Source organism: Micromonospora sp. CPCC 205739 (assembly GCF_036906795.1).
Taxonomy (GTDB): domain Bacteria; phylum Actinomycetota; class Actinomycetes; order Mycobacteriales; family Micromonosporaceae; genus Micromonospora.
The window spans coordinates 57,672-115,342 of sequence record NZ_JBAKHS010000017.1 but is presented as its reverse complement, the minus strand read 5'-3'; the positions used below and the strand labels follow the sequence as shown (position 1 = coordinate 115,342).

The following is a 57,671-nucleotide window of genomic DNA, read 5'->3' as shown; positions in this document are numbered from 1 at the left end:
GAGTTCTCGTTGTGCAGGAAGATCTCCTCGTCCGGGGGGTAGTCGGTCGAGGTGTAGACCCGGCCTTTGATGGCGTGCCGGGGTGAGGACCGTTCGGTGTAGGTCAGCGGCTCGCCGGAGAACTCGCGCACCACCCGGTCGAAGCCGTCCACCCCACCGACGTCGAAGCCGCGGAACAGCAGCCCGCCGTGTGCGGCGAGGGCGGCGCGCAGCTCCGCCCGCCGCCGGTCGATCAGCTCGGTCAGTGGTGTGCCGTCGGTTTCGACGACCACCGGCAGCGTGGCGATCGTGTCGCTCATTGCTCTGTCACTCCTGTTTCTCGACGCTCAGTCGCGGGGCAGCCGCGGGATGGCGGGAATGGCGGCCGGGGCGGGCTCGTCGGCGGGCGCGGCGGTGGCGCGCAGCTCCTCGATCCGGGCGGCCAGTCCGGCGACGGTGGGGGTCTCGAAGAGGCTGCGCATCGGCAGCCGCACCCCCGTCGCCTTGCGCATCGCGGCGATGAGCTGCACCGCGACCAGGGAGTTGCCGCCGAGGGCGAAGAAGTCGTCGTCCACGCCGACCTCGGCCACCCCCAGCCCGTCCCGCCACACCTGGGCGATGGTGGTCTCCAGCTCGGTACGCGGTGCGCCGGAGCCGCCGCCGGTGCCGGCCGGGGCGGTGACGGCCGCGTCGTCTCCGGTCTCCAGGCTCCCGGTGGTGACCCGGGAGGCGCGGCGGCGGATGTCCTCGACGCTCCGGGTGGCGATCACCACCTGGGCGCCGAGCCCGGCGGTGAGGCTGCGGCGGAACGCCTCGGCCCCGTCGACCGGCCGGATGTCCTCGGTCGGCACGCCCGGCTCGGGGTCGGTCGCCTCGGCCGGGGTGCCCGCCGTGGCCAGCCCACCGGTCACCGCGCCCTGGTCGACCCGGCGCAGCACGAAGTCGGTGATCGCGACGATCTCCCGGCCGTCGGCGTCCACCAGGGACAGGTCCGCGGCCACCACCTCGTCGGTGGCGCTGACCCGGTGCCGCAGGTGGCTGTGGAACTGCGCCGGCAGCGCGCCGCGCACCACGATCCGCCCGTACGACAGCGGCAGGTAGGTGCCGCTGCCCTGGCCCCGGCCGAACGCGGTGGCCACGTCGAGCAGCGCCGGGTGCAGCCCCCAGGAGGGCAGGTCACCGACCGCCTCGGCGGGCGCGGTGATCCGGGCCAGCTCCTCCCCCTCGCCCAGGTGGTGCTCGGCCAGCGCGGCCCAGCGCGGCCCGAAACTGAGCATGCTGGTGCGCCCCCGGCCGAACGAGGCGTCGTCGTCCACCCGCCGGCCGGCCACCGCCGGCACCCGCGCCGGCGGGGCCGGCTCGTCGGTCCAGCCGGCCGCGCCGCGGACGTGGGTGCGCAGCCGGCCGGCGGCGAGGCTGCACACCGCGAAGTCCACGCCGTCCTCGGCCGGGGTCAGCTCGACCCGGTACTGCGCGACCGTGCCGTCCGGCACCGAGAACGGCTCCAGGAAGACCACGTCGCGCAGCTCCACCGCCGGGTCCCCGGCCGGGGCGGGCAGCGCGGCGGCCACCGCCGCCCGGACCGACTCCAGGTGGGCGGTGCCGGGCACCACCGGCACGCCGCCGATGCGGTGCTCGTCGAGCAGCCAGTGGGTGGCGGCCGAGACCAGGCCGTGCAGCACGACGCCGTCCGGGCCGGTCACCTTCGTGGTGAGCACCGGGTGCGGCACCGCAGCGGTGACGGTGTCCCGGCCGGCGGCCCGGAAGCCGGCCGGCGCGTCCGTCTCCACCGCCATGCCCACCTCGGCCCAGCCGCCCCAGTTCTGCGACACCACCGGCGCCCGGAAGCCCCCGCCGGAGCGGGCGTACGCGTCCAGGAAGCTGTTCGCGGCGCAGTAGTCGACCTGGCCGAATCCGCCGATCACCGCGGTGATCGAGGAGCAGAGCACCACGATGTCCAGCGGCAGGTCGCCGAAGACCTCGGCGAGGGCGAGGGTGCCGGCGAGCTTCGGCGCGAGCACCCGCTCCGCCTCGGCCCGCTCCTTGACCTCCGCCATGCCGCCGCCGGGCAGCCCGGCGGCGTGCACGATGCCGTCGATCCCGCCGAACTGCGCCTCGGCGGCGGCGCGGACCCGGCGCAGGTCGGCCGGGTCGGTGACGTCGGCGGCGAGCACCAGCACCGACGCGCCGGCGGCCTCCATCCGGCGGATCGCCGCGATGGCCCGGCCCGCCCGGTCCGCGCCGCCGTGCACGGCCAGGTGCTCGTCCCACCGCTCGCGCGGCGGCAGACCCGAACGGGCCAGCAGCACCAGCTTCGCCCGGGCCCGCCGGGCGAAGTCCTCGGCCAGGGTGACGCCGATGCCGCCCAGGCCGCCGGTGATCACGTACCGGCCGCCCTCGCGCAACGCGCCCGGCTCGCCCTCGGCGTCGACGGTGACCTGCTCGTAGCCGGTCACCCAGCGGCGCGGGCCGCGCAGCGCCAGCTCGGCGCGCTCCGGGTCGACCGGCCGGCGCAGCTCGGCGACGAGCGCGGCCACGTCGGACGAGGCCGGGTCGGCGTCGACCAGCCGGACGGTCAGCCCGGGCAGCTCGGCCGGGAGCACCCGGGCCAGCCCGGCGAGGGTGGCGTGCTCGGGGCGGACCAGGTCGCCGCCGGTCACATCCCCGATGCCGGTGGTGACCAGGTCGAGGGTCAGGGTGCGCTCGTCGCCGGTCAGCCCGGCCCCGGCGAGCGCCTGCACCAGGTGCAGCGAGCTGAAGAAGCCCCGGTCCTGGGCGGCCCAGGCCGCGGCGACGTCGGTGCCGGCCGGGTCGCCGTCGAGGGCGAAGGCGTGCACCAGCCGCTGCGGCAGGTCGGCGGCGAGCGCCGCCACCAGGGCGTCGTGGTCCTCGCGGGCGCCGGGGCGCAGCCGGTACCCGCCGTCGACGGCCGCGAAGCGCTCCCCGGTGCGTACCACGATCGGCGTGGCGCCGGCGGCCCGCAGCGCGGCGACCAGCGCGTCGCCGCGCGGGCCGTCGGCCAGGACCAGGCAGCGGCCCAGCGGTGCGGTGCGCGGCTCGGCGGCGGCCTGCCGCCACACCGGCACGGCGAACCACTCCGGCAGCGGACGCGGACCGCGCTCCACCGGCGCGGGGGCCTGGTCCACCGGGTCCGGGTCCACCCAGTAGCGGCGGCGCTCGAACGGGTAGGTGGGCAGCGGCACCCGCCGGGCGGCCGGATCGGCGTCGAGCCGCACGCCGACGCCGGCGCACCAGAGCGCGCCGGCGCTGGTCAGCAGGGTGGCCAGGTCACCGGTGCGCTCGCCCGGGCCGGGCAGGCTACCCAGCGGGGTCAGCGCCCGCTGGGCCGGGGCGGCCTTGGCGACCTGCATCCGGGCCAGGTTGGCCAGCTGCCGACCCGGGCCGCACTCCAGCAGCGCCCAGGTGCCCTCGGCGAGCAGGGTGGCCACACAGTCGCCGAAGCGCACCGGCCGGCGCAGGTGCGCGGCCCAGTACGCCGGGTCGGTGGCCTGCTCGGCGGTGATCCAGGTGCCGGTGACGTTGGACAGGAACGGGATCGCCGGCGGGCGCAGCGGCACGGTCGCCATCAGCGCGGTGAACTCGGCCAGGATCGGTTCCATCATCGGCGAGTGGAAGGCGTGCGAGGTGCGCAGCGCCTTGCTCTTGCCCTTGATCGTCTCAGCGAACGCGGCGATCGCGGCGCTCTCGCCGGCCACCACGCAGGTGCCCGGGCCGTTGACGGTGGCGATGGACAGCCCCTCGGGGAGGCGCTGCGCGACCACCGACTCGTCCAGCGCCACGGCGAGCATCGCGCCCGACGGCAGGGACTGCATCAGCCGCCCCCGCGCGGCGACCACCCGCAGCGCGTCGGGCAGGCTCAGCACCCCGGCGACGGTGGCGGCGACGTACTCGCCGATCGAATGGCCGATCATCGCGGCGGGCTGCACCCCGGCCCGCCGCCAGAGGGTGGCGAGGGCGTACTCGACGACGAAGAGGGCCGGTTGGGTGTAGCGGGTCTCGGTGAGCTTCTCCCCCGCCTCCGGGTCGCGGCCGAGGATCAGGTCGCGGACGTCCAGCCCCAGCTCGGGGCGGAGCAGCTCGGCGCACTCGTCCACGGCGGCGGCGAAGGCCGGCTCCTCGGCGTAGAGCTGCGCGCCCATCCCGGCGTACTGGGAGCCCTGGCCGGAGAAGAGGAAGCAGACGGTCGGGGCTGGACCGTCGGTCAGACCGCGATGTCCGCGGCGCGGATCACGGAGGGCAGCCGCCGCAGAGGGCAGGTCAGTGGCGACGACCGCGCGCCGGTGCGGGTACTCCTGGCGGCCCACACGCAGGGTGTGCGCCACGTCGGCGAGCAGCTGCGGCCCGCCGTCGGTGGCGCCCTCCAGGTGCTCGGCCAGGCGGAGCACCGCGGCGTCCAGGGCGGTGGCGGTCCTCGCCGACACGTGCAGCAGCTGCGCCGGGCGGACCGTCCGGTCGGCCCGGTACGCCGCCGGCGCCTCCTGAAGCACCACGTGGGCGTTGGTGCCGCCGATGCCGAAGGAGCTGACCCCGGCCCGGCGCGGCCCGCCCTCGCTGTCCCACTTGGTCAGCGTGTTCGCCACGTAGAACGGCGTGTCGGCGAAGTCGATCGCCGGGTTCGGGGTCTCGAAGTTGATGGTCGGCGGGATCAGGCCGTGCTCCATCGCGAGCACCGTCTTGATCACGCTGACGATGCCGGAGGGCTGGCTGAGGTGGCCGATGTTGGACTTCACCGAGCCGATGCCGCACCAGCCCCGGTCGTCGGTGTCCCTGGTGTAGACCGCCGAGAGGGCGGCCACCTCGAGCGGGTCGCCCATGGCGGTGCCGGTGCCGTGCGCCTCGACGTAGCTGATGCTGCGCGGGTCTATCCCGGCCATCCCGACGGCCTGGGCGATGGCCTCCATCTGCCCGTCGATGCTGGGCGCGGTGAAGCCGACCTTGCCCGCGCCGTCGTTGTTGACGGCGTTGCCCAGCACCACCGCCCGAATCGCGTCGCCGTCGGCGATCGCGTCGGAGAGACGCTTGAGCAGGGTGACGCCGACGCCGCTGCCCCAGACCGTGCCGTTGGCGGCGGCGTCGAACGGCCGGCACCGCCCGTCGGGCGAGGTGAAGCCGTCCATGCCGAGGTAGCCGACGTGCGGCAGCTCGACGTTGACCCCGCCGGCGAGCGCCATGTCGCACTCCCCGTTGCGCAGCGCCTCGCAGGCCAGGTGGAACGCGACCAGCGAGGTGGAGCAGGCGGTGTGCACGGTAAGGCTCGGCCCGCGCAGGTCCAGCCGGTACGACACGTTGGTGGCCACGTAGTTCGGCGAGTTGCCGGTGGCGCGGGAGACCGTGCCGTGCGGGCTGCCGCCGACGCGCTTGTTGCGCAGCACGTACCGGTGCAGGTAGGTGTTGCCGCCGGTGCCGGCGTACACGCCGACCGCGCCGTCGTAACGGGCCGGGTCGTAGCCGGCGTCCTGCAACGCCGTGTAGCAGCTCTCCAGGAACAGCCGGTGCTGCGGGTCGGTGATCTCCGCCTCCCGGGCGGTCATCCCGAACAGCTCGGCGTCGAACTCGTCGTACCCGTCGACCAGCGGCGCGCGGGCCACCCACCCCGGGTCGTCGACCTCCTCCACTCCTGCGCCCCGGGCGAGCTGCTCCTCGCGGGTCAGCTCGGTGACGGACTCGACGCCGTCGACCAGGTTGCGCCAGAACTGCCGGACGTCGGCGGCGCCGGGCAGCCGCGCGGCGAGCCCGACGATCGCGATCGGCTCGATGCCGTCGTCGGCGGGAAGGTCGGGTGCCATCGGCTTGTCCATCTGCGTGTCCTTCATTGCGCGGTGCCGCCGGGGCGGCGGGGTGGGTTGCGGCGGGTGCGGCCGCGGCGGGCGGCGGCCCGCAGCGCGGCGCGGGCGAGTTCCGGCCGGTCGGCGGCGCCGTCGAGGCTGGCGGCGAGCGCCCGGACGGTGGGGTGGCGGAACAGGTCGAGCATGGTGATCGAGCGGCCGGTGGCGGCGGTGAGCCGGGCGTGCACCGCGGCCAGGGCGAGCGAGTGGCCGCCGATGTCGAAGAAGTTGTCGGCGACGCCCACCCGGTCGGTCTCCAGCACCTCCCGCCAGATGCCGGCGACCAGCTCCTCGGTGTCGGTGAGCCCGTCCGGCCCGGCCGGGAGCGGGGCGGTGCGGGGCGGCTCGGCGGCCGCCACGGTCATCGCGCCGAGCTGCGGCGTCCGTACGGTGGGCCGCGGCAGCGCGGCGGCGACGGCGTCCGCCGGCGCGTCCGGGTCGGCGGCGAGCGCGCCGACCAGCTCGGCCAGGTCGGCCAGGAGCGCGTCGATCCGGTCGGCGTCGAACAGGTCCGGGTTGTGGACCACCTCGACGCCGATGCGGCCGTCCCGTTCGACCACGTAGACGGTGATGTCGAAGGGCGAGCCGGGCTTGGGCACCGGGACCGGCACGCCGGTCAGCCCGGTCAGCGCCAGCCGGGGCGGGGCGAAGTTGAGCACGTTGAACAGCACCTGCACCAGCGGCGCGCGGGAGGTGTCCCGGCCGACGCCGAGGGCCTCCACGATGCGTTCCAGCGGCGCGCCCGGGTGGGCGGTGACCTCGTACAGCTCGGCGGCGCACCGGTCGACCAGTTCGGCGAAGCCGGCCCCGCCGGTGCGCAGCCGCACCGGCACGGTGTCGATGAAGAAGCCCACCACGTCGTCGAAGGCGGCCAGCCGGCGGTCGGCGACGATCGCCCCGACCACGTGGTCGTCCCCGCCGGTGAGCCGGCGCAGCAGCTCGCCGAAGCCGGCGAGCAGCACCGTGGCGACCGTGGTGCCGCGCCGGGCGGCCAGGTCGCGCACCGCCCGGTCGGCGGCCGCGGAGAGGGTGACCACGGCCTCGGCGCCGGCGTAGGTCTGCACCGCCGGGCGGGGCCGGTCGCGGGGCAGCTCCAGCACGGTGGGCACGCCGCGCAGGTGCCCGGCCCACCAGGTGAGGTCCGCCGCGCCCCGGCGGCGGTCCCGCTCGGCCCGCCACACCGCGTAGTCGGCGTACGTGGCGGCCGGTGGCGGCAACGTCGGGGGCGCCCCGGTGACCGCCCGGGCGTACGCGGCGGCGAGGTCGTCGTAGAGGACCGCCTCGGACCAGCCGTCGAAGACCGCGTGGTGCATGGTCATCGCCAGCACGTGCTCGTCGACGCCCAGCCGGTAGACGGTTACCTGCCAGGGCGGCCCGGTGGCCAGGTCGAAGGCGTGCGCGGCGCCGGCGGCGAGCATCCCGGCCAGCTCCGCCTCGGCGTCGGCGCTGCCGGTCAGGTCGACCACCGGCACGGCCACGTCGGTGGGTTCCTCGCAGACCGCGTACGGCACCCCGGCGGTCTGCGGGATGCGCCAGCGCAGCACGTCGTGCCGCTCGGCGACGGCCCGCAGCGCCACGCCGAGCGCGCCGGTGTCCAGCGGGCCGCGCAGCCGGTGCGCGACGGCGATGTTGTACGGGGCGCTGGAGGGGGCGAGCTGGTCGACGAACCAGAGCCGGCGCTGCGGCGGAGAGAGGGTGGGCGGGTTGCCGGTGGTCAGTTCCTCGGCGTCGGCCGGGGCGGCGGCGCGCAGCCGGGCGACCAGGCCGCCCAGGGTGCGCCCGGCGAGCACGTCCCGGGTGTCGACGTGCCGGCCCAGCTCGGCGCGGAGCGCGGCGACCAGGCGCATCGCGGCGATGGAGTTGCCGCCGGCGGCGAGGAAGTCGGTGTCCGGGCCGGGGGTCGCGCCGAGCAGCCGGGTCCAGATCCGGGTGACCGTCCGCGTCACCGGGTCGGCCGGGCCGGCCGGCTCGTCGGCGGTGGGGCCGGTGCTCAGCGCGGCCAGGGCCAGGGCGCGCAGCGCCGGCCGGTCCAGCTTGCCGGTGACCGGGCTGACCGGCAGGTCGTCGCGGCGCAGCAGCCGGGCCGGCAGCATCGCCGCGGTCAGCCGCGCGCGGGCGTACGCCCGGATCGTCTCGTCGTCCGGCGCACCGGCCGGGGTGAGGACCGCGACCAGCTCGGTGCCGGCCGGCCCGGGCACCGCCTCGACGGCCACCCGGTCGACGCCGGGGGCGCCGGCCAGCACGGCCTCGACCTCGCCCAGCTCGATGCGCTGGCCCCGGATCTTCACCTGCCGGTCGGCGCGGCCGAGGTAGACGATCCGCCCGTCGGCCGCCTGGCGGACCAGGTCGCCGGTGCGGTACAGCCGCTCGCCGGGCAGGCCGGAGAAGGGGTCGGGGACGAACCGCTCGGCGGTCAGGCCGGGCCGGTCGAGGTAGCCGTCGGCCAGGCCGGGGCCGCCGATCAGCAGCTCGCCGGTCTCCCCCGGCGGCACCGCCCGCAGCCCGGCGTCGACGACGTAGGCCCGGTGGTTGGGCAGCGGCAGGCCGATCGGCGCCGGATCGCTCTCGGCGCCGGTCAGCTCGCCGGTGACCGCCAGCACGGTGGTCTCGGTCGGGCCGTAGCCGTTGAGGAAGCGCCGCCCCGGCGCCCAGCGGGCGGCCAGCTCGGCGGGGACCGCCTCGCCGCCGCAGAACACCGTACGCCAGCCCGGCACGTCCGCCGGGTCCAGCATGGACAGCACGATCGGGGTGATGAAACCCCAGTTCACCTCGTGCGCGACGATGAACCGGGCGAGCCGGACCGGGTCGGCCCGGTCCTCGGCGCCGAGCAGCTGCACCGCCCCGCCGAGCAGCAGCGGCAGGAAGATGTCCATGATGGATACGTCGAAGCCGAGCGAGGCGATGCCGAGGCTGCGCACCCCGGCGTCGGCGCCGCTGACCGCCGCGCAGCCGGTGACGAACTCGACCACGTTGCGGTGGGAGGTCAGCACTCCCTTGGGCCGGCCGGTGGAGCCGGAGGTGAACAGCACGTACGCCGGGTCACCGGGCCGGGCCGGGCAGGGCGCCAGCGGGGCCGGACCGTCGGCCTGCACCACCTCGACGCCCGGCAGGTCGGTCAGCTCGGCCGCCGCGTCGCCGACCAGCAGCGACACCCGGGCGTCGGAGAGGATCTCGCGCAGCCGCTCGCGGGGGCCGTCGGGTTCCAGCGGCACGTAGCAGCCGCCCGCGAGGAGCACCCCGAGGACGTCGACGACCAGCCGGGGCCGGCGTCGGCCGCAGACCCCGACCCGGCTGTGCCGGCCGACGCCCCGGGCCCGCAGCGCGGCGGCCACCCCGGCCGCCCGGCCGACCAGCTCCCGGTAGGTGAGCCGGTCGTCCCACTGGCGGACGGCCACCGCGTCCGGGCAGCGCGCGGCCCGGGCGGCGATCAGGTCGGCCAGCGTCCCGTCCGGCCAGGGCAGCTGCGGCCCGGCGACGGCGCTGATGGAAAGGATGTCGGTCACCCGTGCTCTCCCCGGTAGGTCGCGGAATCGGTGATCTGCAGGCGCAGCTCGCTGACGTGTCCGCGCCCGGCGGCGTCGGGCACCCAGGCCTGCGCCGGCATGGGCAGCAGCTCGGTGACCACCACCGCCACGTCGGGGCCGGTCTTCGCGGCGGCGTCGACCATGGCGCACAGCGACTGGGCGTACAGCGGGCCGGTGAGGTCGACGTAGCAGGGCTTGACCTCGGTGCCGACCTTGACGAAGACCCGCTCGGGCAGGTCGAGCGCCGCCCGGAAGCGGCGTGCGGCGAGGTAGCGGGCGGTCTCGTCGCCGTGCCCGGCCAGCCCGCTGCCGGCCACCGTGGTGCGCCAGGTACGCCGGGCCACCACCAGCCGGTCGATGGTGATCCGAGGCGTGTGGGGGGCCGGGTCGAGCAGCTTGAAGGTGTCCACCAGCAGCGAGCCGAGCAGGTGGGCGAAGATCTCCATCAGCGGCCAGCGGGACCCGTCGGGGAAGACCGCGCTCAGCCCGGCGTCGTCGCGGACCACGGTGACGGCGGTGGCCGGGACCAGCCGGTCGACGTCGCCGCCGCGGGCGGTGTCGATGCCGAGCTGGCGGTCCGCCGGGCCGGTGAGCGCGTACGTGGTGCGGGTGGTCAGCCGGGGCCAGCTCTCCGGGTAGAGCACCCGGATCCGGGCCGGTCCCAGGTCGGCGTCGAGCGCGGCCCGCAGCGCAGCCGGGTCGGGGTGGAACGGGGTGAGCACCCCGCTGTCGTAGGCGATGGTGGCCGGGTGCAGCTCGCCGAGGACGAGCAGGAACTCGCCCCGGTCGATCGCCTCGGCGGAGGCCGCGCTGATCTGGAGGTCGGGGTTGTGGATCCGCGCGGACGGCCAGCCGGGCCGCTCGGCGGCGAAGAGCGTGCGGACCGGGCCGGCCAGGTCCTCGGCGCGCAACCGCAGCTCGACGGCGCCGGCCGGCAGGTGCCGCAGCCCGAACAGCTCGGCCCACCGGTCGGTGAAGCCCACCCCGGCGCGGGCGACCGGGCCGTCCGGGGCGATCAGGATCCCCTGGGCCAACGACCAGATGTCGGCCAGCCGCACCGGACCCTCGGCGGCCAGCTCGTCGTGCAGGTCGGCGAGGACCTCGGCGCAGCCCGCGCCGATCTCGGCGGTGAGCCAGCGGGCCGCCTGGAGCACCACCGCGAGCGGGGCGGCCAGCGCGTCCAGCACGTTGGCGCCGACGGTGACGTCGAGGTCGCGGGCGGTCTCCTCGTAGCAGACGGTCCGGCCGGCGTACATCTGCCCGCTCTGCCGGGTGGCGGGGCGGCCGGTGACCGCGGTGAACTCGGTGTTGAGCGCGGCCAGCGCGGCGCCGAGCCGGTCCGGGTCGCCGGCGGCGGCCGCGACCGCGTCCCGGGCGGCCCGGAGCCGGTCGAAGTCCGCGGCCACCGCGGCGCGCACCGCCTCCTCGCCGATCGCGGTGATCCGCTCGCCCAGCACCCGTTCGGCGTCCGGGCTGTTCGGCAGGTTGGCGTCCCAGGTCAGCTGGCCCCGCTCGACGAACCGGTCCAGCAGCAGGAAGACGTCGTCGACGGAGCGGACGACGCCCTCCGCACACGCCCGCTCGGCCAGCTCACCGGCGGCGGTATGCCCGTCGCAGGACGCCAGCAACCAGGCCTCCACCGCCGACAGCGTGATCGGCGGGTGCAGCGGCCAGCGCAGCTGCCGCCCTTCCACCGTCAGGTGTGGTTGCAGCGCGGGGGCCCACCAGCGGCGTACCGCCGGGTCGTCGGCGAGCCGGTCGGCGTAGGCGATCAGGGCCCAGGCCTCGAACCCGACGTGCCGGCGGGTGACCAGGCCGGGGCCGGGAGCCAACCGGGTACGCGGGTCGTCCGGGTCGAAGGTGCCCCAGCAGACCGGGCCGAAGAAGCCGATCGTCTCGGCCTTGCCGCAGTAGCGCTGCCAGTAGCGCAGCAGGCTCAGCTCCCGCTTGCGCCGGCGCACGTTGCGCACCGTCGGGTCGGTGCGCAGCAGCCCGTCCAGCGCGATCAGCATGTCCGGGTTCTGCCAGGTGACCGCCTCGCGCAGCAGCGGGTCGGCGGCCAGTTCCCCGACCACGGCGGAGGAGCCGGCGAACGCCTCGGCCAGCGCCTTGTCAACGACCTCCGGGGTGCCCTCCCCGGCGAGCAACGCGTCGGCGGCGGCCGCCGCGTCCGGGGCGGCGAAGCGGCCCAGGCCGTCGGCGGGGAAACCGGCGCTGCGCAGGACGACGTCCCGCCACACCGACCAGCCGGTGTCGCCCAGCGGCAGCAGGTGACTCATCGAAGGTCCTCGCTCTCGGGGGCGTCCACGATCTGCAGCCGCAGCTCGCTGAAGCAGCCGCGGCCGGTGCCGTCCGGCACCCACGCCTGGTCGGGGGTGGGCAGCATCTCGCTGACCAGCAGGGAAACCTCGTCGCCACCGTCGGTGCGGGCGGCCCGGACCATGGCGCAGAACATGGTCACGAAGGCGGGGCTGCTCAGGTCGACGAAGCAGGGCTTGATCTCGGTCCCGAGCTTGACGTAGACCTGCTCCGGCAGGCCCAGCCGCCGTCGCCAGGCCCGTGCCGCGAGGTAGCGGTCGCGCTCCCCGGTCACCTCGGCGAGCCCGCTCTCCCCGACCGTGGTGCGCCAGGTCTGCCGGGCCACCACCAGGTTGTCCAGGGTGATCCGGGGTGTGTACGGCGCGGCGGCGACCAGTTTGAAGCCGTCGACGGCATGCGCGCTGAGCAGCTCGGCGAAGACCTCGGTGAGCGGCCACCGCTGGCCGTCGCGGGCGGTGGCGACCAGCCGGCCGTTCTCGTCGGTCACCGTGAGGTCCACCGTGGGCAGCACCCGGGCCGGGTCCGCGCCCGGGGCCGGCTGGAACGCCAGGTGCCGGTCGGTCGGACCGGTCAGCGCCTCGGCGGTACGGCTGGTCCGCCGGGGCCAGTCGCTGGGAAAGAGCAGCCGGATCCGCCGCTCGCCCAGGTCCTCGGTGAGCGCCGCGCGCAGCCGCTCCACGTCCGGGTGCGAGGGGGTGAACACCGCGCAGTCGAACGACGACCAGGCCGCGTGCAGCTCGCCGAGGACGACGGTGAACTCGCCCCGGCGCAGCGCGTCGGCGTCGGCGGCGCAGATCTGCAGGTCGGGGCTGTGCACCATGCCGTTGGACCAGGACGGCCGCGCCCTGGGGAAGACCTCGTCGATTCGGCCGGCGAGGTCGGCGACCCGCAGCCGGACCTCGGTGGTGCCGGCGGGCAGTGTGTCCAGGGCGAACAGCCCGGCCCAGCGCGCCGCGAACTCGGCGGCCACGGCGTCGACCGGGCGCTCGCCCCCGCCCCAGAACAGGCCCTGGACCAGGAACCAGAGGTCGGACAGGGCGACCGGGGAGTCCCCCGCCTCGGCGCGCAGCTCCTCGTAGAGCCCCCGGAACACCGCCCCGTACGCCTCGGCCAGGGCGTTGACCATCCAGCGGGCGGCGCGCAGCAGCACGTCGAGCGGGGCGGCGAGGTCGGCCAGCAGTGGCGCGCCGAAGACGACGTCGAGGTCGCGGCTGGTGTCCTCGTAGCAGATGGTCCGCCCGGCGTACATCTGGCCCTCCCGGCGCCGGGACGCGGCCCCGGTCAGCGCGGTGAAGGTGGCGTCGAGGTCGTCGAGCGCGACCCGGAGCCGGTCCGGGTCGCCGGCCGCGCCGGCGACCTCGTCGCGGGCCGCGCGCAGCCGGTCCCAGCCGGCCCGCGCGGTGGCCCGGGCCGGCTCGTCGCCGATTCCGTCGATGCGGGCGGTGAGCACCTGTTCGGCGTCCGGGCTGACCGGCAGGGCGGCGTCCCAGGTGATCAGCTCCCGGGCCACCAGCCGGTCCAGCAGGGCGTAGCCGTCCTCCGGTCGGCGCAGCCCGAGCGCCGGATCGGTCACCAGGTGGCACGCCGGCCGGCGGCCGTCGACGGCGGCGAGTACCGCCGCCTCCACCGGGGACAGCGGCACCGGCGGCCGGCCGGGGCGCAGCACGCTGCGCCCGCGCACGCTCAGGTGCGGGCAGAGCATCGGCGGCCACCAGCGGCGCACCGCCAGGTCCGCGCCGATCCGGTCGGCGTACGCGGACAGCGCCCAGGACTCGAACCAGACCCAGCGGCGGCGGGTCAGCCCGGGCCCCTGGCTGATCCGGGCGACCTCCGGCTGCTCCGGGTCGATCGTGACCCAGCAGCTCGGCCCGAAGAACCCGACCGTCTCGTTCTTGCCCGCGTACCGCTGCCAGTACTTGAGCAGGGCCCGCTCGCGGTCGCGACGACGCACGTTGCGGGCCGCGTCGCCGCCGCCGCGGGCCAGACCGTCCAGGGCGAAGAGCGCGCCCCGGTTCTGCCAGGTGACCGCCTCGCGCAGCAGCGGCCGGCCGGCCAGCTCGCTGATCCGGTGCGCCGACGCCCGGACGGCCTCGTCGAACTCCTTGTCGAACCGGTCGGCGCCGGCCCCGGTGGCCAGCAGCTCGTCGGCGGCCGCGGCGGCGTGCGGCGAGGCGAAAAGGGTCAGCCCGTCGGCCGGGAAGCCGGTGGTACGCAGCACGGCGTCCCGCCACACCGACCAGCCGGTGTCCCCCAGCGGCACCCGGTGCGCGGGGGACGCGCCGGCCGAGCCGCCCGGGTCGGACGCGACCGCGTCGGACCCGGCGCCGCCCGTGCCGGCATCGGCAGAGGCAGCGGACGCGGCGGTGGCAACGGACGCGGCGGCGCCCGCGCGGGAGCCGACGGCGTCCGCCAGGTCGGCGCGCACGACGGCGAGCAGCTCGGGCAGCCGGTCGGCGAGGAAGAAGTGCCCGCCGTCGATCTCGTGCAGGGTGAACCCGGCGGCGGTGTGCGCGGACCATGCGGCGCTCTGCTCCCGGCTCACCGCCCGGTCGTGCCGGCCGCTGAACGCGACGACCGGCACCGGCAGCGGCTCGCCGGGGACGTACCGGTAGCTGTCCACCCGGCCGAAGTCGGCGCGCAGCAGCGGCAGCAGCAGCTGCACCAGCTCGGGGTGCGCCAGCAGCTCGGCGGGGAGACCGCCGCCCGCGCCGAGGCGGCGCAGCAGTTCGTCGTCGTCCACCCGGGACAGCCCGTCGAAGAGGCTGGGAGCGTCGACGTGCGGTGGCCGCGCGCCGCCGACGTAGAGCCGCAGCGGCAGCGGGCGGCCGGCGCGGCGCAGCTCGCGGACCACCTCGAAGCCGATCCGGCCGCCCATCGAGTGGCCGTAGATCGCGTACGGGCGGTCGGCGCGTCCGGCGATGGCGTCGGCGACCTCACCGACGGTGAACCGGGGGTCCTCGCTGATCCGGTTCTCCCGGCCGGGCAGCTGCACGGCCAGCACCTCGACGTCCGGGCCGATCCCCTCCTGCCAGCGCCGGAACGCGCTCGCGCCGGCCCCGGCATAGGGCAGGCAGAACAGTTGCACCGGCGCCTGGGGTCGGCTTCCGGACGAGACGAACCAGTTCACCGCGTGCCTTTCTCAACAGGGTCGATCCAGTACCGCCGGCGCTGGAACGGGTAGCCGGGCAGGCCGGTGCGGCGAACGCCCTCGCCGGGGTGCAGTGCGGCCGGGTCGACGTCGCGGCCGGCGACCCAGTCGGCGGCGAGGTTCCGCAGCCGACCGGCCGGGCCGGCGATCCGGGTGTCGGCGTCGCGCAGCTCGTCCAGCGCGGCGATCGCGCCGGCCAGGTCGGTGGCGACCACCGCCGCCCGGCAGTCGAAGGCCCGCCGGCCCAGCGCCAGGGTGGCGGCCACCTCGGGCAACGCCGGGGCCACCCCGGCCAGGTGGGTCCGCAGCCGGGCCAGCGCCGCGCGCAACGCCTCCGGGGTACGCGCCGAGACCGGCAGCAGGTACGCCCGGCCCTGCGGCAGCTCGACCGGCTCGACCGGTGGCGGCTGCTCGACCACCACGTGGGCGTTGGTGCCGCCGAGGCCGAACGAGCTGACCCCGGCGACCCGGCGCGGACCCGGCGGCCAGTCGCGCGCCTTGGTCGGCACGTAGAACGGGCCGCCGGCCAGGTCGATCTCCGGGTGCGGCCGGGTGAAGTGCAGGTTCGGCGGGATCACCCCGTGCTGCACGGCGAGCACCGTCTTGATCAGCCCGGCCACGCCCGCCCCGGCGTCCAGGTGGCCGATGTTGGTCTTGACCGAGCCGAGCGCGCAGGACTCGGCGGGCGCGGCCCCGCCGTACACCTCGTGCAGCGCGGCCACCTCGATGGCGTCGCCGAGCGGCGTACCGCTGCCGTGGGCCTCGATGAACCGGACCTCGCCGGGGGCCACCTCCGCGGCGGCGAGGGCGTTCGCGACGGCGGCGGCCTGCCCGGCGGGGCCGGGCACGGCGAAGCCGGCCCGGTCGGGCCCGTCGTTGGTGACCGCCCAGCCGGGCAGCACGGCGTAGATCCGGTCGCCGTCGGCCTGGGCGTCGGCGAGGCGGCGCAGCGCGACCACCCCGACGCCGGAGCCGAAGCCGGCCCCGTCGGCGGCCTCGTCGAAGGCCCGGCAGCGGCCGTCCGGCGAGGCCAGCCCGCCGGGGGTGTGCCGGTAGCGCGGCCAGGTGACGTTGACCCCGCCGGCGAGGGCGAGGTCGCACTGGTAGTCGGCGAGGCTCTGCGCGGCGAGGCAGACCGCGACCAGCGAGCTGGAGCAGGCGCTCTGCACCGCGACCGCGGGCCCGGTCAGCCCCAGCCGGTACGCGACCTGCCCGGGCAGGTGGTCGGTGAACTGCCGGCCGATCAGCCGGGCCTCCCAGTCGTCCGGGTCCACGTCGCCCACCACGGCCGGGTTGTCCAGCAAGTGGAACAGGAAGTACCGGTTGGCCGAGGTGGCCGAGTAGACCCCGACCAGCCCGGGAAAGCGGGTCGGGTCGTGCCCGGCGTCCTCCAGCGCCTCCCACGCGGTCTCCAGGAAGAGCCGGTGCTGCGGGTCGGTGCGGGCGGCCTCCTGCTCGCCCATGGCGAAGAACTCGGCGTCGAAGTCGGCGACGCCGTCGAGCCGGCCGGCGGCCCGGACGTGCCGGGGGTCGGCGCGCAGGCCGGGCCCGATGCCCAGCTCGGCCAGCTCGGCGTCGCTGTGGTCGTGGATCGAGTCGACCCCGGCGCAGAGGTTCCACCAGAAGGTGGCCAGGTCCGGCGCGCCGGGGAACCGCCCGGCCAGCCCGACGACCGCGATCTCGTCGCCGCTGTACTCGCGGGCGGCGAGGGTCGGCGCGGCCGGGGCGGGCAGGGTCGGCGCGGGGGCCGGTGCGCCCGGCCGGTCGTCGATGGCCGTAGCGTCGAGCAGCCGGGCCTGCGCCGCGACCGTGGGGTGAGCGAAGAGCCGCACCATCGGCAGCGCCACCCCGAACCGCTCGGCGAGGCGCTGCTGCACCTGGCCGAGCAGCAGGGACTGGCCGCCGGCGTCGAAGAAGTTCTCCTGCCGGCCGACCGCGGCGCGGCCGAGCACCGCGCACCAGATGTCGTGCACCGCCCGCTCGGTCTCGGTGCTCGGGCCCTGCCCGGCCGGCACGTTCCGCGGCGGTTCGGGCAGCGTCCGCTCGTCGATCTTGCCCGTGACGGTGAGCGGGAACGCATCGAGCACGACCACCGCGCGGGGCAGGGCGTACTCGGGCAGCCGCCGGGCGAGGGCGGCGCGCAGGGCCGCCCGGTCGAGGGGCCCGCCGGCGGGCGTCGCGTACGCCAGCAGCTCGCCGTCGCGGGCGATGGCCCGGACGGCGGCGACGCCGGGCTGGGCGGCGAGGACCGCCTCGATCTCGGTCAGCTCCACCCGGAACCCGCGCACCTTGACCTGCCGGTCGAGCCGGCCCAGGCAGACCAGCTCGCCGCCCGGCAGCCGCGCGCCGAGGTCCCCGGTGCGGTACGTCCGGGTGATGCCGTCGTCGTCGAACGCGAACCGGTCGCTGTCCTGGCCGAGGTAGCCGGGGGCGAGGTGCCGGCTGCGCACCACGATCTCCCCGGTCCCCCCGTCCAGGGACAGCGCGTACCCGGGCAGCGGGGTGCCGATCGGCAGCGGCCCGGTGGCGCTCGGGTCGGCGTCGGTGAACGGCAGCGCGTACCGGGCGGCGAAGGTCATCTCGGTGGCGCCGTAACCGTTGACCAGCACGCAGCCCGGGGCGAACCGGTCCCGACCGCGCGCCGCGTCGACGCCGGTGGCCTGCTCGCCGCCGAGCAGCACCACCCGCACCGAGTCGAGCCGGCGCGCGCCGAGGGTGTCGAGCAGGAACCGGTAGACCGTCGGGGTCGAGTGGTAAACGGTCACCCGGTGCCGGAGCAACTGCTCGGCGGCGTGGGCCAGCCCGTGCCGGCGCAGGTCCACCGGGACGACGGCGGCGCCGGTGAGCAGGGCCGGGTAGAGGTCCGGGATGGCGGCGTCGAAGCTGAACGAGGCGAGCAGGCTGAGCCGGTCGTCCGGGCCGAGAGCCAGGGCGCGGATCTGGTTGTCCACGACGTGCGCCAGGTTGCGGTGGGTCTGCGCGACCGCCTTCGGCGTGCCGGTGGAGCCGGAGGTGAACAGCACGTACGCCGGGGCGTCCGGGTCGACGGGTGTGGGGCGCAGCGGGGCGGGCGGCACCCGGTCCAGGACGATCACGGCGGTGCCGGGCCGGTCGGCGCAGAGCCGTTCGGCCAGTTCCCGGTGCGCGGCGGCGCAGGCGACGGCGCGCACGTCGGCGGCGGCGAGCATGTGCCGCAGCCGCGCGACGGGGAACCCTGGGTCCAACGGCACGTACGCGCAGCCCGCGGCGAGGGCGCCGAGGACGGCGGCGATGGTGGGCGTGCCGTGCCCGGTGAGCAGGGCGACCCGGTCGCCGGCCCGCAGGCCCGCGGCGGCGAGCGCGGCGGCGTGGCCACCGGCGCTGCCGGCCAGTGCGGCGTAGTCGACCTCGTGGGTCTCGTCCAGGATCGCCGGCCGGTCGGGATGGGCGGCCGCGGCGTCCACGAAACGCTGGATGATCATCGGTTGCGCCATCTCAGGGTGTCGGCTCGACTCCACTGTGGACAGGCGCGTAGGCATCGACGATTGTGACCATGATCCCCCCCAGGACTTCACGATGGAGCCAGGATAGGCCTCGATGCCCGCTGGAAAAGTCCATCGATGGGAGTCGGCCCGAAGGGTCCACGACGCCTCGGAGATCGGCCGTCGAAAATCGGCCGATCATCCCCCTAGCGCGGAGAGGAGTTTCAGCCTAAGGGGGCAACAGCGAGTAATTTTCCGGCGAAAGGGGTCGCAAGCCGGGGATCTTCCGCCCCGGCGGCTCCCTTAACGGCAGCTCAGACGGGGTGCGCAGTGGCGGCGACGTCACTCATCGTACGGGTGCGGTGGCGAGGTATCGACACCCCTGGTGAAACTTTTCGGCAGCTGCGCCACCAGATCCTGGAACTCCCCGACGGTGACCGCCTCGCGCAGGGTGGCGAACACCGCCCGCACGCCGACCTGGGCGGTTGCCGGCTCGACACCGGCCCGGTCCGCCACCCGACGCAGGAACTCGATCGGCCCGAAGGTCTCCGCCGCGCCCGGTGTGGTGTCCGGCGGCGGCTCGGCCAGGTATTCGCTGAGGTCGTCCGGTAGCTGGGCGGTCAGGTCTTCGACCTCGCCGGCCTGGACCCGCTCGGCCACCGTCACCAGCACGGCCCGGGCGATCGCGGCGGCGCGCTCCGGCGGCAACTCCGCCCGCCGCGCGACCGCGTCGACGAAGAGGGGAAAACGCACCCGGTCCTCCTCACGCTCCGCCGATCCGTCGGATTCCCGATCCTGGTCGGCGGAGGGCCGCCGGTCAGGAATCCGACCCTCGGCGTCCGGCCGGTCCCGGTCGGGAATCCGACCGCGGTTACCCGCCCCGGCAGGGCGCAAACGGCCACCTGATCCGATGGGTTCCGGCCGGGCCGGTCGCCGCGGGATCCGCGCGATGCGCCACACCGGTGCGTAGCGGTCTGCCGGGCGCGGTGCGGCCCTCCCTCACCGGTCAGCGGTCGAACCGGTCAGGCTCGCTCACCCCAGCAGGGCCCGTCGGCGCAGGTCGTCGAAGATGATCTGGTCGACCGGGGAGACCCGGTCCCGGTCGGCGTACCCGAGCCAGGCCACCTCCTCGATCTCGTGGTCCGGCCGGGGCTCGCCGTGGTACTCGGCGGTGTAGCAGGTCATCCGCACCAGCGTGCCCGCCGGGTGGCCGTGCGCCCGGGCGGTGAACGTGCCGACGTGCACAGCCGTCTCCGGGTCGATCACCACGCCCAGTTCCTCGGCGATCTCGCGGGTGAGCGTCTCCCGGTCGGTCTCGCCGGGCTCACGCTTGCCGCCGGGCAGGTACCAGACGTCCCTGCCCCGGGAGCGGGTGCTGAGGATCCGGCCGTCCTCGATCCGGATCCAGGCGATCTTGTCGATGGGGTCCACGGGCGGTCCTCCAGTGCGGGCGGGCACCCACTGTAGACGGGCGCGGACCACCGCGCACACCTCACGCCCGAGCAGGTCGAGTCGGTGATGCTCACCCCTCGGCGAGGACGTCGAGCAGCAGCGAGGCGGTCCAGCTGAACGCCGCCGAGCCGAGCCCCGCCGCGGTGTCCGGGTGGAAGTACTCGTGGCAGCCGCCGGTGGCGACCATCTCCAGCATCGACTCGCGCAGGCCGGCGGCCAGGTCCGGCCGGTGGTGCGCGCGCAACCCGCGCCAGAGCAGCCAGTTGGTGTTCATCCAGCTCGGGCCGCGCCAGTAGCGCAGCGGCTCGAAGTCCGGCGCACCCCGGTCGTGGGTGGGCAGCGGGCGCGGCATGTGCCGGGCCAGGCCGAACCGCGCCGAGCACGCCTCGGCCAGCACCGCCCCCACCTGGCGCGCCGGCAGGTCGGGCAGGATCAACGGCATCAGCCCGAGCACCGTACGGGCCGGGACCAGCCGGTCGGTGCGCAGGTCGCGCGGGTGGAAGGTGCCGGTGACCGGGTCGTAGAGCCGCCGGACGAGGGCCTCGGTGATCGCCGTCGCGCGGTCGCGGTGCGGGCCGGGATCGGCGCCCACCACGGCGGCGATGCCGGCCAGGGCGTGCTCCGCCGCGCCCAGCGCCGCGTTGAACAGCGGGCACTCGACCAGGAAGGGATGCCATCCGGCCAGCGCGTGGTCGCTGTAGCGGCGCGCGCGGTAGGAGGCGACGATCGCGACGTAGCGCGCGTAGTCCAGGTTCGTGGGGCGGTGCGCCGCGTCGGCGTGCGCGGTGTCGTGCCGGCGGTACGCCCGCATGACGGCGGCGTCGGCGGGCACCGCGGCCATCGGCGCGTCCCAGGCCGGGCTGTTGTCCAGGCCGGACTCCCACGGGTGCACGATGGCGGCGAGCCCAGCCCCGCCGACGTCGCGGCGGCCGGTGAGGTAGCGCTGCTGGGCGACCAGCCTCGGGTAGAGCCAGCGCAGCGTCTGCGTCGACGCCTCGGAGGGGGCGCGGCGGTGCACCAGCCAGGCCGCCTGGGCGTGCACCGGCGGCTGGACGATGCCCGAGGTGGCGGCGGCCGGGGCGCCGTCGGCGGCGGCGGAGCCCCAGAACTCCGGCCCGGGGAAGTACGACCCGACCCGCAGGGCGGGGTTGAAGACGATGTGCGGCACCCGCCCGTCGGCCCACTGCGCGCCGAAGAGGGTGCGCAGTTCCCGCCACGCCCGGTCCGGGCGGACGTGGGCCAGCCCGACGGCGATGAACGCCGAGTCCCAGCTCCACTGGTGGGGGTAGAGGGTGCGCGAGGGCACCGTGTGGTCGTGCTCCCAGTTCGCGTCGAGGGTGGTGATCGCCAACCGCCGCAGGTCGGCGAGGAGCGCGCCGGGCGCCGGTCGGGCCGCCGCGCCGGCCTGCGGGGCGGGGCGGCCGTCGGGGTGGTCGGTGGGGGGCGCGCCGAGGCCGGACGGGCCGCTGGCGCCGGCGCTCATGCCGCCGCCTGCCGGGGCTGGGCGTGCCGCAGCACGGTCGCCGCCTGTTGCAGCGCCCGGACCGGGTCGCCGCGCAGCCGGCACTCCAGCGCCAGCCAGCCGGGGTAGCCGATCTCCCGCAGGGTGCCCAGCAGCGCCGGCCAGTCCAGGTGCCCGGTGCCGGGCTGGAACCGGTTGGAGTCGCTGACCTGCACGTGCCCCAGGTACGGCGCGGCAGCGCGCAGGGCGGCGTGCACGTCGTCCTCCTCGATGTTCATGTGGAAGGTGTCGGCGACCACCCGCACCGAGGGCAGACCCACGGCGGCGCAGAGCGTGACCGCCTCGTCGAGCCGGTTGACCATGTGGTCCTCGTACCGGTTGAGGGGTTCGAGGAAGAGGGTGACGCCTTCGGTGCGGGCGTGCTCGCCGAGGTGACCCAGGGCGTCGAGGAGCACCTGCCGGTCGCCGCCGGGCGAGCGGGGCGGTTCGAACGGCGGCAGCCGGCGGGAGAACATCCCCCAGGCGGCGGGGGTCATCGCGCCGACGCCGCCGAGTTCGGCGATCACGGTGAGCTGGGAGCGCAGGTTGGCCACCGCGTCGCGGGAGCGCGCCGGGTCGAAGTCGCCGATGAAGTGGTCCATCTCCACGCAGACGGTGGGCATGACCACCCCCTCGGCGCGGGCCCGGCGCAGTTCGGGCAGCCGGCGGGCGAGGGCGAGGTCGCCCTGGCCGCGCAGCTCGATGCCCTGGTAGCCGAGGGCGGTGGCGAGGGCGAACTTCTGGGACAGGTTGGTGCCCGGGAGCAGTTGCTCCTGGCAGGCGAGCGGGATGGTCATCTAGAACCTCAGCACGACTTGTAGGACGTCATCGGCACCGCGGTCGAGCAACGCGAGCGCGTCGGCCACCGCGCGGGCGTCCACGACGTGGCTCACCAGCGGCAGCGGGTCGACGCTGCCCTCGGCCACCAGGTCCATGAAGGTGTGGGCGATGCGGTCACCGGACCATCGGCCGGCCAGGCCGGGCGCCGGGGCGGGCCCGGAGACCTGGGCCGCCACCAGCTGGATCCGGTTGTGGTGGAACTCCTCGCCGAGGCCGAGCCCGTCGGCCTGGCCCTGGTAGAAGCCGGCGGCCACGACGCGGCCGGCGTGGGTGGTGGCGCGGATCGCCTCGTGCAGCGCCGGGTACGCCCCGGACAGCTCCAGGCAGACGTCCGCGCCCCGGCCGCCGGTGGCCTCGTGCAGCACGGCGGCGGCGGAGTCGACGCCGGCGTCGACCGTACGGCGGGCACCGAGGCGGGCGGCGCGTTCCAGCCGGGCCGGCACCCGGTCGACGGCGACCACCCGGGCGCCGGAGAGGCTGGCCAGCCGGGTGGCGAGCAACCCGATCACGCCCTGCCCGAAGATCCCGACCCAGTCGCCCAGGTGCAGGTCCGCGGCGAGTACGGCGGTCAACGCGATGGCGCCGGGGCGGGCGAAGACGGCGGCGAGCGGGTCGAGCCCGGGGGCGAGCGGGTTGACCGCGCCGGCCGGCAGGACGGCCTCGGCCCGGTGCCCCCAGATCCCCCAGACGAGCTGGCCCGGATGCCGGTCGACGACGTCTCCGGCGACCTCGACGATCTCGCCGACCTCCTCGTAGCCGAACCCGACCAGCGGGTACGGCACCGGGGTCTGGCGGGGGACGAACATCCGGCTGACGTCGTCCCAGTCCTTGCTGAGCCGGGGGTTGCTGCCCCGGAACAGGGTGAGCTCGGTGCCGGCGGAGATGCCGGAGTAGCAGGTGCGGACCCGGACCTGGCCCGGGCCGAGCGGATCGGTGGGGCAGGGCTCGAGGCTCACGCGCCGCGGCCCGGCCAGCGAGACAACCCAGTTGCCCATGGCGCCACTCCCGGGACGTACCGGGCTCAATCTTAACAAAAAATCGCTATATGTCTTGTTATTGATCAATCGAAGGCGTTGAATCCCTTGTGTACCCTTCGAGAGGAGTGCCACCGATGCCATCACCCTCGATGCGGATGCTCGCGTCCACCCTGATCATGGCAGTTGCCGGGGTCGGACTGCTGGCCTGCGGAGACGACGAATCGAAGAGTGACAACTCACAGATAACGGTGTGGAGCCTGGAGGACGTGGCCGACCGGGTCACCGCCACCCGCGCGATCATCGCCGACTACACCGCGAAGACCGGCGTGAAGGTCAACCTCGTCACCGTCAACGAGGACCAGTTCCCCTCCCTCATCGCCTCCAGCGCCGCCGCCGGCGAGCTGCCCGACGTGGTCGGGTCCGTCTCGCTCGCCGGCATCCGGACCCTCGCCGGCAACGAACTGCTGCACCCCGACGCCAACAAGGAGATCGTCGACAAGCTGGGGCGGGACACCTTCTCGCCACGGGCCCTGGAACTGACTTCCGACGACGGGAAGCAGCTCTCGGTACCCAGCGACGGCTGGGGGCAGCTGCTGGTCTACCGCAAGGACCTCTTCGACGCCGCCGGCCTGCCCGCCCCCGACACGTACGAGAAGATCACCGCCGCAGCGGCGAAGCTGAACACCGGCGGGGTCGCCGGCATCACGGCGGCCACCGCCCCGGGCGACGTCTTCACCCAGCAGACCTTCGAGCACCTCGCGCTAGCCAACAACTGCCAGCTCACCGACGACTCCGGGGCGGTCAAGCTGGACTCCCCCGAATGCGTCGAGGCGTTCCGCTTCTACGGCGACCTGATGCGCAACCACTCCGTCAAGGGCGCGCAGGACGTGGACACCACCCGGGCCACCTACTTCGCCGGCAAGGCCGCCATGCTGATCTGGTCGCCGTTCATCCTCGACGAGCTGGCCGGGCTGCGCAACGACGCCAAGCCGACCTGTCCCCAGTGCGCGAAGGATCCGACCTGGCTGGCGAAGAACAGCGGCTTCGTCACCGCCATCAAGGGCCCGAACGGCGCGGAGCCGGCCCAGTACGGCGAGATCAGCTCCTGGGCGGTGCTGGACGGCGCCGCCGCCGACCCGGCGAAGTCCTTCGTGGAGTACCTGCTCTCCGACGGCTACCCGCGCTGGTTCGGCATGTCCCCCGAGGGGCGCTTCCCGGTCCGAAAGGGCACCGCCGACGACAAGGAGAAGTTCCTCACCGCCTGGAACACCAGCCAGGCCGGGGTGGACGCGAAGAAGCCGCTGTCCGAGGTGTACGGCGACGAGGTACTGACCGGCCTGCGCCGCAGCCCGGACACCTTCCAGCGCTGGGGCCTGACCCAGGGCCAGGGCAAGCTGGTTGGCGCGATCCTGGGCGAACTGCCCGTACCCAAGGCCCTCGCGGACGTCGTCGGCGGCAAGAGCGACGCCGCCGCGGCCGCCGCCCGGGCGAAGAAGGACGTGGAGGCGATCAAGGCGGGCGTCAATTGACCTCGGCCCCGCCGGAGACCGGCCGCTCCCCCGCCCGGGAGCGGCCCGGTCCCGGCCGCCGACGCCCGCTGACCCTGCGGCGCCGGGAATCCCGGGAGGGGCTCGCGCTGGTCGCCCCCACCCTGCTCGTGGTGATCGCGGTGATCGGCATCCCGATCGTCTGGACGGTGCTGCTGGCCTTCCAGCGGGTCCGCCTCGCCACCCTGCGCAAGACCGGGCTGTTCGGCGAGTTCACCCTCGACAACGTCGACCGGGTGCTGCGCACCCCGGGCTTCGTCGACACGCTCTGGACCACCGTGCTCTACAGCCTCGGCGGCACCGCCGGGTCGATCGCGCTCGGCCTGGTCGCGGCGCTGGTGGTCCGTCGGCCCTTCCGCGGCCGGACGCTGGTCCGGGCCTCGATGCTGCTGCCGTACGTGGCGCCGGTGGTCGCGGTGGCCTTCGTCTGGCAGGTGATGCTCGACCCGCAGCTCGGCCTCGTCAACGACTGGGGGCAGCGGTTCCTCGGCTGGGACGCCCCGATCCCCTTCCTGTCTCAGGACTCGACCGCCCTGGCGACGGTGATCGCGTTCGAGGCGTGGCGCTACTTCCCGTTCGCGTTCCTGTTCCTGCTGGCCCGGCTCCAGGCCGTCCCCGGTGAGCTGGAGGAGGCCGCCCGGGTGGACGGGGCCACCCCGACCCAGCGGTTCCGGCACATCCTGCTGCCTCAGCTCATGCCGGTGATCGCCCTGCTGGGGGTGCTGCGGTTCATCATGACGTTCAACAAGTTCGACGACGTCTACCTGCTCACCGGCGGTTCCGCCGGCACCGAGGTGGTCAGCGTCCGGGTCTACCAGTTCCTCACCGCGCGCACCGACATCGGGGCGGCGGCGGCGCAGGCCGTCGTACTGGCCGTGGTGCTGATCGTCTTCGTCGCGATCTACCTGCGCTTCTTCACCGGACGACGGGAGGTGTGATGGACCGCGACCGGATCGAGACCGTCTCGCTGCGCTGGCTGCGCCGGCTGGTGCTCACCACGTTCCTGCTGATCACCGTGCTGCCGTTCTGGTACATGCTGGTGCTCTCGGTGCGCCCCATCGAACGGCTGCTGCTCGACCCCGGCTCGCTGTGGGTGCCGCTGGGCGAGCTGACCGTGTCCACGTACACCGAGGTGTTGAAGGCCGCCGAGGACGGCGGCCAGGGTTTCCTCACCTTCATCCGCAACAGCGGCCTGGTCGCCGTGGCCGCGACGCTGTTGACGCTGGTGGTGGCGATCCCCGGCGCGTACGCCGTCTCCCGGCTGCGCTTCTTCGGCCGCCGCCAGGTCAACGCGCTGTTCCTGGCGGTCTACCTGTTCCCGTCGATCGTCATCGCGATCCCGCTGTTCGTGGTCTTCACCCGGGCCGGGCTGCGGGGGTCGCTGTTCGGGCTGGTCCTGGTCTACATCTCGCAGACCCTGCCGGTCTCGGTCTACATGCTGAAGAACTACTTCGAGACCATCCCGATCAGCCTGGAGGAGTCCGCGGCCATCGACGGGGCCGGCCGGTTCGGCATCATCCGCCGGATCAGCCTGCCGCTGGCCGCGCCGTCGATCATGGCGGTCGCCCTCTACGACTTCATGATCGCCTGGAACGAGTTCCTCTTCGCGCTGCTCTTCCTGGTCGACAAGCCCGACCGGTGGACGGTGTCGCTGGGGCTGTCCCTGCTCGCCGACGGCGTCGAGGTGCCCAAGACGGTGCTGATGGCCGGGTCGGTCATCCTCACCCTGCCCATCGTGATCCTCTTCTTCGCCAGCGAGCGGCTGCTCACCGAGGGCCTCACCGCCGGCGCGGAGAAGGGCTGACCGCGTGACGGACGGTGACCGGAACACCGGTCACCGTCCGCCGACGCCGCGATCACGCCGCGAAACACCTGCGCGGAGAGGGTGCCGAACGGCCAGGTCATCCGTAGCATCGTTCGGGAACCCGCCCCGGCGGGTACGGGGGAAACCGGCGGAACGCCCTGCGCGTGGCGCCGGAAAGTGCGCCTGCACCACATCCGTATCCGCGACAGGCAAAGGAGCCGGCGATGGGTCGAGCACAGCAGGACGCTCCGACGGGCACCGAGGGCGAGGACTACACCCGTCGGCTGCAACGCCTGGGTGGCGCGCGCTGGAAGCAACTGCTCGACGTGCAGGCGCCATACCGGTGGAACCTGCGCCGGCTCGACCTGGGCCGCACCCTCGACGTGGGCTGCGGGCTGGGCCGCAACCTGGCCAACCTCGGCGACGGCGCGGTCGGGGTGGACCACAACGCCACGTCGATCGCGCACGCCCAGGCCGCCGGGCACGAGGCGTACACGGTGGAGGAGTTCTTCCGCTCCGAGCACGCCCGGCCGGACGCCTTCGACTCGCTGCTCGCCGCGCACCTGCTGGAGCACCTCCCCGCCGGCCAGGCGCTGGAGGTGATCTCCTCGTACCTGCCGTTCGTCCGCTCCGGCGGCACGGTCGTGTTCATCACCCCGCAGGAACGCGGGTACGCCAGCGACGCCACCCACGTGCGGTTCGTCGGGTTCGCCGAGGCGGCGGAGGCGGCCCGCGACCTCGGCATGGCCGTGATGCGGCAGTACTCCTTCCCCTTCCCCCGGGCGCTCGGGAAGCTCTTCACCTACAACGAGTTCGTCACCGTCGCCCGGCTGCCCTGACCGCCGGGCCACCCGGCCGGGCGCCGGTTACCGTGGCGGCATGACCAACCCGACCCGCTGGACGACCGAGACCGGTCCCGGGCACTCGCAGTGGTACATCGACCGGTTCCGCAGGCTCGCCGCCGAGGGCGCCGACCTCGCCGGCGAGGCCCGCCTGGTGGACGCGGTCGTGTCCCCCGGCTCGCGGATCCTGGACGCCGGCTGCGGCACCGGCCGGGTCGGCGCCGCGCTGGCCGCCCGCGGTCACCAGGTGGTCGGGGTGGACGCCGACCCGGCGCTGGTCGAGGCCGCCCAGGCCGATCACCCCGGCCCGCGCTGGCTGGTCGGCGACCTCGCCGAGCTGGACCTGGCGGCGGCCGGCGAGCCGGAGCCCTTCGACGCGGCCGTGGTGGCCGGCAACGTGATGGCGTTCGTCGCCCCCGGCACCGAACGCGACGTGCTGGCCCGGATCGCGGCGCACCTGCGCCCCGACGGCGTGGTGCTGGTCGGTTTCGGCACCGACCGCGGCTACCGCCTGGCGGACTTCGACGGCGATGCGGTCGCCGCCGGGCTGCGCCCCGAGCACCGCTTCGCCACCTGGGACCTGCGTCCCTGGCGCGACGACGCGGACTTCGCGGTCAGCATGCTGCGCCGCCCCTCCTCCTGACCACTCACCGTCCCGCGACCAGACCACGCGCCGCCCCGTCTCCTGGCCAGGCGCCGCCCGGAACCCGGATCGCCGCGACCCCGGCTCAGGCGGGGGCGGCGACCGCCCGCGCGGCGGCCGGGTCGAGCGGGCTGCCGGCGGGGACCAGGCTGACCAGGCCGGCCGGCAGGCGTACGGGCCGCACGTCGCGGTAGCCGAGCATGCCCAGCACCCCGCCGCCGGCCAGCACGTAGCGCCGGCCCAGGTCGGTGACGACGGAGACCGCGCCCCCGGTCGCCCCGGGCGCGGCGACGGACTCCACGACGGCGCCCCGGCCGGGTTCGACCATCACGTGGTCGGCGAGCACCGCACCCCGCCCGGTGGCGGCGCCGGTACGGGCCACGGCGGTCAGGTCGGGCACGGTCGCGCCGACGCGGACGTCGCGGACCTCGCCGTCGTCGCCGACGCGCGCGCAGAGCCCGCCACCGTCCACCGCGGCCAGGCGGGGCGGCGACGCGGGCGGGGCGGTGGGGCCGCCGGGGACGAGGTCCGGCAGCTTGGGCAACGCGGCGAACCGGCCGAGGGTGATCGGTTCCGGCTCGCCCTGCCCGGTGCGGGCCATCAGCAGAGCCGCCTGCAACTCGGTGATGCCGGCGAGGCCGTCGGACTCCGCGACCGCGTACTGCCGGCCGCCGCCGGAGTTGCGGACCAGGTAGACGTCGCCGACCACGGCCCCGGAGACCCCGGCGGAGGGCCGGCCCAGGTCGGTCAGGGCCGGCGGGGCCAGGTCGGCACCGGCGGGCAGCGTGTTGAGCAGGGCGGGCGCCACCGGCACCGCCCGCTCCCGGGTGGCGGCCAGGGCCGCCAGCACCCGGTTGGTGTCGCGCAGCAGGAAGCGCCGCTCCCGCCAGACGAGGTGCAGGGTGCCGTCCGGGTGCCGGACCAGCACCCCCTCCTCGCCGGTGGGCCGCCCGCCGTCGGCCTCCCGGCCGATGAGCACCGCCGAGCGGGGCGTCGGACGCTCGGCCTCGGCCGGGACGACCGAGCAGACCGTCCACGCGGCGGTCGAGAGCCGCCCTGGGGCGGGCAGCGAGTCCGGCGCGTCGGCGATGCCCAGCGGCAGGCCCCGGGGCACCCCCTCGATGGAGCGGCGGGAGACCAGCACGGTGCTGGACCGCTCGGCGCCGATGATCAGCAACGCGGAGGCGTAGTTGAGCACCGGGTGCAGCTTGCCGTCCCGGTAGACGAACCGGGCGCCGGACTCCTTCTCCACGATCACCGCGCCCGGGTCGCGCCACTTGCTGCCGCCGCCGGCGAAGAGGCCGTACAGGGCGAAGCCCCCCAGCCCGATCGCCGCCACCAGCACGCTCGCCAGGCCGGCGCCCGCGAGCCGCCGGAACGGCGACCGCACCGGGTCGGTCTCCCGCATGACCAGCGCGGCGACCGCCCGCTGCACGGTGAACTGGTACGAGTGGAGCTGGTCCTGCCGCGACGGCATGGCGTCCCTTCCGGCGAGTCGTCGCCGCACAGGATATGCGCTCCGTCGATGCCACGGAGACCCTGCGTCGTCGCCAGCCGCAGGGCACGCTGACGCCAGCCCGGATCTCGCGCCGCGGGTGCCGCGTCCCGTATAACCGGACGGTGGACAGCAGCGAATGGGACGCCCGGTACGCCGCCTCGGCGGAGCTGGTGTGGACCGCCGAGCCGAACCGTTTCGTGGTGCAGGAGGTCGCCGACCTGCCCCCGGGTGACGCGCTCGACCTCGCCGCGGGCGAGGGGCGCAACGCGGTCTGGCTGGCCGAGCGGGGCTGGCGGGTGACGGCGACGGACTTCTCGCCGGTGGCGGTGGCGCGCGGGCGGGAGTTCGCGGCGCGTCGGGGCGTACCGGTGGACTGGCGCGTCGCGGACGTCACCGCCGAGGCCCCCGAGCCAGGCCGGTACGACCTGGTGCTGGTCGCCTACCTGCACCTGCCGCCGGCCGCGCTGGCGACCGTGCTGGCCGGCGCGCGCGACGCGCTGCGGCCCGGCGGCGCGGTCGTGGTGGTCGGACACGACCGGGCCAACCTGGACGCCGGGGTGGGCGGCCCGCGCGATCCGGCGATCCTGCTCACCCCGGAGCGGGTGGTCGCCGGTCTCGACGGGCTGCGGGTGCGGCGCGCGGAGACGGCCCGCCGCCCGGTGGCCGTCGACGGCGGCACCGTGGACGCGCTCGACACGGTGGTGGTCGCGACCCGGCCGGCGTGACGGCCGCAGGCACCGGAGACGCGCTCCTGAGGCGCTGATCTGCGGGATGCGCGGCACGCCGCGCCTTCCCGCGCCGCTTCAGGCAGGGCCTGGCCGGTAGCATCCCGCACGGACGGCGGCGGCGAGGAGGCCGGGTGGGCGCGCGATTCGAGGAACTGGCCTGGCGGGAGACCCCGATCGGCGAGATCAGTCTGCGCCGGCGCCGCGACCCGGCGCTCGACGTCGACGTGTACGAGGTGAAGCTCGACGACGAGTTCCTGATGTCCAGCCTCTTCCCGGTGGCGGAGATCGAGCTGGCCCGGTTGGGCCTGGCTCCGCTGACCGGCGACGCCCTGGACGTGGTGGTCGGCGGACTCGGCCTCGGGTACACCGCCCGGACCGCGCTGGAGGACCCCCGGGTGCGCTCGCTGGTGGTGGTCGAGGCGATCGAGGACGTCATCGACTGGCACCGCCGTCAGCTCTTCCCCTTCGCCGCCGGGCTGGCGCCCGACCCGCGTACCCGCTTCGTCCGGGCCGACTTCTTCGCCGCCGTCGCCGGCGGGACCGGCCTCGACCCGGCGGAGCCCGACCGCCGTTTCCACGCCGTGCTGCTGGACGTGGACCACTCGCCGCGGCACGTCCTGCACCCCAGCCACGCCCCCTTCTACCAGGCCGACGGCCTGCGCCGGCTGGCCGACCTGCTGCACCCGGACGGGGTGTTCGCCCTCTGGTCCGACGACCCGCCGGACGAGGAGTTCGGCCGGGTCCTCGCCGAGGTGTTCCCGACCTCGCAGGCCCACGTCGTCCGCTTCGCCAACCCGTTCACCGGCGGCGAGAGCGCCAACACCGTCTACGTCGCCCGCCGCTGACCGATATTTCCGCGCCCGTCCGGCATGTCCAGCTCCGCAGGGGGAAGGCGCGCGGACAGTCGATCAGGGAGGCGACATGCGTACCGTGCTCTGGATCGTCGGCATCGTCGGCGGCGCGCTCGTCCTGCTGGGGCTGCTCCTCGAGGCGGTCCGCTGGTTGGTCCTCATCGGGGCGGTCGCGCTGGTGGTGGTGATCGTGCTGGCGTTCGTGCGGGGCCGGCGGCTGCTGCGGCAACACTCCCCCGGCCGCCGCTAGCCGGCGAACGGCTCGCAGCCCGACCGTGGTCGGGAACGCAAGCATCCGGTCGGGCATCGGACAGATCGCAACCCGGAACGGCCGTCAGGGGTGATCTGGTCATCACCAGCGTCCGGAGCACCCGGACCCACCACGGGGAGACACCGATGACCCACCTCGCTCGACGCAGGATGCTCGCGGCGGCCGCCACCGGGCTGCTGTCCGCCTCGCTCGGCGTCGCCGCCTCCGCACCGGCGACCGCCGCGCCGCGGACCGCCAGCGCCTGCACCCTGTCCACCCTGCCCTTCCCGACCGACGTGTACCGCGCCACGGCGGACGCCGTCGACCCGACCGGCCGGTTCACCGCCGGCACCGCCCTGCGCGTCGGCGACGACGGCAACCAGCTCCTGCTGCTGGTCTGGGACCGCCGGCAGCTCACCACGGTCGAGTCGCCGATCGCCGATTCCGTGGCGGACGTCAACACCGACGGCGTGGTCGTCGGCAATGGATGGGTCGACGGCATCAGCCGGCCGTGGGTCTACCGGGGCGGGGTCGTCGAACTCCTCCCGGTGCCGCCCGGCGCCGCCGCGGCGTCGGCGATCAACGGGGCGGGAGACATCGTCGGCTGGCGCGAGGAGGCCGACACCGGCCGGAAGGTCGCGCTGCGCTGGCCGGCGGCCCGGCCCGGCACGGTCGAGGTGCTCGACGCCCCGATCGACGCCGTCCCGCAGGGCATCACCGAGAACGGCACCATCGTCGGCACCGCCGGGGCCTTTGCGGAGTGGACCGGCTGGGTACGGCACCCGGACGGTCGGGTCGAGGCCCTCACCGTGCCGGGCGCCCGCACGACCCTGATCGACGCGGCGCAGGGCCACTGGGCGGTGGGCCGGGTCGACCTCGGCGGCGTTACCCAGGTGAAGGTGCGCTGGGACCTGCGCGACGGCTCGTGGTCGCGACTCGCCGACGAGCTGACCTGGGTGGCGGACGTCAACTCCCACGGGACGGTCGTCGGCGGCGACCGCATCGCCCGCAACGGCACCTCCCGGCTGCTGCCCGGTGGCGGCGAGCGGGTGACCGTCGGCGCCCGGGCCATCTCCGACACCGGCACGGTTGTCGGCTTCCGCAACGACGGCCGGGTCACCCCGGTGCGCTGGAGCGGCTGCTGACCCCACCAGCTGCGCCGCCGACACCGGCGATGTCAGTGCGCCGTCGACGGTGCGGGTGTCCCGCCCGCACCGTCGACGGCGAGGGGACCGCGGTGAGCTGACCCGCCGAGCGCCCTCGGCTGCGCAGCTCCGTCTGCCGCCGCACGCTCCCCGACTCCGGCGCGGTGCCACCCGGTGCACCCCTCACCCGTGACCTACGGGAGCGTAGGTTACCGGCAGGTAGGTTAGGCTGGACGCGGGTGCGCCCGGACGCGGCCGGTCGGGCGGACCATCGTGCCCAGCGAGGGGAGACCCGATGGACCTGACCGCCGAGCGGCCCTGGCTGCGCAGCTACGCCCCTGAGGTGCCGGCGACCATCGCTCCCCCGGAGGAGTCCCTGGTCGACCTGCTGCACGGAGCGGCCCGCCGGTTCGGCTCCCGGGTCGCGCTGGACTTCTTCGGCGCCACCACCTCGTACGCCGAGCTGGACGCCCAGGTGGCGCGGGCGGCGGAGGCGCTGCGGCGGCTCGGCGTAGGCGCGGGCGACCGGGTGGCCCTGGTGCTGCCGAACTGCCCGCAGCACGTGGTGGCCTTCTACGCCACGCTGCGCCTCGGCGCGGTGGTGGTCGAGCACAACCCGCTCTACACCGCGCAGGAGCTGGCCCACCAGCTCGCCGACCACGGCGCCCGGGTCGCCGTCGTCTGGGACAAGGCGGCACCCCTGGTGCGGGGCGCGGGCGCGGTGGAGACGGTGGTCGCGGTGGACCTCACCCGCGCGCTGCCCCGATCGAAGCGCTGGGCGCTGCGGCTGCCGCTGGCGAAGGCGCGGGCCGCCCGCGCGGCGATGACCGCCCACGCACCGGACACCCTGGGTTGGGACGCGCTGCTGGCCGCCGCCGCGCCGCTGGCCGCCGACCACCCCGCGCCCGGTCCGGACGACACCGCGCTGCTGCAGTACACCGGTGGCACCACCGGCATCCCGAAGGGCGCCGTGCTGACCCACCGCAACCTGCGCGCCAACGCCGCGCAGGGTCGCGCCTGGGTGCCCGGCCTGCGCGACGGTGAGGAGACGGTGTACGCCGTCCTGCCGCTGTTCCACGCGTACGGGCTGACGCTCTGCCTGACCTTCTCGGTGAGCATCGGCGCGACCCTGGTGCTGCTGCCCCGCTTCGACGTCGACCAGGTGCTCGACGCGGTCCGCCGCCGCCCGCCGACGTTCCTGCCCGCCGTCCCGCCCATCTACGAGAAGCTGGCCACCGCCGCCCGGGAACGCGGCGTCGACCTGACCCCGGTGCGGTACGCGATCTCCGGCGCGATGGCCCTGCCACCGTCCACGGTCGAGCTCTGGGAGTCGGTCACCGGCGGGCTGCTCGTCGAGGGGTACGGCATGACCGAGACCTCCCCGGTGGCGCTCGGCAACCCGGTCTCCCCCGCCCGCCGGCCGGGCACCGTCGGGGTGCCGTTCCCGTCCACCGAGGTCCGCATCGTCGACCCGGAGGACCCGTCCGTGGACCGGGCCCCCGGCGAGGCCGGAGAGCTGCTGATCCGGGGCCCGCAGGTGTTCTCCGGCTACTGGAACCGTCCCGAGGAGACCGCGAAGGTGCTGCTGCCGGGCGGCTGGCTGCGGACCGGCGACGTGGTGGTGATGGACGACGACGGCTTCGTCCGGGTGGTCGACCGGATCAAGGAGCTGATCATCACCGGCGGCTTCAACGTCTATCCGTCCGAGGTAGAGGACGCGTTGCGCCGGGTGCCCGGGGTGGCCGACGCCGCGGTGGGGCTGCCCGGTGAGCACGGCGGCGAGGAGGTCGTCGCGGTCGTGGTGCTGGGCAAGGACTGCACGACCGACCCGGGAAGCCTGCGCGCCTCCTGCCGCCGGCACCTGACGGCGTACAAGGTGCCGCGCCGGGTCGTGGTGGTCGAGGAACTGCCCCGTTCGCAGATCGGCAAGATCCTGCGCCGCGAGGTACGCGAGCGGCTGCTCGCCCGGGACTGAGCCGGGCGCGGGACGCACGCGCCGTCAGCGGACGGGCGGCCCCAGGCGCAGGATGCGACGGGCCCGTCGACGGTCCAGCCAGTGTGGCGCCGGCGGGTCGGTCGGGTCCGTGCCGGTGAGCAGCTCGACCACGAGCTGCGTCCAGAAGCCGGCGGCGCTGAGGATGTTGCGGGCCCGGCCGGGTTCCGGCGCGCCCGGGGGCAGCACCGCCTGCGCCCAGCGCCAGGCCGTCCAGGCGACCGCGTCGTCCGGGTGGTGCCGGCGCTCCCGGCTCAGCCGGCGGACCTCGGCGCGTACCGGCCCCGGCAGCCGCCACCACCGGCGTAACGTCTCGAGCCCGGCGTCGCCGCCCACCGGCCCCGACGGGGTCGTCTCGGGAGAGTCCATCGCGGCCAAGGATAGGCGCCCCGCTCAGTACCACTCGTCGCGCATGTCCAGTGTGGTCCGGTCGAGGCTGTCCAGCAGGTCGAACTGGGCCGTGACCCGGGGCAGCTCGAAGCGGAAGAAGTACCGCGCCGCCTGCCGCTTGCCGGCGTAGAAGCCGACGTCCGCGTCGCCGTCGCCGCCGAGCCCGTCACCAGCGGTGGCCGCACCGGTCGCGGCGTCCACCGCGAGCAGCTGCTCCAGCCACATCCACGCGACCACGACGTGCCCGACGGCCTCCAGGTAGACGCTGGCGTTGGCCAGGGCGAGCGCGGGGTCACCGGTGGCCCACAGCCGGCGGGTGGTGCCGGCGACCCGGTCGACCGCCGCGCCGAGCGGCGCGGCCAGCTCGGCGGCCTCCCCGTCGGCCTTCCAGGCCCGCGCCACCGTCGCGGAGATCGTCTCCAGCAGCAGGGACAGGCCGGCCCCGTCGTCCATGGTGGCCTTGCGGCCGAGCAGGTCGAGCGCCTGGATGCCGTGCGTACCCTCGTGGATCGGGTTGAGCCGGTTGTCCCGCCAGTGCTGCTCGACGTCGTAGTCGCGGGTGTAGCCGTAGCCGCCGTGCACCTGGATGGCCAGGTCGTTGGCGGCCAGGCACCACTGCGACGGCCAGCTCTTGGCGATCGGGGTGAGCATGTCCAGCAGCAGGTGCGCCCGGGCCCGGTCGGCCAGGTCGGGGGCGGTCTTCTCCTCGTCCAGCAGCCGCCCGCAGTAGAGCACCAGCGCCAGGGCGCCCTCCACGTAGCTCTTCTGGGCCAGCAGCATCCGGCGCACGTCGGGGTGCGCGACGATGGGCACCTGCGGCACCGTCGGGTCCTTGTCGGCGACCGGCCGGCCCTGCGGGCGCTGCCGGGCGTACGCCAGGGACTTCAGGTAGCCGGTGTAGCCGAGCGCGGTCGCGCCGGCCCCCACGCCGATGCGCGCCTCGTTCATCATGTGGAACATCTGGGCCAGCCCCTGGTGCGGCTCCCCCACCAGATAGCCGACCGCGCCGGCCCGGCCGTCCGGCCGGTGCACGCCCTCGCCGAAGTTGAGCAGGGTGTTGGTGGTCCCCCGGTAGCCCATCTTGTGGTTGAGGCCGACCAGCACCACGTCGTTGCGCGCGCCGAGCGTGCCGTCCGCGCCGACGAGCACCTTCGGCACGATGAACAGGGAGAGGCCCTTCACCCCGGGCGGGCCGCCCGGGATCCGGGCGAGCACCAGGTGGACGATGTTCTCGGCGAGTTCGTGGTCGCCCCCGGAGATCCACATCTTGGTGCCGAAGAGCCGGTGGCTGCCGTCCTCCTGCGGCTCGGCGCGGGTGGTGATGTCGGCCAGTGAGCTGCCGGCCTGCGGCTCCGACAGGCACATGGTGCCGAAGAACCGGCCCTCGACCATCGGCCGGACGAACCGGTCGACCTGCGCGGCGCTGCCGTGGGCGAGCAGCAGGTTGGCGTTGCCCAGGGTCAGGAACGGGTACGCCGCGGTGCTCACGTTCGCGGCCTGGAGGAAGCCGAACGCGGCGGCGGAGACGACGTGCGGCAGCTGCAGCCCGCCGACGCTCGCGTCCATGCTGGCGGCGAGCAGCCCGGTGCCGGCGAAGACCTCCAGCGCGGCCTTGACCTGCGGGATCATGCGGACCCGGCCGCCGTCGACGACGGGCTCGCTGGTGTCGGCGGCCCGGTTGTGCGGGGCGAAGTGTTCGACGGCCACCCGTTCGGCCAGGTCGAGCACGTCGTCGAAGGTCTCCCGGGAGTGCTCGGCGTAGCGGGGGCGCTCGGTCAGCCGGGGCGCGTCCAGCCACTCGTAGAGCAGGAAACGAAGGTCACGACGGGACAGCAGGGTGGACGACACGGGTCTCCTTCCGTCGTACGCCTCAGCCGCGCCCCAGCCCGGTGATGGCGTCACGCAGGTCATCCTGGCTGATCGGGCCGACCGGCGCACCTTCCGTGGCCTCGCGCATCGCCTTGGCGAGTTGCACCCGGCGCAGCACCTCACGGATGTCCGCCCCGGTGAGTCCCGGGGTGAGCGCGGCCAGCCCGCGCGGGTCGACGTCGTCGGCGAACATCCGGAAGCCGGGTCGCTCGTGCCGGTCGATCAGCTCGCGGACCATCTTGGCGATGATCTCGGCCCGCCCGGTCTCGTCGGGCGGCGGGATGGCCAGCTTGACGTCGAAGCGGCCGGAGCGGATCAGCGAGGCGTCCACCCGGTGCGGGAAGTTGGTGGTCGCCACCACGATGACGTCCGGGTTCTCCTCGATGAGGGTGTTCATCTCCTGCTTGAAGATCCCGGCGACCGCGTTGACCGCCTGGCTGGCCGCGTCCCCGCCCGCGCCGGCGTAGCTGATGATGCTGTCGAACTCGTCGAAGAGCAGCACCGTGGGCTGCCGGTAGCCGCGCGCCTCGCGGAAGATCTGCTTGATGTTGCGCTCCGAGCCGCCGAGGTACTTGTCGAGGATCTCCGGGGTGCGGATCTCCCGGAAATCCGCGCCGATCTCGTTGGCCAGGGCGCGGGCCAGCATGGTCTTGCCGGTGCCGGGCGGGCCGTACATCAGGATGCCCTGCGGGCGGCGCGCGCCCCAGCGGGCCATCACCTGTGGGTGCCGGAACGACACCGCGATCTCCCGGAACCGGGCGACCACCTCGTCGAGGCCGCCGACCTGGTCGAGGGTCACCGCCGCGGTGCCCGGCGGCGTCACGGGCGGCTGCGACCGCACCCCGATCAGGTACGTCCGCCCGCGCAGCACTATGGGTTCGGGGGTGTCGCCAGCCAGCTCGCGGACGGCCTGGAGCACCAGGGCGACCATGGCCCGCAGGTGCGCCGGGGTGACCTCGGCGCTGGGCGCCGTGCCGCGTACGGTGACCAGCCGCCCACCGGGCTCGGCGTGGTGCCGGATGTCGGGCCGCAGCCCCAGCTCGCGGGCGCGGTCGAGCACGGCGGCACCGGCGGCGTCGGGCGCCGGCCCGGCCGGTGCGGACGGGCGGAACCCGAGCCGGCGCGACGCCCCGGCCGCCACCCGGCCGGCGACGGCGACCACCCGGTCGGCGCGGGGATCGCCGGCGGCCAGCCGGTGCGCCAGCAGCATCCCGGCCGGGCCGGCCAGGCCGAGCGCGAGCAGTCCCACCGCGGTCGGCGGCACCCCGGCGCGCACCGACGCCTCGAACCGGTGCCGGCCGGCCTCGGCCCGCACCGTGAACCGCACCCGGCGCACCGGGTCGGGGAAGGTGGCGTCGGCCAGCAGCTCGACGGGGCCGGCGCCGGCCGCCGCGAGCAGCGCGGCGGGGTCGACGAGGGTCACCAGGGCGCCGAGCAGCGGCACGGTCTCGGTGTCCGGCCGGAGTGCGTACCCGTGTCCCGTCATGCGTCCACGTCCCTCGCCGCTGCGGTCCCCCGCCGGCCAGTCTGACACCCGGCCACCCCGGCTGCCACCGGGGCGGACGTCGTGGGCAGGGGTGCGGCACGGCGTACCGCACCCCTGCGACGGGCCGGACACGCGCCCGCCCGCGTCCCGCGGTGATTGGCGACGGACCCCCGATGGCGCATGGCTGCGCGCTCCCGTCGAACCTGCCAGGACGCCCCTGGCATTCAGCGGTGCCACGTCAGACCAAAGTGTCCACTCGCCGTGCCAAGGGTGGTAATGCTATACATACTCGCGGTAGCGGCGTCAACGGTCGGTGCCGCCGTCCCCGGCCGGTGTCACCGCGTGTGCGGAGGAGTCCCCTTGCCCCCAGTCACCGAGCCGCCGGACCGGTCCTTCGCCGCTCGCCTGGACTGGCTGTTCCGGACGGTCACCGATCCGCAGGGCCGTCCGTACAGCGTCCGGCACGTGGCCCAGGAACTCACCCGGCGCGGCTGCCGGATCTCGCACACCCACCTCAGCAATCTGCGGCAGGGGCGCGCGCCGGACCCGCGACAGTCGGTGGTGGACGCCATCGCCGCCTTCTTCGGCCAGTCGTCGAGCTTCTTCGCCCCCGGCCAGGACGACGTGGACGGTGGGCGCGACCTCGCGCACGCCCTGGCCAACCCGCACATCAGGCAGGTGGCCATGCGGCTCGCCGACGCCCGGCTCTCCCCCGAGGGCCACGCCGCCGTGGTGGCCATGATCGAGCAGGTGGAACGCCTGGAGGCGGCCGCCCGGGCCCGCCGCTCCGGCGAGCGCCCGGCGGAGGCCCGGTGACCGCGGAGCGTGCCGCCGGGGGCGGCTGCGCCCGGCTGCGCCGCTGGTGGCTGCCGGCCGACCCGGCCGGCGGACCCGGCGAGCACGACCGGCTGCTGCGCGAGGTCACCGTGCCCCGCCCGTTCGACCTGCGCCGGTTCGTCGCCGAGCTGGCCCGCGCCCGGGGGCGGCGGCTGGTGGTCACCACCGTGCCGACCCGGCTGCCCGAGCCGAGGGCGCTCTGGTGCCGCCGCGGCGACACCGACCACGTACTCGTCGGCGCGACCCGCTCCGGGCACCACCGCGACCACCTGGCCCTGCACGGCATCGGCCACCTGCTCCTCGACCATCGGGGCGTACCGGCGGTGGCCGGAACCCTGGTGGAGTTCCTCGGCACCGGCACGCTGGACCGGCTGCGCGCCCAGCTCACCCGGCTGACCTGCACCGCCGAGCAGGAACGCGAGGCGGAGCTGTTCGCCACCCGGGTGCAGTTGCTCGCCGCGGCCGGCCCGCGCCGGGCCGGCCTCGCGGCCCGGCTGCGGGCGGTGCGGGACGGGTACACCCACCACCCGGTGCCGGCCCGATGATCCGTCGACGACGCCGGGACGACGAGGCCCAGCTCCGGCAGCTGCGCCGCCAGTCCGAACAGGCCCTGGACTCACTCGGCCTGACCGGCGGCTTCACCTTCGCCGAGCTGCACGAGCGGGTGGAACGGCGACGCGGCCGGCCGGTGCACCTCATCCCCCGTGAGCTGCCCGCCCTGGCCCCGCACGGGTTGTGGGTGGCCGGCGAACACGCCGACTACATCTTCTACGCCGCCAACGCGACTCCGGTGCGCCAGCGCCTGATCATCGGCCACGAGTACGGCCACGCCCTCTTCGACGACGTCTCCCCGCCGTCCGAGCTGGACCGGGCCGCCGCCGCGCTGGCTGCCCCGACGCCGCTGGCCCGCAGCTCCTACGACGTGCCGCAGGAGCGGCGGGCGGAGTTCTTCGGCAGTCTCGCCGTGCAACGCGCGGAGAGCTGGTCGGAACTCCCGGTCACCGCACCGGTCGACGTCGCCCTCGCCGACCGGCTCGCCGCCACCCTCGAAGGACGCCGCCACCCGTGATCAGCCTCGTCCGTGACCTGATGATCGCCGTGACGCTGATCTGCTGGGTGATGAGCCTGTACAAACTGCGCGACCTGGCCCGCAACCCGCGCTACCGGCCGCTGCGGGCGCTCTGCCTGGCCCTGGTCGGCATCACGGTCTCGCTGACCATCCAGCCGTTCATGCCGGCGCTGGACCGGGCACTCGGCGTGCTCGACCTGGCCCGGCTGACGTCCAACTGCCTCACCCTGGTCTCGGCCACCGCCGCGCAGGCCTTCCTGCTGCACATGACCGGGGACGACGAGCGGACCCGGCGCCGGGTCCGCCGCCGCACGGTCGCGCTGCTGGTCAGCGTCGCCGCGATGGCGGTGCTCTTCGCGCTGACCCCGGCGCGGGCCGCGCTGGACGACCCCCGGGTGGCCGGCGGCCGCTACTACGGCGACCCGTTCGACGCCCCCTTCCTCTACGTCTACCTGACCTACCTGGGCTGGTCGATGACCCAGGTGGTGGCCCTGGCCCACCGGTACGCGCGGCAGGCCGCCCGGCCGTTGCTCCGCCTCGGCCTGCGGCTGATCGTGGCGGGCGCCGCCTGGGGCCTGGTCTACGTGCTGGGCAAGCTGACCGCGGTGGCCGCCGGCGCGCTCTGGCCCGGCTCCGCGCTCGTCTCCGACGCGGTGGTGGTGTTCAGCTTCACCGTCTCCATCCTGCTCATCCTGATCGGCTCGACGCTGCCGTCCTGGGGCCCGCTGATCGGCCTCGACCGGCTCGGCGCGCGGGCGCGGGCGGTCGTCGACCACTACCGGCTGCGTCCGCTCCAGGCGGCGGTGCACCGGGTGCTGCCGGAGATCGCGCTGCTGCCCGAGCCGCGTGGGCTCGCCGGGCTGCTGGCGGTGCTGCGCGACCCGTACCTGCGACGGGTCCGCGCCACCGTGGAGATCCTCGACGGGTACGCCACCCTGCGGCCCTGGATGTCCGCCGCGCTGCTCGACGCCGCCGAGGCGGCCGGCCGCCGGGCCGGCTGGACCGGTGACCGGCTCGCCGCCGCCACCGAGGCGGCGGTGCTGGCCGCCGCGCTGGACGCGCGCGCCGCCGGAGCGCCACCCGCCGCCGACCACGACGGGCTGCCCGACCTGCCGGCCGCGCGCGCCGACGGTGGGGAGGCCGCGGAGCAGGTCGCCTGGCTCGTCCGGGTGGCGAGGGCCTACCGTTCGCCGGAGGTCGCCCGGCTGCGGGCCGGGCTGCGCCCGGCGACCGGCGCGGAGAACGTGGAGAGGGGACAGCGTGTCCAGTGAGACCAGGGTCGTCGCGCCCGCCGGCCCGGGCGCGGCGCGGATCGTCACCGAGGTGTTCGCCCCGGCGGTGTGGGCGGCGGCGATGCCGGTGGTGCTCGCGCTGCACGCCACCGCGCCGGACTGGCCGGCCGGCCTCGGCTGGGCGCTGCTGGCGGTGCTGTTCAGCGCGGTCGTGCCGTACGGGATCATCTGGCTCGGGGTGCGGCGCGGCCGGCTCACCGACCACCACATCGGGGTACGCGAGCAGCGGCGCGGTCCGCTGGTCGGCGGGCTGCTCTCGGTGCTGGCGGGCCTCGCGGCGCTGGTCCTGCTCGGGGCGCCCCGGCCGCTGGTGGCGATGGTGGTGGTGATGTTCGCGGTGCTGCTCGTGGTCACCGCCGTCAACCAGGTCTGGAAGCTCAGCGCGCATGCGGCCGTGGCCGCCGGGGCGGTCGGGGTGCTGGTGCTGGTCTTCGGGCCCGCACTGCTGGCGGCGTTCGGCCTGGTGGCCCTGATCGGTTGGTCCCGGGTCCGGTTGGGCGACCACACCACCGCCCAGGTGCTCGCCGGCACCACCGCGGGGGTGCTGGTCGCGGTGCCGACGTACCTGCTGCTCGGCTAGTCACCGGTCCGGCCGGCCCGGGTCCGGTGGACCCGGGCCGGCCGACGACCGACCGCCGACCGGCACCGGGCGGCCCCGCCCCGCCCGGGACGAGGCGCCGGTCGGGCTCAGCTCCGCTCCCCCAGCGGCCCGTCGACCAGTTCGCGGGGCAGGCCGTGGGTGTCGTGCAGCCACGCGTAGTCGGCGTCGGTCAGCGGCCCCCGGGACCGGCACCGCTCGACCACCGGCCGGCCCCGCCGGAGCAGGCCCCGGAAGCGCCGTTCCTCGTCGGCGAGCACCGCACGCAGCGGCCCGGTGTCGCCCCGCTGGCGGAACCGGCGCAGCGTGTCCGCGTACGGCTCATCGGGCAGGTCGGTGAGGGTCCGCGTGGGATCGTCGCGCCAGAGCGCGGTCAGCGCCCGCCGGACCAGCCGGCGCAGCACGTAGCCGCGGCCGGTGTTGGCGGGGCGGACGCCGTCGCCGAGCACCACGACCGCCGAGCGCAGGTGGTCGCTGACGATCCGGTGCGACGTGGGGTCCAGCGGCCACCGGTCGCGGACCGCCGCCACCCAGGGGGTCAGTCCGTCGCCCTCGAAGACCGACCGGCCACCGCGCAGCACCATCTCCAGCCGCTCCAGGCCCATCCCGGTGTCGATGTTCGGCTGCGGCAGCGGCTCCAACCGGCCGTCGTCGTGCCGGTGGTAGCCCATCCGTACGTGGTTCCAGACCTCCATCCACCGCTCGTCACCGCCCGGGGTGCCGGTGGGCGGCCCGTCGCCGGTCCAGACGAAGATCTCCGAGTCCGGCCCGCACGGCCCGGTCGGGCCGTTGGACCACCAGTTCTCCTCGCGGGTCAGCTCCACGGGCACGCCCAGTTCGGTCCACGTCGCCAGCGCGGTCTCGTCCGGGCCCACCTGGTCGTCGCCGCCGAAGACGGTCGCGTGCAGCCGACCCGGGTCGACGCCGAAGCCGTCGGTGAGCAGCTCGTACCCCCAGCGCAGGCTCTGCCCGATGCCGTAGTCACCCAGCGACCATGTCCCGAGCATGTCGAAGACGGTCAGGTGGGTCGGGTCGCCGACCTCGTCCAGGTCCGTGGTGCGCAGGCAGCGCTGGACGTTGACCAGCCGGCGGCCGGACGGATGGGGACGGCCCGCCAGGTACGGGGTCAGCGGGTGCATGCCGGAGGTGGTGAAGAGCACCGGGTCGCCCGGCGGCGGGACCAGCGGGCTCTCCGGCGCGGACCGGTGGTCCCGCCGGTGGTAGTGGTCGACGAAGGTGCGGACGATCTGCTCGGGTGTCATGGCGCTCGGCCTTCCGGGTCGGGTGCGACCGGTTCGGCCCGCCACGCGGACGCGGGGGTGCAGACGCGAAAAACGCCGGCGGACCGTTTCCGGTCGCCGGCGTGGGTCGGGTGGATCAGGCGGCGGCAACCGGCGAGCGGGAAGCTCGCGCGGCCGCGGCGGTGGTGCGCCTGATCTGCATGACCCGACCGTACCGCGACGACGGCGCCGCCGCCCACCGCATTCCGGGTGGGTCGGCGGCGCCGTCGTGGTCGCTCAGGCCCCGGAGGGAGCGAGGGTACGGGTGGACAGGTCGTCGACCGCCTTCGGCGCGGCCGGGGTGCGGTTGGGCAGCGACAACCGGATGACCTTCCACCAGGCCGAGGCGACCTGCTTGGGCAGCGGGCCGGTGGTGTACTTCAGCCCGTACCGGTCGAAGAGCGCCCGGACCTGCGGGGCGATCTCCTGGTAGCGCTTGCTCGGCAGGTCGGGGAAGAGGTGGTGCTCGATCTGGAACGACAGGTTGCCGGTCATGATGTGCATCAGCCGGCTGCCGCTGATGTTGGCCGAGCCGAGCATCTGCCGCAGGTACCACTCGCCGCGCGTCTCGCCCTCGATGGAGGTCTTCTCGAAGGTCTCCACACCGTTCGGGAAGTGCCCGCACATGATCACCGAGTGGCTCCACAGGTTGCGGATCAGGTTCGCGGTGAAGGTGGCGGCCAGGGTGCTGAGGAAGGACGGGCCGGAGAGCAGCGGGTGCACGATGTAGTCCTTGAGCACCTGCCGGCGGATCTTGCGGCCGACGGCCCGGGCGCGGGCCCGGAACTCCGGGGCCTTGTGCCGGCCCTTCTGCAGGTTGCGGCCCAGCTCCAGGTCGTACGCGGCGATGCCGTACTCGAAGAAGCAGGCGTTGAGGAAGTTCCACAGCGGCTGGCCCAGGTGCATCGGGTGCCACTTCTGGTCCTCGTCGACGCGCATGATGCCGTACCCGAGGTCGTTGTCCTTGCCGAGCACGTTGGTGTACGTGTGGTGCAGCTGGTTGTGCGAGTGCTTCCACTGGTCGGCCGGGGAGACGTGGTCCCACTCCCAGGTGGTGGAGTGGATCTTCGGGTCCCGCATGAAGTCGTACTGGCCGTGCAGGATGTTGTGGCCGATCTCCATGTTCTCCAGGATCTTGGCCACCGCGAGGCCGGCGGTGCCGACGACCCAGGCCGGCGGGAAGAGCGAGAAGAGCAGCACCGCGCGGCTGCTCATCTCCAGCGTCCGCTGGGTCTTGATGACCTTGCGGATGTACCGGGCGTCCGCCTCGCCGCGCTCGGCGATCACCCGGTCCCGGATGGCGTCCAGCTCCTTGCCCAGGATCTCGATGTCCTCGGCGCTCAGGTGGGCGATCGGGTTGTCCGGCTTCTTCTGGATCACGGTCACGTCCGGCCTCCTGTCTACAGGTCGATGTCGCAGGTACCGGCCGCCGCCGACACGCAGGTCTGGATGAGTACGCCGTCGCCGGGAACGGCCGTGGTGACGTCCCCGGTGCGCAGGTCGCGCACGGCCCCCTGGCGCAGCGGCAGGACGCAGCCGTAGCAGATGCCCATCCGGCAGCCCGACGGCATCAGCGCGCCGGCGGCCTCCCCGGCGTCCAGGATGGGGGTCGCGCCGTCGGCCTGCACGCTGAGACCGACCCTGGTGAAGGTGACGGTGCCGCCCTCCCCGGGCGAGATCACGGTCGGCCGGAACCGCTCGGTGTGCAGCCGTTGCGCGGCGCCGCCGGCCCGCCAGTGCTCCTCCACCGCGTCGAGCATGCCGACCGGGCCGCAGGCCCAGGTCTCGCGCTCCAGGTGATCGGGGACCAGCCCGGCCAGCTCATCGACGCCGAGCAGCCCGTCGATGTCGGTGTGCCGCTCGACGAGACGGATCGCGCCCTGCGCGGCGAGCGCCCGCAGCTCGGCGCCGAAGACCACGTCGGCCGGGGTGGGCGCGGAGTGCACCACCACGACGTGCGAACGGGTGTGCGCGCCGGCCCGCAGCATCCCCATGACCGGGGTGACGCCGCTGCCGGCGGTGAGGAACAGGACCCGGGCCGGGGCGGGGTCGGGCAGGACGAAGTCCCCCTGCGCCTGGTCGAGCTGGACCATGGCCCCGGGGCGGACGCGCCGGACCAGGTGGTTGCTGACCTTGCCGTCCGGGATGGCCTTCACGGTGACGCAGATCCGGCCGTCGGGACGCCCCGGGGCCGAGGTGACCGAGTACGCCCGCCACTGCCGGACCCCGTCGACGTCCACGCCGAGGCGCACGTACTGCCCGGCGGTGTGGCCGCGCCAGGCGCGGCCGGGCTGGATGGTCAGCGTGGCGGCGTCGCGGGTCTCGGCGTCGACGGCGACCACGCGCCCGCGCAGCGCGGCCCCGGCGCGCAGCGGCGCGACCAGGTCGAGGTAGTCCTCGGGGAGCAGCGGGGTGGTGACCGTCTCGGCGAGCCGCAGGAGCCGGTCCCGGACGGAGAGCCTCGTCGGGGGACGCGGGACGGTGGTGGTCATGTCTCCAGGGTCGTCGCCCGTTCGGATAACATCTTGACCGTTAAAGGTGAATTGACCACGGGTTCTTGTTCGGGGAGAACAACATGACCGATCCTTCCGGGGCCACCAGCCACCGGGCGGCGCACCTGGAGCTGGACGAACGCGTGGCCGACCGGCTGCGCGCCCAGCTCCCCGTGGTGGCCGAGCGGACGGTCACCGCGATCACCGCCGAGGTCCCCGACTACTCCGGCACCCTGACCGGGCAGATGCGCGAGAAGATCGAGAACGCGGTACGCATCGCGCTCGGCACGTTCCTCCAGCTCATCGAGCGAGCCGACGCCGCCGACCCGAGCACCCCGCTGAGCCGGGCGCTGGAGGCGGCGTACGCGCTCGGCAGCGGCGAGGCCCGGTCGGGGCGGAGCATGGACGCCCTGCTGGCCGCGTACCGGGTGGGGGCCCGGGTCGCCTGGCGGGAGGTCTCCGCCACCACCGTACGCGGCGGGCTCTCCGCCGAGCGGGTGGCCGAGTTCGCCGAGCTGATGTTCGCCTACATCGACGAGCTCTCCGCCGCCAGCGTGGCCGGGCACGCCGACGAACTGGCCAGCGCCGGCCGGGCGCGCCGACGCTACCTGGAACGGCTGGCCCAGCAACTGCTCGCCGGCGAGCCGGAGGAGGTGCTGCGGCGCAGCGCCGAGCGGGCGGAGTGGCCGCCCCCGCAGACCCTCACCGTCGCGGTGCTGCCCCGCAGCAACCTGCGCGGCGTGCTCGCGATGCTCAGCCCGCACACCCTGGAGAGCGGCGAGGAGCTGCCCGGGGTGGAGCTGGCCGAGGAGTCGGCGGTGCTGCTCGTCCCCGACGTGCACGGCGGGCGCCGACGGCGGCTGACCGGCGCGCTGCAGGGGCACCGCGCGGTCGTCGGGCCGGCCCGCACGTGGACCCGGGTCGCCCAGTCGTACCAGCGGGTGCTGCGGGCGCTGGCGCTCGGCATGGACCGGCCGGAGGACGGCGCCCCGCTGGACACCGAGCAGCACCTGGCCCGGCTGATGCTCAGCACCGACCCGGAGGCCCTGGCCGACCTGCGCGCCCAGGTGCTGCAACCGCTGGCGGCGCTGCCTCCGGCCACCGCCCAGCGGCTGGCCGAGACGCTGCGCTCCTGGCTGCTGCACCAGGGCCGGCGTGACGACGTCGCGGCGGACCTCTTCGTCCACCCGCAGACGGTGCGTTACCGGATGGGCCGGCTGCGCGAGCTGTACGGCGAGCGCCTCAACGACCCGGCGACGGTGCTGGAGCTGACCCTGGCGCTGGCCTTCCTGCCGGCGGAGTGAGCCGGCCGGCCGTACCGGGTGGCCGCGCCGGCCCGGTCTGCGGTGGCGCGCCCGAGCGGCGTCGGGTGGCGGCGATCAGGACGTCGAGCAGGCGCACCAGGTCGGCCGCGCCGTCCGGGTCGTCGGCCCGGCGGACGGTGCGCAGCACCGGGGCGGCCAGGTCGGGCACCGCCCGGTCGCGCACCAGCAGGAAGTACAGCGCCAGCATCGCCGCTCGCCCGTTGCCGTCCGGGAACGGGTGGAAGAAGGCCACGTCGAGGTAGGCGCGGGCGGCGCGTCCCGCGAGCGGCACGCCCGGCTCGGTCGCCTGCCCCAGGCAGCGCTGGAACCGGTCCAGGGTGTCCGGCGCGAGGCCGTAGCGTTCCCGGCCGCCCTTGGCGTACGCGGGCCCGGTGCGGAATCCGACCTCCGGCGACGCGAGCACCTGGCGCTGCCAGTCGGCCAGCAGCTCGTAGGTCAGCCGTCCGCCCCGGTCGGCGGCCCCGCGGACCCGGTCGAAGGCGGTCAGCAGCCGCGCCGCCCGCTCCGGGTCCCGGGCGGCGACGTCGGTACGCACGAAGTCCACCACCCCGTCCCGCCCGCCCCGCACCGGCCCGCCGCCCGGCCGGGCGATCTCGGCCCAGCCCACCCGTTCCCGCACCGACAGCCAGGTCAGCAGGTCATCGCGCACGACGGTCGACCTCCACGGCGAACCGCTCGGCGGCCTCGCGCACCTCCTGGCCCGACGGGGTGACCCAACTGGCGAACCGTCCGCCGATGCCGACCCGGACCAGCTCCTCGTGCCGCCGCTCGGGCACCCCGGCGGCGCCCAGCAGCCACCCCAGCGCGAGCTCGCAGTGCCGGTGCCAGCCGCCCTCGGCGTGGGTGCGGTCGAGCACCACGGTGACCAGATGGGCCACCGCCCGCTCCCAACCGTCGAGGACGACGTCGGCGCGGGTGTCCCGCAGCGCGGGCAGGAAACGCGCGAAGCGCTCCGCCAGCTCCGTCAACCAGTCCCGCCAAACCACCAGCCCCTCGGTGACCACCGCGAGGTTCACCTCCGGTGCGACCGACTGCCGGCCCAGGGTGCGGTAGACGGTGCGGTCGCCCAGGTGGGCGGCGCCGATCGCCGACCGCCAGCCGCAGCTCCACCGTCCGTAGTGGTCGACCAGCGCGCCGGTCATCTCCTGCGACCAGCGCCAGCCGGCCTCGCCCCACCAGTGGATGCCGCCGTCGTCGAGCAAGCCCGGCGGGCAGGTCGGCGTGCGGGCCGCCGGGGGCAACCTGCGGACCACCTCCCCCGCCGATCCGGGGTCGAAGGGGTGCCGGTCGGGATCCACCTCGGCCCAGGTGAGCGACCAGGGGCTGAGCCGCTGCCACTCGGCCAGGCGCGCCGGGGGCACGACGTTCACCGCCCGGTGACCTCTCGGGCGAAGCGCTCCGCGACGTCCCGGATGAGCCGGTCCGGCGGAGTGACGAAACTGTCGAAGCGACCGCCGATCGCGCGCTCCACCAGGGGCGCGTGCCGCTCGGCGGGTACGCCCGCCAGGGTGAGGAACCAGCCCAGGACCTGGCGGCAGTGATGTTCCCAGCCGCCGTCGGCGCAGGTCCGGTTCACCACCACGGTGACCAGGTGCGCCACCGCCCGTTCCCAGGCGTCCAGCGCCACGTCGGCGCGGTCGTCGGCGACCAGCGGCAGGAAGCGGTCGAAGCGTTCGACCAGCTCTTCCAGCCAGCCCCGCCATTCGGGAAGGGCTTCGCTGACGACGGCCAGGGACTGCTCGGGGCTGCCCATGCTGTCGGTCGGGCAGCACCAGGCGTGGACCGGCCCGCCGCCGAAGTCCGCCTCACCGACTCCCCACCGCCAGCCCGAGACCCACCTGCCGTAGTGGCCGACCAGCGCGACGCTCATCTCGTCGGCCCACCGGGTGCCCACCCGCTGGCCCCACTCGTACACGTCGTCCCGGCCGGACCGGCCCGGTGGCCGGGTGGGCACCGAGGCGGCCGGGGCGAGCGACCGGACGACGTCCGGCGCCGAATCGGGGTCGAAGGGATGCCGGGCTGGGTCCACCTGCGGCCAGGTCAGCCACCAGGGCAGGATCTCCGGGTTCGTGCTGCGCAGGTAGGGCTCGGTCTCGTCTGCTGCATCCGGCAAGAAGGACGTCTCCCACGGGTCGGTGATGCGACCGGCCCACCCTAGTGGAGCCCGTCGCCCGCCGCGGCCCCGATCGCCCGCCCGCCCCGCCACACACCGCGCTCGTCATCGGTTCGGCGACGCTGCGTCGCCCATCGTTCACAAAGTTGTTCTGGATATCGGCCGACATCTCTGTCCATATGTACGCAGGCGATCCCGCCCACCCTCATCGGACGGAGCACCATGACCCGTACCCTGCGCGCGACGGCCACCATCCTCGCCGCCACCCTGGCCGCCACCCTCGGCCTCGCCCACCCCGCCCCCGCCGCCGGCTACTCCGCCTCGCTGACCACCGCGGTCGCCGACCTCCCGGTCGCCACGGAGGTCCGCACCGGCTACAGCCGCGACCTCTTCCCCCACTGGATCGACGCCGACGGCGACGGCTGCCACGCCCGCAACGAGGTGCTGATCGCCGAGGCGGTCTCCGCGCCGACGGTCAGCGGGAGCTGCACGCTGTCCGGCGGACGCTGGTACTCCTACTACGACAACGCGTACTGGACCCTCACCAGCGACCTGGACATCGACCACATGGTGGCGCTCGCCGAGGCGTGGGACTCCGGCGCCCGCAGCTGGACCACCAGCCGCCGCCAGGCGTACGCCAACGACCTCGGCGACAGCCGCCCGCTGGCCGCCGTCACCGACAACGTCAACCAGGCCAAGGGCGACCAGGACCCGGCCACCTGGCTGCCCCCGTACGCCTCGGCCCGCTGCCGCTACGTCAAGGAGTGGGTCGCCACCAAGATCCGCTGGCGGCTCACCGTGGACAATGCCGAGAAGAGCGCCCTGACCAGCTGGGCGAACAACTGCCCCGCCACCACCGTCTCGGTCACCTACGCCTGGTGACGCCCCGGCCGGCCCGCCACGAGGCGGGCCGGCCCGACGGACCGTCGCCGGCGTCGGGCGCAGCCGAAGCGACGGCGCGATGACGGGCCACCAGGCCGGGCAACCGTCGGGCGAGGCAACGGCGGGAGAATCGCCGCGGCGAGCCGCAGGAGGAAGCGTGAGCCGTACCCCCACCCTGGACGATGTGGCGCGCGCCGCCGGCGTCTCCACCGCCACCGCGTCCCGGGCGCTCAGCGGCCGCGGCCCGGTCTCCGCCGGGGCGCGGGCCGACGTGCTCCGTGCCGCGGCGGCACTGGCGTACGCGCCGCACCCGGGGGCGGTGTCGCTGGCCCGGGGCGAGGGCCACCGCATCGTGGTCGGCGTCGTCGCGCCGTCGCCCCGGCTGCTCACCGACCAGTACGCCACCCGCCTGGTCACCGCGGCGGCCCGAGCGGCCGACCCGTACGCCGTGGGAGTCTCGGCGCGCCGGTTGCGCCCCGGCGACCGCGCCGCCCTCGACGAGCTGGCGCGGGACCGCAGCGTGCGCGGGCTGGTCCTGGTCAACCACCGGGCCGACCTGGTCGAGGCGCTGCCCGCCGCGCTGCGGGGCCGGGTCGTCGCGGTCGGCCCGGGCTTCGGCCGGGTGCCGGCGTACGACGTGGACACCGCGTCGGCGATGGCGGCCGGCATCCGGCACCTGACCGCCACCGGCCGGCGGCGCATCGCCATGCTGACCGGCCCGGCCTGGGCGGCGAGCCTGCGCCGGCCGCTGGCCGCCTACCAGGAAGGCATGCGCGCGCACGGGCTGGCCTGCCGCACCACCGCCGGTGGCCTCACCGACACCACCGGCCGGGCCGGACTGCGGCGGCTGATGCGCCGGTGGCCGGACACCGACGCCGTCGTCGCGATCAGCGACGCCGTCGCGATCGGGGCGCTGCGCGCCCTGGCCGAGGACGGGGTGCGCGTGCCCGACGACGTCGCCGTGATCGGCTTCGACGACGCCCCGCTCGCCGCCGCGACCCGGCCCGCGCTGACCACCGGCACCCATCCGGTCGAGGCGATCGCCGCCGGGGCGGTACGCGCCCTGCTCACCGGGGACGCCGACGCCGACCGGCCGGTGGTGCACCCGTCGGTCCTCGTCCGGCGGCGCAGCGCCTGAACGGCTTGCGGTGCAAGCGGTTCCACCTCGTACCGTCCCGGCATGGACAGCACCGCCACCATTCGCCGCTACCGGGACCGCGACCACGACGCGGTCTACGACATCTGTGTCCGTACGGCCGACGCCGGCGGCGACGCCCGCGGCCGGTACGCCAGCGACGACCTGATGCCCGACCTCTTCGCCGGGCCGTACCTGCACCTGGAGCCGGAGCTGGCGTTCGTGCTCGCGCAGGGGGACCGGGTCGTCGGCTACGTGATCGGCACGGCGGACACGCCGGCCTTCGTCCGGGCGTACCGGCGGGAGTGGATACCCCGGCTGGCCCACCGGTACCCCGTGCCGACCCGCCCGCCGGCCACCCCCGACGACGAGATGATCGCCCTGCACCACCGGCCGGAGCGGATGCTGCTGCCGGAACTCGCCGGCTACCCCGCCCACCTGCACATCGACCTGCTGCCCGGGCACCAGGGCCGGGGGCACGGCCGCCGGCTCGTCGAGACGTTCCTGCGCGCCGCCGCCCGCGCCGGGGCACCCGGGCTGCACGTCTGCATGGTCACCGCGAACGTGCGGGCGCGCGGCTTCTACGACCGGTTGGGCTTCCACGAGATCCCGGTGCCCGACCCCGGACCGGTCACCTACCTCGGCCGGACGACGGAGCTGCCGTGCCTGCCGACACCGCCCGGTAGCGGCGGATCCACTCCCGGTTGAGGTCGTCGGCCTGCCGCTGGTGCCGCGGCACGACGGCGACCCCGTCGGGCAGGTCGAGCCCGAGGAAGTCGAGGACGGCGTGGGTGACCCCGACCGGATCCGCGTCGAGTTCCTCGTAGGACACCACGTACGGCGCGACTCCCGCCGCGGCGAACCACGCCCGCCAGGCCGCGTCGTGCCGGCCGATCACCTCGACCAGCCGGCCGATCGCGTCCGCGTCGAAGGTCGGGACGCCCCCGCCACCCCCGCCGCTGATCTCGCCGTCGCCGCCGAGGTACCAGGTGCCGGTCTGCTCGGCCCGCAGCCAGGAGACCGCCTGCGCGACGACGTCGGCGCGCCGCAGGTGCACGAAGCGGGTACGCCCGAAGGCCCGCTCCAGCAGCGGAAGGTCCCTGCCGGCGAGGTCCAGGTGCACCGTGCCCAGCCGGTGGACCAGCTCGTCCAGCGTCCCCCACATCAGCTTCGCACCGAACACGCCGTTGTCGGTACGCCCCGTGGCCAGCGCCGCCGCCAGGTACTCCCGGTAGTCGACGCTCCCGTCCGGGCCCCGGGCGATCCCCCAGCGCTCGGCCCACAGCGGCTCATCCGGCACCCGGAAGTACGCCTGCGGGCGGCCAGCGACCCCGGTGGAGGCCAGCAGCCCCAGCAGCAGCGAACTGCCGGTGCGGGGCGTGGCGCAGACCAGGTACGAGTCGACCGGGCCGCGGCCGGAGCGGGTGGTCACGCCGCCGAGGGTAGGCCGGGCGGGCCGGTCGGGCTCAACCCGTGTTCCGCACGCCGACCCGGCCCGACCCCGGTTGCCGCGCGCCGGCGGGGCTCGGCCACCTTCCGGGCGCAGCCGGTCCACCGGCAGCCCGCGTGCGCGCCCGTCTACCGGTGCGGGCACGCTTGCCGGTCACGCCAGGTCGGCCAGCACCGCCTCGACGGCCCGCCGGCCCAGCGCGGCCATGGCCGGGTTCGTGTCCCGGTAGTAGGTCAGCGCGCTGACGAACGGCAGCGCCCAGCCACGCCCCCGGGCCCACGTCGCGTCGTCGAACCCGGCCGCCGCCCGGAACACCTCCCGGGTCTCGGCGGTGAGCAGCACCCAGGCGGGTAGCGCGTCGCACGCCGGGTCGCCGACGCCGGCCGCGCCGAAGTCGATGACCCCGCCCAGGCGTCCGCCGTCGACCAGCACGTTGCCGGGGAGCAGGTCGCCGTGCGTCCAGACCGGTGGACCGTCCCACTCGGGCACGGCGAGCGCCTGCTCCCAGGCGGCGAGCACCGCGTCGGTGTCGACGAGGCCCCGGGCCGCCGCCGTCCACTGGCGCAGGTACGGGTCCCAGTCCCGCAGCGGGCCGCTGCGGTAGCCCGGCCGGGCACCGGTCGCGTCGACCCGCCGCAGGGCCGCGACGAACCGGCCCAGCGCGGCGGCGAAGCCGGCCCGGTCACCGTCGCCCTCGGCCGTGGTCACGCCGTCGATCCAGCGGTTGACCGCCCACGGCCACGGATAGCCCGCGCCCGGCGCGCCCAGCGCCACCGGCTGCGGCACCCGCACCGGCAGGCCCGGGGCGAGGCGCGGCAGCCACTCGTACTCGAACCGGACCTGCTCGACCGCGTCGCCGATGCGGGGCAGGCGCACGACCAGGTCCTCGCCGAGCCGGTAGATCGCGTTGCTGGTCCCGGCCGAGGGCACCGCCTCGACGGGCAGGTCCGCCCAGCGCGGGAACTGCGCGGCGAGCAGGCGACGGACCAGCCCCACGTCCGTCGGCACCTCGTCGTCGTGCATCCGGCCACCGGTCATGTCGCCTCCGCCAGGTCAAGATCCGCCGGCGCAGCCTAGTCCGGCGGCCCGCGAACCGGCCGACAATTTCCGGCCGGCCCCGGTAGCCGATCGGCGTCGCAGCCGGCGGCTGCACGACCGGGACGAGCCGGCCCGCCCGACCCGCGAGGCGGCTGCCGCACCCGGCCGCGAGACCACCCCTGACGCCCGCGGCGGGCGACTAGCCCCGGCCTCAGCGGGTACGCGCAGCCCATGGGTAGCCACAAGGAGAACAAACACGACCCCGGCGGCGAATCGGCACGAGGCCGGCGACACCCGGGCAGCGGCGCTCCGGGCCGACAGGGCTCGGAGGTCGAACGCTCGCCCAAGCGCCGCCACGAACGGACCGCGACCGGTCCGTCCGGCAGCGAACGCGACCACGGCCGGTCCAAGGTCGCGCACGAGGGGCGCGTGCACCGGCAGGGTACGGCCTGAGCGGACGCCCGACGGGCGGGTCGGTGGCCGGTTCCCGGCCGCCGGCCCGCTGTCGCGTACGGCCCCGGCTACGCCCGGCGGGGTCGTTCAGCCCGCTTCCCGGTGGTCGGAGCCGGTGGGTCCGGCGGCGGCCGGCAGCAGGTGACGCACCTCCGGCGCGCCGTCGGCGAGTTCCCGGGCCCGTTCCTCCGCCGCCCGGTCGGCGCCCGTGAGCCGGCCGCCGTGCTGGCGCAGGTGCTCGTCCCAGGAGGGCACCAGGTAGACCTCGACGAACCGGTCCGGGGCCTCGCCCTCCCGGAACAGCCCCCACCGCATCGCCCCGGTACGCTGCCGCGACCCCCGGACCTGGTCCATCGCCTCCAGGAACTGCCGCCCGCGTTCGGGCCGGACGATGTAGGTCACCACCACCAGCACCGGGCCGACCCGCGGATCCGGCTCGTGGGCCAACTCCAGCCGGGGCCAGTAGGTGGCCGGGTCCCCGTCCACGCCCCGCAGCTCCGGCAGCGGCCAGATCTGACTGGTCAGGGTGCCGAGCAGCATCAACGCGCCGGCCGCGAGGAAGGCGGTGGACAGGCCCGCCATGTCCGACACCAGGCCCCAGCCGAACGCGCCCACCGCCTGCCCACCGGCGAAGACGACCTGGTACACGGCCAGACCCCGGGCGCGCACCCAGCCGGGCAGGAACACCTGCATCTCGGCGCTGACGTTGACCAGCACCGTCACCCAGGCCAACCCGGCCGGCAGCAGGGCGAGGAGCACCACCGGGACCACCCGCACCGAGCCGACCACCAGCAGGGTCGCACCGAACAGCGCGCCGGCCACCAGCAGGAACTGGTTGGCCGACATCCGGGTACGGATCCACGGCAGCAGCAGCCCGCCCAGGACGGCGCCCACCCCGACGACGGCCAGCAGCAGGCCGTACCCGCTGGAGTCCATGCCCAGCCGCCGGCTGGCGACCAGTGGCAGCAACGCCCAGAGCGCGCTGGCCGGCACCAGGAAGACCAGCGCGCGCCGTAGCAGCCGACGGACGATCGGCGAGTGCCGCACGTACCGGCCGCCGGCGCGCAGCGCGGCGGTGAACCGCTCGGGCACCTCGACAGCGCGCGCGTTGCCGGGCCGCCACCGGGCCAGGGCCAGCGCGAAGACTCCGAACGCCGCCGCGTTGAGGGCGAAGACCGGCGCGACACCGGTCCGGGCGATCAGCACGCCGGCCACGGCCGGTCCGACGGCCCGGGCCACGTTCACGCTGATCGAGCCGAGCGCGGAGGCCGCCCGCACCTGCTCCCGGGGCACCAGCTCCGGGATCACCGCCGCCCAGGCCGGCAGGGTGAGCGCCTGTCCCACCCCGAACGCGAAGGTGAGGGTGAGCAGCAGCGCCGGCGGCATCCGGTTGGTCGCGGTGAGCAGGGCGAGCGCGACGGCCACCACGACCAGGAAGAGCTGCACCGAGATCAGCAGGTGCCGGCGGTCGAAGGTGTCGGCCAGCGCGCCGGCCGGCAGGGCCAGCAGGAGCACCGGCAGCAGGCTGGCGGTCTGCACCAGGGCGACCAGCGTCGCGGCGTTCGGCTCGTCGATCAGCAGCCACTGGGCGCCGACGCTCTGCATCCAGGTGCCGACGTTCGCCGCGAGCAGGGCCAGCCACAGGTTGCGGTAGACGGCCGTCCGCAACGGCGCCCACGCCGAGACCGGACGCTCGGCGGGGTCGCCTCCCGCCGTCACCACCGCCCGTCCGCGCGCGGCACGCGCTCACCGCGAACGTGGCGGTCGTCGGGGTCCAGCGGCGGGCGGGCCACCGCCAGCCCCGGCCCACCGGTGCCACCGACCACCACGAACGTCCTGGCGCCCATGTCCCTCCCGCCGCCGTCGCACCCCCGCGCCACGTAACGGCTGGGCCTTCCCGCATTTGCGGGTTCCACACCGCCGGGAATGCGCGCACGGTGCGGGCGGCGGACCGGCGATACTGCTGGGTGTGGGCGACGACCGCACCGCCGTGGTGACCGGCGGCAACCGGGGCGTCGGGCTGGCCGTGGTGCAGCACCTGCTGGACCGGGGCTTCGTCACCGTGCTCGCCTGCCGTGACACCGGGCGGGGGGAGGCGGCCGCCGCCACCCTCACCCCCGGCCCGGGCCGGGTCCTGGTACGCCGGCTGGACGTCGGCGACGACGACAGTGTCCGCGCGTTCGCCGCCGGCCTGACCGACTCGCCGGGCCGGGTGGACGTCCTGGTCAACAACGCCGGCATCCACTACGACACCGACCAGGACCCGGCCGGCGCCGACGTGGGCGTCGTCCGGGAGGCCTTCGAGGTCAACGCACTCGGGGCGCTGAAGGTGTGCCAGGCGGTCCTGCCGCTGATGCGCCACCGGGGCCCCGGCCGCCGGATCGTAAACGTCTCCAGCGGCGCCGGCTCGCTGAGCACCATGGGCGCCGGCACACCCGCGTACGCCATCTCGAAGGCCGCGCTGAACGCGGTCACCCGGCTCTTCGCCGCCCAGCTCGCACCCGACGGCATCCTGGTCAACTCGGTCTGCCCGGGCTGGGTCGCCACCGACATGGGCGGCCGGGGTGGCCGCCCGGTCGCCGAGGGCGCGGCCGGCGTCGTGTGGGCCGTCGACCTGCCGGACGACGGCCCCACCGGCGGCTTCTTCCGGGAAGGCCGACCCGTCCCCTGGTGAGCCGCCGCGCTCCCGGGCGCGCAAGCGCGCGCCGCGGCCGAGGACCGGCCGCGGCGCGCCGGGTGAGCGCGTCAGTCGGCCTCGGGCGCGCCGGTCTCCCACAGCCGCCCCTCGGCGAGCCGCAACCAGCGGTCCACCCCGATCTCGGCGAGGAACCGCTGGTCGTGGCTGACCACCACGAACGCCCCCTGGTACGCGGCGAGCGCGCTCTCCAACTGGGCGACGCTGACCAGGTCGAGGTTGTTGGTCGGCTCGTCCAGCAGCAGCAGTTGGGGCGCGGGCTCGGCACACAGCACGCAGACCAGGGTGGCGCGCAGCCGCTCCCCACCGGACAGCACCCCGACCGGCAGGTGGATGCGGGAGCCCCGGAACAGGAACCGGGCGAGCAGGTTCATCCGCTCCGCCTCCGGTGTCCCGGGCGCGAACGCGGCCAGGTTCTCCGCCACCGTGCGATCGAGGTCCAGCAGGTCCAGCCGCTGCGACAGGTACGCGATCCGCCCGTCGGCCCGCCGCACCTGGCCGCCCTCGGGCTCCAGGTCACCGTGGACCAGGCGGAGCAGGGTGGACTTGCCGGCCCCGTTGGGCCCGGTCAACGCGATCCGCTCGGGCCCCCGGATCACCAGGTCGGCGCCGTCGTCGGCGAACAGCGCCCGGCCGTCGTAGCGGACCTGCATCCGCTCACCGAGGAAGACGGTGCGTCCGGCGGGAACGTTGGTGCCGGGCAGGTCCAGCACGATCCGCTGCTCGTCGCGCAGGGCGCGACCGGCCTCGTCGAGCCGGGCCCGCGCCTGGCCGACCCGGGCGGCGTGCGTCTCACCGGCCCGGCCCGCCGACTCCTGGGCGCCGCGCTTCATCGTCCCGGCGAAGATCTTCGGGAGCCCGGCGCTCTTCAGGTTGCGGCTGGCGTTGCCGGCCCGCCGCTCGGCCCGCTCGCGGGCCT

At 75.3% G+C, this 57,671-nt stretch carries 46 protein-coding genes (2 of these 46 cut by a window edge); 20 read left to right on the top strand and 26 right to left on the bottom strand.

Features of this window, described 5'->3' with window-relative positions; genetic code table 11:
• The 11 genes from V6U88_RS22620 to V6U88_RS22570 form a co-directional block, all read right to left on the bottom strand.
• Nucleotides 1-299, bottom strand: the 5' end (the start) of a protein-coding gene (locus V6U88_RS22620; protein ID WP_334455900.1) for a TauD/TfdA family dioxygenase. 655 nt of this gene lie to the left of the window's left edge; 299 of the gene's 954 nt are visible here — the first part of the coding sequence; it begins with the start codon at nt 297-299; the stop codon falls past the left edge of the window.
• A gap of 27 nt (nt 300-326) precedes the next feature.
• Nucleotides 327-5,798, bottom strand: coding sequence for a type I polyketide synthase (locus V6U88_RS22615; RefSeq protein WP_334455898.1), 5,472 nt, complete (start codon nt 5,796-5,798; stop codon nt 327-329).
• A gap of 11 nt (nt 5,799-5,809) precedes the next feature.
• Nucleotides 5,810-9,328 (bottom strand): amino acid adenylation domain-containing protein, encoded by a 3,519-nt coding sequence (locus tag V6U88_RS22610; protein WP_334455896.1) that lies wholly within the window; start codon nt 9,326-9,328, stop codon nt 5,810-5,812.
• The gene (locus tag V6U88_RS22605; protein WP_334455894.1) at nt 9,325-11,628 is read right to left on the bottom strand and encodes a lantibiotic dehydratase; all 2,304 of its coding nucleotides are present in this window, start codon (nt 11,626-11,628) and stop codon (nt 9,325-9,327) included. The genes V6U88_RS22610 and V6U88_RS22605 overlap by 4 nt, the downstream gene beginning before the upstream one ends.
• Entirely contained in the window at nt 11,625-14,795 is a 3,171-nt protein-coding gene (locus tag V6U88_RS22600) for a thioesterase domain-containing protein (protein WP_334455892.1), read from the bottom strand. Before V6U88_RS22600 ends, V6U88_RS22605 begins: the two co-directional genes overlap by 4 nt.
• Nucleotides 14,792-18,277: an AMP-binding protein gene (locus tag V6U88_RS22595; protein ID WP_334455890.1), complete on the bottom strand. Its 3,486-nt coding sequence runs from the start codon at nt 18,275-18,277 to the stop codon at nt 14,792-14,794. Before V6U88_RS22595 ends, V6U88_RS22600 begins: the two co-directional genes overlap by 4 nt.
• A 342-nt stretch (nt 18,278-18,619) precedes the next feature.
• Entirely contained in the window at nt 18,620-19,030 is a 411-nt protein-coding gene (locus V6U88_RS22590; protein WP_334455888.1) for a DUF2267 domain-containing protein, read from the bottom strand.
• A 279-nt stretch (nt 19,031-19,309) separates the two neighbouring features.
• A complete protein-coding gene (locus tag V6U88_RS22585) occupies nt 19,310-19,708 on the bottom strand; it encodes an NUDIX hydrolase (protein ID WP_334455886.1) in 399 nt (132 codons plus the stop codon).
• Between the two features lie 91 nt (nt 19,709-19,799).
• On the bottom strand, nt 19,800-21,212 hold the full coding sequence (locus tag V6U88_RS22580; protein WP_334455884.1) for an MGH1-like glycoside hydrolase domain-containing protein: 1,413 nt from the start codon (nt 21,210-21,212) through the stop codon (nt 19,800-19,802).
• The gene (locus V6U88_RS22575) at nt 21,209-22,027 is read right to left on the bottom strand and encodes a sugar phosphate isomerase/epimerase family protein (protein ID WP_334455882.1); all 819 of its coding nucleotides are present in this window, start codon (nt 22,025-22,027) and stop codon (nt 21,209-21,211) included. The genes V6U88_RS22580 and V6U88_RS22575 overlap by 4 nt, the downstream gene beginning before the upstream one ends.
• Complete coding sequence (locus V6U88_RS22570) at nt 22,028-23,065, bottom strand: zinc-dependent alcohol dehydrogenase (RefSeq protein ID WP_334455880.1); 1,038 nt, start codon at nt 23,063-23,065, stop codon at nt 22,028-22,030.
• 116 nt (nt 23,066-23,181) lie between these two features.
• Between V6U88_RS22570 and V6U88_RS22565 the strand changes: the two genes are divergently transcribed.
• The 5 genes from V6U88_RS22565 (at nt 23,182) to V6U88_RS22545 (ending at nt 27,883) form a co-directional block, all read left to right on the top strand.
• Nucleotides 23,182-24,576 carry an ABC transporter substrate-binding protein gene (locus V6U88_RS22565; protein WP_334455878.1) on the top strand — a complete coding sequence of 465 codons (1,395 nt, stop codon included), beginning with the start codon at nt 23,182-23,184 and terminating at the stop codon, nt 24,574-24,576.
• Entirely contained in the window at nt 24,573-25,532 is a 960-nt protein-coding gene (locus V6U88_RS22560; RefSeq protein ID WP_334455876.1) for a carbohydrate ABC transporter permease, read from the top strand. The genes V6U88_RS22565 and V6U88_RS22560 overlap by 4 nt, the downstream gene beginning before the upstream one ends.
• Nucleotides 25,532-26,398, top strand: coding sequence for a carbohydrate ABC transporter permease (locus V6U88_RS22555; RefSeq protein ID WP_334455874.1), 867 nt, complete (start codon nt 25,532-25,534; stop codon nt 26,396-26,398). Before V6U88_RS22560 ends, V6U88_RS22555 begins: the two co-directional genes overlap by 1 nt.
• A gap of 224 nt (nt 26,399-26,622) precedes the next feature.
• Nucleotides 26,623-27,237, top strand: a complete 615-nt coding sequence (locus V6U88_RS22550; RefSeq protein ID WP_334455872.1) for a methyltransferase domain-containing protein — start codon at nt 26,623-26,625, stop codon at nt 27,235-27,237.
• Nucleotides 27,238-27,277: 40 nt separating this feature from the next.
• Nucleotides 27,278-27,883, top strand: coding sequence for a class I SAM-dependent methyltransferase (locus V6U88_RS22545; protein WP_334455870.1), 606 nt, complete (start codon nt 27,278-27,280; stop codon nt 27,881-27,883).
• An 85-nt stretch (nt 27,884-27,968) separates the two neighbouring features.
• Here the strand turns inward: V6U88_RS22545 and eccB are convergent, their stop codons facing one another.
• The gene (eccB, locus tag V6U88_RS22540) at nt 27,969-29,360 is read right to left on the bottom strand and encodes a type VII secretion protein EccB (RefSeq protein ID WP_334455868.1); all 1,392 of its coding nucleotides are present in this window, start codon (nt 29,358-29,360) and stop codon (nt 27,969-27,971) included.
• Nucleotides 29,361-29,503: 143 nt separating this feature from the next.
• Here eccB and V6U88_RS22535 point away from each other — a divergent pair, with 143 nt between their 5' ends.
• The 5 genes from V6U88_RS22535 to V6U88_RS22515 all read left to right on the top strand — a co-directional run bounded on the left by V6U88_RS22535 (nt 29,504) and on the right by V6U88_RS22515 (nt 34,330).
• Entirely contained in the window at nt 29,504-30,106 is a 603-nt protein-coding gene (locus V6U88_RS22535; RefSeq protein WP_334455866.1) for a class I SAM-dependent methyltransferase, read from the top strand.
• Between the two features lie 134 nt (nt 30,107-30,240).
• Nucleotides 30,241-30,954: a spermidine synthase gene (locus V6U88_RS22530; protein ID WP_334455864.1), complete on the top strand. Its 714-nt coding sequence runs from the start codon at nt 30,241-30,243 to the stop codon at nt 30,952-30,954.
• Between the two features lie 76 nt (nt 30,955-31,030).
• Nucleotides 31,031-31,210, top strand: coding sequence for a hypothetical protein (locus V6U88_RS22525; protein WP_334455863.1), 180 nt, complete (start codon nt 31,031-31,033; stop codon nt 31,208-31,210).
• Nucleotides 31,211-31,356: 146 nt separating this feature from the next.
• Nucleotides 31,357-32,355, top strand: coding sequence for a hypothetical protein (locus tag V6U88_RS22520; RefSeq protein WP_334455862.1), 999 nt, complete (start codon nt 31,357-31,359; stop codon nt 32,353-32,355).
• 295 nt (nt 32,356-32,650) lie between these two features.
• Nucleotides 32,651-34,330, top strand: a complete 1,680-nt coding sequence (locus V6U88_RS22515) for a long-chain-fatty-acid--CoA ligase (protein ID WP_334455861.1) — start codon at nt 32,651-32,653, stop codon at nt 34,328-34,330.
• A gap of 24 nt (nt 34,331-34,354) precedes the next feature.
• Here the strand turns inward: V6U88_RS22515 and V6U88_RS22510 are convergent, their stop codons facing one another.
• Genes V6U88_RS22510 through V6U88_RS22500 form a run of 3 tightly spaced genes read right to left on the bottom strand, consistent with a single transcriptional unit; the run spans nt 34,355 to nt 38,093 of the window.
• The gene (locus V6U88_RS22510) at nt 34,355-34,717 is read right to left on the bottom strand and encodes a hypothetical protein (RefSeq protein ID WP_334455860.1); all 363 of its coding nucleotides are present in this window, start codon (nt 34,715-34,717) and stop codon (nt 34,355-34,357) included.
• Between the two features lie 24 nt (nt 34,718-34,741).
• Nucleotides 34,742-36,586 (bottom strand): acyl-CoA dehydrogenase, encoded by a 1,845-nt coding sequence (locus tag V6U88_RS22505; protein WP_334455858.1) that lies wholly within the window; start codon nt 36,584-36,586, stop codon nt 34,742-34,744.
• A 22-nt stretch (nt 36,587-36,608) separates the two neighbouring features.
• On the bottom strand, nt 36,609-38,093 hold the full coding sequence (locus tag V6U88_RS22500; protein WP_334455857.1) for an ATP-binding protein: 1,485 nt from the start codon (nt 38,091-38,093) through the stop codon (nt 36,609-36,611).
• 360 nt (nt 38,094-38,453) lie between these two features.
• Between V6U88_RS22500 and V6U88_RS22495 the strand changes: the two genes are divergently transcribed.
• The 5 genes from V6U88_RS22495 to V6U88_RS22475 all read left to right on the top strand — a co-directional run bounded on the left by V6U88_RS22495 (nt 38,454) and on the right by V6U88_RS22475 (nt 41,871).
• A complete protein-coding gene (locus V6U88_RS22495; RefSeq protein ID WP_334455856.1) occupies nt 38,454-38,909 on the top strand; it encodes a hypothetical protein in 456 nt (151 codons plus the stop codon).
• Nucleotides 38,906-39,475 carry a hypothetical protein gene (locus V6U88_RS22490; protein WP_334455855.1) on the top strand — a complete coding sequence of 190 codons (570 nt, stop codon included), beginning with the start codon at nt 38,906-38,908 and terminating at the stop codon, nt 39,473-39,475. Before V6U88_RS22495 ends, V6U88_RS22490 begins: the two co-directional genes overlap by 4 nt.
• On the top strand, nt 39,472-39,999 hold the full coding sequence (locus tag V6U88_RS22485; protein WP_334455853.1) for a hypothetical protein: 528 nt from the start codon (nt 39,472-39,474) through the stop codon (nt 39,997-39,999). Before V6U88_RS22490 ends, V6U88_RS22485 begins: the two co-directional genes overlap by 4 nt.
• Nucleotides 39,996-41,270 (top strand): MAB_1171c family putative transporter, encoded by a 1,275-nt coding sequence (locus V6U88_RS22480; protein ID WP_334455851.1) that lies wholly within the window; start codon nt 39,996-39,998, stop codon nt 41,268-41,270. The genes V6U88_RS22485 and V6U88_RS22480 overlap by 4 nt, the downstream gene beginning before the upstream one ends.
• A gap of 82 nt (nt 41,271-41,352) precedes the next feature.
• Nucleotides 41,353-41,871, top strand: coding sequence for a phosphatase PAP2 family protein (locus V6U88_RS22475; protein ID WP_334455940.1), 519 nt, complete (start codon nt 41,353-41,355; stop codon nt 41,869-41,871).
• 107 nt (nt 41,872-41,978) lie between these two features.
• On the opposite strand, the gene V6U88_RS22470 is transcribed toward V6U88_RS22475, so the two are convergent.
• From V6U88_RS22470 to V6U88_RS22460, 3 genes are all read right to left on the bottom strand, one after another.
• A complete protein-coding gene (locus tag V6U88_RS22470) occupies nt 41,979-43,151 on the bottom strand; it encodes an alanine--tRNA ligase-related protein (RefSeq protein ID WP_334455849.1) in 1,173 nt (390 codons plus the stop codon).
• 255 nt (nt 43,152-43,406) lie between these two features.
• On the bottom strand, nt 43,407-44,555 hold the full coding sequence (locus tag V6U88_RS22465; protein WP_334455848.1) for a fatty acid desaturase family protein: 1,149 nt from the start codon (nt 44,553-44,555) through the stop codon (nt 43,407-43,409).
• A gap of 14 nt (nt 44,556-44,569) precedes the next feature.
• A complete protein-coding gene (locus V6U88_RS22460; RefSeq protein ID WP_334455846.1) occupies nt 44,570-45,661 on the bottom strand; it encodes a ferredoxin reductase in 1,092 nt (363 codons plus the stop codon).
• Nucleotides 45,662-45,744: 83 nt separating this feature from the next.
• Here V6U88_RS22460 and V6U88_RS22455 point away from each other — a divergent pair, with 83 nt between their 5' ends.
• Nucleotides 45,745-46,965 carry a PucR family transcriptional regulator gene (locus V6U88_RS22455; protein WP_334455844.1) on the top strand — a complete coding sequence of 407 codons (1,221 nt, stop codon included), beginning with the start codon at nt 45,745-45,747 and terminating at the stop codon, nt 46,963-46,965.
• Here V6U88_RS22455 and V6U88_RS22450 read toward each other — a convergent pair.
• Genes V6U88_RS22450 through V6U88_RS22440 form a run of 3 tightly spaced genes read right to left on the bottom strand, consistent with a single transcriptional unit; the run spans nt 46,904 to nt 49,099 of the window.
• Nucleotides 46,904-47,635 (bottom strand): Fic family protein, encoded by a 732-nt coding sequence (locus V6U88_RS22450; protein WP_334455843.1) that lies wholly within the window; start codon nt 47,633-47,635, stop codon nt 46,904-46,906. The genes V6U88_RS22455 and V6U88_RS22450 overlap by 62 nt on opposite strands.
• Nucleotides 47,625-48,356, bottom strand: a complete 732-nt coding sequence (locus tag V6U88_RS22445) for a hypothetical protein (protein ID WP_334455841.1) — start codon at nt 48,354-48,356, stop codon at nt 47,625-47,627. The genes V6U88_RS22450 and V6U88_RS22445 overlap by 11 nt, the downstream gene beginning before the upstream one ends.
• Nucleotides 48,353-49,099, bottom strand: coding sequence for a hypothetical protein (locus V6U88_RS22440; protein WP_334455839.1), 747 nt, complete (start codon nt 49,097-49,099; stop codon nt 48,353-48,355). Before V6U88_RS22440 ends, V6U88_RS22445 begins: the two co-directional genes overlap by 4 nt.
• A gap of 222 nt (nt 49,100-49,321) precedes the next feature.
• Here V6U88_RS22440 and V6U88_RS22435 point away from each other — a divergent pair, with 222 nt between their 5' ends.
• From V6U88_RS22435 to V6U88_RS22425, 3 genes are all read left to right on the top strand, one after another.
• On the top strand, nt 49,322-49,981 hold the full coding sequence (locus V6U88_RS22435; protein WP_334455838.1) for an HNH endonuclease family protein: 660 nt from the start codon (nt 49,322-49,324) through the stop codon (nt 49,979-49,981).
• 157 nt (nt 49,982-50,138) lie between these two features.
• Nucleotides 50,139-51,119, top strand: a complete 981-nt coding sequence (locus V6U88_RS22430; protein WP_334455836.1) for a LacI family DNA-binding transcriptional regulator — start codon at nt 50,139-50,141, stop codon at nt 51,117-51,119.
• A gap of 42 nt (nt 51,120-51,161) precedes the next feature.
• Nucleotides 51,162-51,824: a GNAT family N-acetyltransferase gene (locus V6U88_RS22425; protein WP_334455834.1), complete on the top strand. Its 663-nt coding sequence runs from the start codon at nt 51,162-51,164 to the stop codon at nt 51,822-51,824.
• Here the strand turns inward: V6U88_RS22425 and V6U88_RS22420 are convergent.
• The 4 genes from V6U88_RS22420 to V6U88_RS22405 all read right to left on the bottom strand — a co-directional run bounded on the left by V6U88_RS22420 (nt 51,748) and on the right by V6U88_RS22405 (nt 55,904).
• Nucleotides 51,748-52,548 carry a Stf0 family sulfotransferase gene (locus V6U88_RS22420; protein ID WP_334455832.1) on the bottom strand — a complete coding sequence of 267 codons (801 nt, stop codon included), beginning with the start codon at nt 52,546-52,548 and terminating at the stop codon, nt 51,748-51,750. The two genes, V6U88_RS22425 and V6U88_RS22420, sit on opposite strands and share 77 nt — an antisense overlap.
• A gap of 171 nt (nt 52,549-52,719) precedes the next feature.
• Nucleotides 52,720-53,604, bottom strand: coding sequence for an aminoglycoside phosphotransferase family protein (locus V6U88_RS22415; protein WP_334455831.1), 885 nt, complete (start codon nt 53,602-53,604; stop codon nt 52,720-52,722).
• Between the two features lie 540 nt (nt 53,605-54,144).
• Complete coding sequence (locus V6U88_RS22410; RefSeq protein WP_334455829.1) at nt 54,145-55,779, bottom strand: MFS transporter; 1,635 nt, start codon at nt 55,777-55,779, stop codon at nt 54,145-54,147.
• Nucleotides 55,773-55,904: a hypothetical protein gene (locus tag V6U88_RS22405; RefSeq protein WP_334455827.1), complete on the bottom strand. Its 132-nt coding sequence runs from the start codon at nt 55,902-55,904 to the stop codon at nt 55,773-55,775. Before V6U88_RS22405 ends, V6U88_RS22410 begins: the two co-directional genes overlap by 7 nt.
• Nucleotides 55,905-56,026: 122 nt before the next feature.
• On the opposite strand from V6U88_RS22405, the gene V6U88_RS22400 reads away from it, so the two are divergent.
• Nucleotides 56,027-56,731 (top strand): SDR family NAD(P)-dependent oxidoreductase, encoded by a 705-nt coding sequence (locus V6U88_RS22400; RefSeq protein WP_334455825.1) that lies wholly within the window; start codon nt 56,027-56,029, stop codon nt 56,729-56,731.
• Nucleotides 56,732-56,802: 71 nt separating this feature from the next.
• On the opposite strand, the gene abc-f is transcribed toward V6U88_RS22400, so the two are convergent.
• Nucleotides 56,803-57,671 carry the 3' portion of a ribosomal protection-like ABC-F family protein gene (gene abc-f, locus V6U88_RS22395; protein WP_334455823.1) on the bottom strand. It continues 769 nt past the right edge of the window, so 869 of the gene's 1,638 nt are visible here — the last part of the coding sequence; the start codon falls outside the window, past its right edge; its stop codon occupies nt 56,803-56,805.

Excerpts from the sequence above, each read along its gene's own strand:
- V6U88_RS22605 (WP_334455894.1), bottom strand. The coding sequence starts at position 11,628 with ATGAGTCACCTGCTGCCGCTGGGCGACACCGGCTGGTCGGTGTGGCGG.
- V6U88_RS22405 (WP_334455827.1), bottom strand. The coding sequence starts at position 55,904 with ATGGGCGCCAGGACGTTCGTGGTGGTCGGTGGCACCGGTGGGCCGGGG.
- V6U88_RS22520 (WP_334455862.1), top strand. The coding sequence starts at position 31,357 with ATGACCCACCTCGCTCGACGCAGGATGCTCGCGGCGGCCGCCACCGGG.
- V6U88_RS22475 (WP_334455940.1), top strand. The coding sequence starts at position 41,353 with ATGCCGGTGGTGCTCGCGCTGCACGCCACCGCGCCGGACTGGCCGGCC.
- V6U88_RS22570 (WP_334455880.1), bottom strand. The coding sequence starts at position 23,065 with ATGGGCAACTGGGTTGTCTCGCTGGCCGGGCCGCGGCGCGTGAGCCTC.
- V6U88_RS22460 (WP_334455846.1), bottom strand. The coding sequence starts at position 45,661 with ATGACCACCACCGTCCCGCGTCCCCCGACGAGGCTCTCCGTCCGGGAC.
- V6U88_RS22455 (WP_334455844.1), top strand. The coding sequence starts at position 45,745 with ATGACCGATCCTTCCGGGGCCACCAGCCACCGGGCGGCGCACCTGGAG.
- V6U88_RS22525 (WP_334455863.1), top strand. The coding sequence starts at position 31,031 with ATGCGTACCGTGCTCTGGATCGTCGGCATCGTCGGCGGCGCGCTCGTC.
- V6U88_RS22555 (WP_334455874.1), top strand. The coding sequence starts at position 25,532 with ATGGACCGCGACCGGATCGAGACCGTCTCGCTGCGCTGGCTGCGCCGG.
- V6U88_RS22550 (WP_334455872.1), top strand. The coding sequence starts at position 26,623 with ATGGGTCGAGCACAGCAGGACGCTCCGACGGGCACCGAGGGCGAGGAC.
- V6U88_RS22515 (WP_334455861.1), top strand. The coding sequence starts at position 32,651 with ATGGACCTGACCGCCGAGCGGCCCTGGCTGCGCAGCTACGCCCCTGAG.
- V6U88_RS22580 (WP_334455884.1), bottom strand. The coding sequence starts at position 21,212 with ATGAGCGCCGGCGCCAGCGGCCCGTCCGGCCTCGGCGCGCCCCCCACC.
- V6U88_RS22435 (WP_334455838.1), top strand. The coding sequence starts at position 49,322 with ATGACCCGTACCCTGCGCGCGACGGCCACCATCCTCGCCGCCACCCTG.
- V6U88_RS22510 (WP_334455860.1), bottom strand. The coding sequence starts at position 34,717 with ATGGACTCTCCCGAGACGACCCCGTCGGGGCCGGTGGGCGGCGACGCC.
- V6U88_RS22615 (WP_334455898.1), bottom strand. The coding sequence starts at position 5,798 with ATGGACAAGCCGATGGCACCCGACCTTCCCGCCGACGACGGCATCGAG.
- V6U88_RS22470 (WP_334455849.1), bottom strand. The coding sequence starts at position 43,151 with ATGACACCCGAGCAGATCGTCCGCACCTTCGTCGACCACTACCACCGG.
- V6U88_RS22485 (WP_334455853.1), top strand. The coding sequence starts at position 39,472 with ATGATCCGTCGACGACGCCGGGACGACGAGGCCCAGCTCCGGCAGCTG.
- V6U88_RS22575 (WP_334455882.1), bottom strand. The coding sequence starts at position 22,027 with ATGACCATCCCGCTCGCCTGCCAGGAGCAACTGCTCCCGGGCACCAAC.
- eccB (WP_334455868.1), bottom strand. The coding sequence starts at position 29,360 with ATGCCGTCGCGGCAGGACCAGCTCCACTCGTACCAGTTCACCGTGCAG.
- V6U88_RS22415 (WP_334455831.1), bottom strand. The coding sequence starts at position 53,604 with ATGACCGGTGGCCGGATGCACGACGACGAGGTGCCGACGGACGTGGGG.
- V6U88_RS22500 (WP_334455857.1), bottom strand. The coding sequence starts at position 38,093 with ATGACGGGACACGGGTACGCACTCCGGCCGGACACCGAGACCGTGCCG.
- V6U88_RS22545 (WP_334455870.1), top strand. The coding sequence starts at position 27,278 with ATGACCAACCCGACCCGCTGGACGACCGAGACCGGTCCCGGGCACTCG.
- V6U88_RS22425 (WP_334455834.1), top strand. The coding sequence starts at position 51,162 with ATGGACAGCACCGCCACCATTCGCCGCTACCGGGACCGCGACCACGAC.
- V6U88_RS22595 (WP_334455890.1), bottom strand. The coding sequence starts at position 18,277 with ATGATCATCCAGCGTTTCGTGGACGCCGCGGCCGCCCATCCCGACCGG.
- V6U88_RS22565 (WP_334455878.1), top strand. The coding sequence starts at position 23,182 with ATGCCATCACCCTCGATGCGGATGCTCGCGTCCACCCTGATCATGGCA.